Origin of the sequence: Mesorhizobium sp. B2-8-9 (assembly GCF_006439475.1) — a bacterium.
Taxonomy (GTDB): domain Bacteria; phylum Pseudomonadota; class Alphaproteobacteria; order Rhizobiales; family Rhizobiaceae; genus Mesorhizobium.
Map to the genome: position 1 here is coordinate 1 of NZ_VFTQ01000016.1, position 57137 is coordinate 57137.

The following is a 57137-nucleotide window of genomic DNA, read 5'->3' on the forward strand; positions in this document are numbered from 1 at the left end:
CCGTCGGCGGGATCAGCGTCAGCGGGCCGATCACGTCCGGGATAAAGCCGGAGCTCAGCGCCTTGAAGCTGTCCGGCAGCGGACCGACCGAGGAGCCACCGCCGAGCAGCGCCTGGCAGATGCCGCGGAAGATCAGCATGCCCGCCAATGTCACGATGAAGCTCGGTATCTTGTGATAGGCGATCCAGTAGCCTTGCGCAGCGCCGATGAGCGCCCCGACGATCAGGCAGACAATCGAGACCACCAGCGGATTCGAGAACATCCCAAGCGGCCAGATCACCATCATCATTGCCGCCAGCGCGCCGATGAAGCCGGCGACCGATCCGACGCTGAGGTCGATATAGCCAGCGACGATCACCAACAGCATGCCAAGCGCCATCACGATGATGAACGAGTTCTGCTGCACCAGATTGCTGAGGTTCACCGGTTTGAACAGCGTTCCCGACGTCGTGTACTGGAAGAACAGCATGATGACGATCAGCGCGATGATCAGGCCGTATTCGCGCAGGTTCGTCGTCAGCGCCGAGACGGCGACGCGCGGACCCTGCTGCTTGACGTCCTCGGCGAGCCCGCTTTGCGGCGCGGGAGCGCTTTCTGTGCTCATGATGCTTTTCCTTCTCCGCGAACGATGGCGCGCATGATTTTTTCCTGGCTTGCGTCGCTTGCAGCCATTTCGCCGACTATACGCCCTTCGTTCATCACATAGATACGGTCGGAGATACCGAGCAGTTCGGGCATTTCCGACGAGATGACGATGATCGCTTTGCCCTCGGCGGCAAGGCGCGCGATGATCGTATAGATTTCGTACTTCGCGCCTACGTCAATGCCGCGGGTCGGCTCGTCGAGGATCAAAACCTCCGGATCGGCGAACAGCCATTTCGACAGCACGACTTTCTGCTGGTTGCCACCCGAGAGGTTGCCGGTCAGCTGGTAGACGCTGGAGGCGCGGATGTTGGTCTTCTTGCGGTAGTCATTGGCGACGCTCATCTCGCGCATGTCGTCGATGACGCCGCGGCTGGAAACGCCGGAGAGGTTGGCCAAAGTCACATTGTGCTTGATGTGGTCGATCAGGTTGAGGCCGTAGGTCTTGCGGTCTTCGGTGACATAGGCGATGCCGCTCGCCACCGCCTTGCTCACCGATGAGAGGTCGATAGGCTTGCCGTGCAGCGACACCTCTCCGGTGATGTGCCGGCCGTAGGAGCGTCCGAAAAGGCTCATCGCGAATTCGGTCCGGCCGGCGCCCATCAGCCCGGCGATACCGACAACCTCGCCCTTGCGCAAATTGAGGTTGATGTTCTTGATCACCTGCCGCTCGGCATGGATCGGGTGGTAAACCGACCAGTCCTTCACCTCGAAGATGACGTCGCCGATCTTCGGCTCGCGCGGCGGGTAGCGGTCGTCGAGCGAGCGGCCGACCATCGAGGTGATGATGCGGTCTTCCGAGATGTCCTTCCTCGGCAAGGTCTCGATGGTGCGTCCGTCGCGGATCACCGTCACCTTGTCGGCGACACGGTTCACCTCGTTGAGCTTGTGCGAGATCAGGATCGAGGTCATGCCCTGGCGCTTGAACTCGAGCAGAAGGTCGAGCAGCGCCTGGCTGTCCTTCTCGCTGAGCGAGGCCGTCGGCTCGTCGAGGATCAGGAGCTTCACTTCCTTGCTCAGCGCCTTGGCGATCTCGACCAGCTGCTGCTTGCCGACGCCGATATTGGTGATCAGCGTCTTGGGGTCTTCCTTGAGCCCGACCTTCTTGAGAAGGGCGCCGGTACGCGTCTCGTTGGCGTCCCAGTCGATGACGCCGTAGGTGGCGTGCTCGTTGCCAAGGAAGATGTTTTCCGTGATCGACAGCATCGGCACCAGGGCAAGCTCCTGGTGGATGATGACGATGCCGATATGCTCGCTGTCGTGAATGCCTTTGAAATTGCATTCCTGGCCGCGGAAGATGATCTGGCCCTCATAGGTGCCGGATGGATAGACGCCCGACAGCACCTTCATCAGTGTCGACTTGCCGGCGCCGTTCTCGCCGACGACGGCGTGGATCTCACCTTCCTCGACGCTGAGATTGACGTTCGACAACGCCTTCACGCCGGGGAACGTCTTGGTGATGTCGCGCATCTCCAAAATCGTCGAGGCCATCAGGATCTGCTCCCTGGCGCAGGCCTTCCACTCGCGGAAAGCGTCTTGCGCGAAATCAACATGCCACAGTTTCGCTCATGCCTTGGCGGCATATGGCGCTGCGGTAGCCGGCAAAAACAATACCGGGGTCGCTTGCGAACGAAAAGGGGCCCTGCAGTCGCGCAGGACCCCTTCCTTTGAGACCGGATTACTTCAGCTCTTCAGCCTTGATGTAGCCGGAGTCGACGACCAGTTCCTTGTAGTTCGACTTGTCGACCTCATGCGGCGTCAACAGGATCGAGGGAACGACCTTGACGTCGTTGTTGTAGGTCTTGGTGTCGAGGCCGTCCGGCTTGCCGCCGGAGAGCACCTTGTCGACCAGCTGCACGGTGGCCTTGGCCAGCTCGCGGGTGTCCTTGAACACGGTCGAGTACTGCTCGCCCGAGATGATCAGCTTGACCGAGGCGGTCTCGGCGTCCTGGCCGGTCACGATCGGCCAGGGCTGGGCTTCCGTGCCGTAGCCGACGGCGCGCAGCGAGGCGGTGATGCCGCGCGACAGGCCGTCATAAGGAGACAGAACGCCGTCGACGCGGCTGCCGTCCGAGTAGTTGGCCGAGAGCAGGTTGTCCATGCGCGCCTGGGCGGTGGCGGCGAGCCAGCGCAAGGTGCCGACCTTGTCCATGCCCATCTGGCCGGACTTGATCTTGATCGAGCCGTCGTCGATCAGCGGCTGCAGGACGGACATGGCGCCGTTGTAGAAGAAGAAGGCGTTGTTGTCGTCCGGCGAGCCGCCGAACAGCTCCACGTTCCACGGCTTGGTGTTCGGGAAGCGCTCCTTGAGGCCCTTGACCAGCGAGTTCGCCTGGATCACGCCGACGCCGAAATTGTCGAAGGTGGTGTAGTAGTCGACATTCGGGGTCTTCTTGATCAGGCGGTCATAGGCGATGGTGACGACGCCGGCATCATTGGCCTTCTGCAGCGCGTCGGCCATGGTGGTGCCGTCGATCGAAGCGATGATCAGCGCCTTCGGGCCTTTGGTGATTTCGTTTTCCAGCTGGCTGAGCTGGTTCGGGATGTCGTCCTGCGCATATTGCAGGTCGACGGTGTAGCCGAGCGCTTCGAGCTGGGACTTGACGGCGTCGCCGTCATTGATCCAGCGCTGCGAGGTCTTGGTCGGCATCAGCACGCCGACGAGACCCTTGTCGGCGGCGTGCGCCGAATAGGTCGTGGCGGCAATGCCAAGGGCCGCGATGGCGGCCAGCGTCTTGATGATCTTCACGATTACTCTCCCTGGTTGATGGACGCGACACCTCGGGGCTTCGCGGGCCGCGCAGTCGAACAGGTGCGCTGGCGCGCCACTGTCGGCTTTATCGATCTCCGGTATCCTCCCAATCGGCCCCGCGGCGCAGTTTCAATCGATACGATTTCGCTCGTCGCCGACCCCTGCGCATCGGAACGCGCGGAGGGTGGGTCGCTTTGACATAACTGTCAAATGCGATCTTTGCTGGTTGCTATATCGATACTGGTATGGCTTAAGCGATCGATAGAAACTCGCACAGGAGACCGAAAATCATGGCGGCGTTGCGCGATCCCGATGCGATTTCAGGTGGTTACGAGAAATTGCCGGGAGATGGCGAGACGTTGCTGCGCAGCGGCCTCAGTCTCCGCCACATGCGCATGATTGCCGCCTTGGACGATCACGGGCGGGTGAGCGCCGCCGCTCAGGTCATGAACATCTCCCAGCCGGCCGCCTCGCGCATGATCGCCGAGATGGAAGCGGTGCTCGACGTGAAGTTGTGCGAGCGGCTGCCGCGCGGCGTGACGCTGACCCCCTACGGCCAGGCGCTCGCCCGGCGCGCCCGCTCCATCCTGCTCGAGATGCGGGAGGCCGATCGTGAGATTTCCGAGCTCAAGGCCGGCAAGGGCGGCTCCGTATTCCTCGGCGCGGTCACGGCGCCGGCGATCGAGCTGGCCGTGCCGGCGATCCGTGAGATCCGCCGCATCTATCCGCGCATCGAGATCACAATGCAGGTCGAGACCTCGAACGTGCTCGCCCGCGAGCTGATCGCCTCGCGCCACGACTTCATCATCGCCCGCATCCCGGACGATCTCAATCCGCGGCTCTTCGAATCGCGCGTCATCGGCGTCGAGAAGGCCTGCCTCATCGTGCGCCGCGGCCATCCGCTGGCGAGCGGCAAGATGGTGCGGCTGGAAGACACCGCGGCCTATGACTGGGTGTTCCAGTCCGGGGGCTCGCCATTGCGCCAGGCGATGGAAAGCAACTTTTTGAATCGCGACATTCCGCTGCCCGACCGCATCCTCAACACCTCTTCGCTGCTGCTCACCTTGGTGATGGTGGCGCAGTCCGACGCCATCGCGCCGGTCTCGATCCAGGTCGCCAAGTTCATCCAGGGCGGCGATGGGCTGGCCGGCGCCGTCGATGTCGTGCAGACCGAGTTCGACATCGAGGTCCGGCCTTACAGCCTGATCACGGTCAGGAACCGCGCGCTCTCGCCCGCCGCCAAGATGCTGCACGACTTCATTTTGCGCGAGGTGGGCTGATGGAACGAGAATGCTACTTGCACGTTCAAACCGATCGGTCGCTCCCTGGAGCCCGTTGCGGGTGAGGAAGGGCTGCCGTGCCCAACAGCTCGGGAGGTTTTTATGGAACGTCGGTTGTTTCTCACCGGAATGCTTGGCGTTGCGGGGGCGGCAGCGCTTGCAAGCCTGGCCGGACCCAGCAGGGCCGTTGCCGGTATTCCCGCCGGCAACGGAATTCTGGATGAATTGGATAAGCCGGATCCGGCCATCTACGAGGAGGATGACCAGGCCGATCTGCTGCAGCCAGCTCAGTACTACCGCCGTCGGTATTACCGTGATCGGTACTACCGCCGCCGCCGGCGCCACGTTTGGAGAAGGGTCTGCCGGCGCTACTGGCGCCATGGTCGGCGTCATGTCCGCTGCTGGCGCCGCCGCGTCTGGATCGGCTTCCGGCTCTAGAGCATGATCATCTAGGTCGATAGCGACCATGTATCGGGGCTGCCGGGTGAATCGCTGACGGGGGTCTTGCATGGGTGTGCAAGACCCCAACGCTCGCTTTGCAAACAGCCGAATTCACCCTCGCGCAAACTGCCCGGCCTGAGGGTCGACCCGATATAATTCCGCCCCGCGATCGCCGGCAGCCGACCTGAATCGGACGCGCAATTTGGCCCCTTGGTGAGGTCTCACCCAAATCCCTGCGGTGCAAGCTGGAGCGGGTAGCGGGAATCGAACCCGCGCGTTCAGCTTGAGAAGCTAGCCCTTTCGGCATGATACCAGAAGCTTGGCTGTAAAACCGTGCCAAACCGGTGCAAAGCAAATCAATAGGTTACGGTGCAGTTGTAAAACCTATTGACCGCCTACTTTTTGAACGCCGGCATCGCCCGGCGTATCGCGACCTCGTGCGAGCCGCACATTGGGCGGCGGACCTTGCCCCTGAGTTCAGAAACCAGGTAGGCCCGGCCGACAGGCCCTTTTTGTTGAGCACGATCGTCTCGCCGTCGAGAATGAAGTTTTCCGCTGTCAGCGCGAGCCAACGCCGCCGTTACGCATGAAGACATCCCCAAACGGCAATATCAGATCAGGGTTTCGCAGCGCACATCTGAATCCGCCCATCTTATAGGTTGCCCCCTCGGTCCGCAGCGAGCACCGAGCTAAACATCTGCGCGTAGTGCTCCGCCTGCACGCGCCAATCCCACTCCCGGATAGTCTCGATCATGCGGACGGCCATCCGCGACCCGAGCGATGGCGTGTCCCGCAACAGGGCGAGCTTGTTCGTAAGCCCTTCCGCAGTTCCATCGAAGAACAGTCCGTTGTCGCCATCCCGGATCAACTCGGGCATGTTTCCCACACGGGTCGTCACCAAGGGGACACCGCATGCCGCCGCTTCCAAACATGGATTGGGAGTGCCTTCGCTGCGACTGGCGCAGACATAAACGTCGAGATTCCGGTAAAAGTCGAGCATCTCGTCGCGGTTACGCCAGCGTTGCTCCCGAACCGCAGTCAGTAGTCTCACGCCCGGCATGGCAGCGACCGCGGGCTCAATGACATCGTGGAAGCCGCGATGTGCCGGACCATGGTTGCTGAGACTTCCCGCCCATCCGACGCGGAGCTCGCCAGAACAGGGTCGTGGCTCCTGTGTAGGACAAAAGAATGTCGTGTCGACTCCGTTGGGCGTGTAGTGGACCGGAACACGCAGTAGAGGACCGTATTCGTGCTCAAGCCTCCGATTATTGACAAAAACAGCGCGCGCCAGCCGCTGCAGGGTGGCGAGCCCGGGCTCGCGGAATTCGCCCTCCAGCTCTCTGTGGCTGCAGATCCCGATCAGCAGCCTATCAGACCGCCGGGCGAGGATCGATTCCGGTAGGGGCAGCTTCGCGATTTGGAACCAATAAAAGATGAGCACGATGTCCGCGGCGTTTACGTCGGACTCAGTCACATCGTGCTGAAATCGCTTGATGATCTCGAACCTTCTTTCCAGCACGCGCCGGAGATTTTGGGTCTTACTATCGATCGCCCAGCCGGGCCGGTCAGCGATCGCCAGGATGCGGGGGAGGTGCACATCGCTCACGAGGCGTACCGCTCAAGCCAATGAGCCGACCATGGATTGGACTCGTCCAGATCGTCGTCCGTTGCAATGGTGCGTACCTGGGTAGTATCCGGCAGCTCGATATCCCCTGGTCGCAAGCGGGGGCGCCATCCGTGCCAACCAAGACCATAGATCTCCTCGCTCAGGTACCGGCGGCCAGAATACTTGCGCGCGGCGTGCTCTGCGCTCAGGAACAGATAATGCTTCATGCGAAAACGTTCGGGGTAGAGCCGCACCGGACCCCCGAAGCGTATGCGATGGCCGCCTGACCACGCAATCTCCATGGGGCCGTCCTGTCTCTTGTACGCACGGACGCAGTGTGGCGAGGTCGGCCGGAACGGGTAATAGGTCCGCAGCGTGTGTTGATAATCGGAATTGTCGTGATCGGGGGCTTCCCTAGTAGGAATGAACGTGAACTCGGAAGACTCGATCGCATTGAAGCCGAGTGAGTCGGCTGCCGCAATGGCGGAGACCAATGACGAGTGCGAAGTCGGCGGAAGGTGGATCTCGTCAGCGTCAAGATGCATGAACCAGTCTGCTTCGAGCGATTGAAATAGTTCCTCCTTGCGACGAAGAAGGTGCTCCCAGCAATACCAGCCGCTATGCGGGATGCTTTCGAATCCTATCAATCCGGCTCCGCGGTAGCGCTGGGCAATCTCAAGCGTTCGGTCCGTCGACTGATTATCGCAGATGTAGACCTGCACGCCTTGACGAAACAGATTCTCAAGACATCCGGCGACAAACCGCTCTTCGTTGCGTGTTGTAAGGACCGCGACGACTCGCGGCGAATTACGGTCACGCGCAGCATTCGCAGTGTGGGTATTGAGATCGACCAAGCCCCTCAATCCTTCGTTATGTGCTTCCAGACGCCATGCTGGCTGATCAACTGATATGGCCTAGTTAATGAACTTGGCCGGAATGACAAGTCTGAAGGATCAGAGCGGTCCCCGTCGCGAAACGTTAGCCAAGCAGGAGTTTTGTTAAGCAGGTATTTCTGCCTCAATCGTACATTCAGGCTGACACATCGGTTCGGAATAATCTTCTACCCAATCCGAGAGATCCAAGCGCGCGAGTTCCGCAGTCTTCCAGATGTCGGCTTCAAAATGATCTTTGAGATCTCTTGCAAGAGAAGGATCGAGGGTAAACGCTGGCGACACGACTGGGGCGACGTAACGAGGTTTCAGCGTCCGGGCGAGATTTGGCTCTACACCCAGGAAGCTCTCAATCGACGCCAGCGTGACACCTGGCCTATCCCACAATTGGTCGGCCCGATACACATGAACGCTATCCCGTGGAAAAAGGCGGTAAATGCGCGTCAGATGGCTCGAGTAATATCCGCGCTCTATGTACGAATAGATTCTATGAACACCATTGAGGCTTTCCGAAACCCGGCGTCTCCCGAAGGACGACACAGCCGCAGCAAATGACAGGGTCTCAGCTTTTCGTTCAATCTCCATGCGCCAATGCGACATCGCCCGGAAGAGAGGGTGCCGCAAGGCCAGAATGAGCTTGGCTTCAGGATTGTACCGGTGGATTCGTTCGATCGAGTTTGGCCAGTAAGAATAGATCGGCGTCGAGTCACCGCGTATTGCCGGCTGGGACCAGTCGAAATAGCTGTGCAGCCGCGAGTGGTCTGGATTATCCCAATTTACGCCGACCTCGTCATCGAAGTGATGGATTTCCTTTACCGCGGGCAGGTCTATGCCAGGGTGCTGAGACAAGAACGTATGCAGGGCCGTGGTGCCGGCTTTTTGAGCCCCCACAATGAAGAAATCCAACAAATTGTCCCCGGTCTCCATGGGGGACCTGTAGAGCAGGGCTTAGTGTCTTTTCAAGTCCATGGTTTCGGCCGACCACTAGCGGGTTGACACTGACCTGGACATCATCGAGAGGGCTCCTCCTTCCACACCGGCACCGTCTGGACCTTGAGTGCCTTCAGGCGGCGGATGCGCAGGCCGAGCGCTTCCTTGCCGGTGGGCGCGAACGCCTCAAGGTCGAGGCGGCCATTCTCGCAGCGCATGCAGTCCATCAGGGAATCGACGTCGACATCGCCGAAGATCAGCATCAGGTCGGCCGGCTGGTAGCAGTGCTGACGCTTGCAGTAGCGGCAGCGAACGCGCACCAGGCGCATGGTGTCGTTCAGGTTCGACAACGGATAGACACTTCGCTTCGGGCTGTAGCTTTCCGGCATGAAAGCCCGCGCGTCCGGAGACACGCGGGCTCTCGAATTGCCAAAAATCGTCAGCCGGTCGGCGTGAGGTCGAGGTAGAGCTATGGCGGCGGTTTGCCAGTCAGTAGGTGTAGGCGCCGAGCAGCCAGCCGGCGGCACTCGGCGCTCGCCTTTGTGTGCCGGTCGCATTCGGCCGGCGTGTAGAACTTCACGGCGCAGCCGGAAGCCATGGTGTGGTCGATCTTGTTCTGATCGTTGACGGTCTTTCCCTGCGCGCCCGCCAGGCTGCTACCGATGGCCAAGCGCAGGGCTGGCACACTGTCCACGCCGGAAGTCCCACACCCCGCCAGCAGCGATGCAGTTGTCAAGAGAACAGCTGGCTTCAATGCCTTTGTGAATCGCATCTAGATTGTCCTTTTCTATTCTGGCGCGCACCTCTTCCGCCGCGGTATTTGATGACCTCGTAGACGGTGACGACCCCGCCCGAGACGGCGAGCGCAATGATTACCCAGGCGATGACGCCGGCAAGCAGCCTGTTGCCGCCGACCACGCCGGCGATAAGCGTGACGACGGCGCTCACAGGAACACCCACCAGGTGAAGGCGATGCCGGCGGCGAATCCGACGACAAAGCCGCCGATCGCCATGCCCGCCTGCTGGAACAGCTTGGTCAGCAGGGTCCAGCATCAGCGCCTGGCCTCGGTTTGGAACGCCTCGACGCCCTTGGCCTCGCCGTGGCGCGAGACGAGCACCAGGGCGCCTGCAATGCCGGCGATGCCGGCGAGCCACACCCAGCCGGGAACGTCGCTGGCGATCGCGGTCAGCGGCTCCACATAGCCCTTGGCAGCGTCGAGATTGCCAAGGATGCCCTTGACGCCGACGCCGACGGCAGCGGAAATGCCGACCATGTAGCCGCCCATCTTGGTGAGCCAGTTCGCCTTGACCTCCGGCACCTTGTCGCGCACGACCTCGGGCGCGGCGTTGGCGCGCTCAGGCGCGATCGCGCGCGGTTTGGCCTTCTGAAGGGCAAGCAGCATGTCGTCATCGATACCGTCGCCGGCCGGCAGTCCGTTGTCGGCACGGAACGCGCGGGATGGCCGTCGCCGTCATCGTGCCGATCCTGCCGTCGACGGCGCCGACCTCGGTATAGCCGAGATCCTTCAGCTGTTGCTGCACGCGCTCGACGGTGGCCTGATCGGGCATTGCGGCGACTGCGGCGACGTGCTCGGGAGTAGGCGCAGCCTGCGCGGCTGACGACGCCTTCACCTTGTCGAGCATCGCCTTGACCCTGTCCGGCGCGACCAGGGCCTTGTTCAAGCCGTCGCCGGCATAGTAGCTCTGGCCGCGCTTCAGCGTGCGCTTGTCCTTTCCCGTGCCCCTGACCGTCGACGTCAGCACCGGGAACGATGCCCATTCCTGTGCCAGACCAAAGGCCGAACGAAGTGCGCGACTTCGTGCCGGCCATGAACTCTGCGAAGCCACGCTCCTTCAGCAGCTCATAGCCAAGCGCCATTTGCATCGGCCCGTCGAGCAGTTCCTTGCCGGTGAGGCCGAGCTTCTTCTTCAGGCGCAGCAAGGTGGCGCGCATGAACTGCAGGAAGCCGGCGGCCGAGCTGCCGAAAGACCTAGTCCAGCGCGTCCCGGCCGCGATCACCTCGTCGATCGTCATCGAGGTCAGCGGCTTGGGCAGCTTCGCCTGATTGTTGCCATACACGGTGTCGAAGCCGTGCGGCGCCTCGATGCTGCCAATGAAGGCAAGCAGCATCGCCGCGCCCGGAGGAACGGTTTTGTCCATGAATAGAACCTCTTTGGTGGTTGTTTCGGCTGGGTTAGTTCGGGTAAGAAGATCGCTTCGTCCCCGGGTGGAACCATTAAGTGAATATTCAGCACAAGCTAATAGATGCTGCTACAGCGTCGCGGCGCCTTTATATCGCGCCTTTAGATGGCCTTCGTTTCGTGGCCTTCCTGGCTGTGTTTTTTCACCACATGTCCCAGTTTAAGGCCGTGGCTGTGCTGGATACGCTGCACAACTACGGCTGGGTCGGCGTCGAGCTCTTCTTCCTGATCTCGTCGTTCTTGTTCTTCCACCTGCTCGACGCTGAATATCTGAAAACCGGAACCATCAGCATCAGGCGCTTTTTCGTTCGCCGCTTGCTGCGCATCTATCCGCTGATGATCTTGTTCCCAATCGCGATGCTGGCCTATTACGGGAGCGCCGACGGTCTAGGCTACTATCGGCTTGCCGGGCTGGCGCTGTTTCTGGACAACGCCATCTCTTGGTTCGGGAGCTACAACAAGTCGATCCCTAACATCGCGCATCTGTGGACGCTGTCATTCGAGTTTCAGGTCTATCTGTTCATCCCGTTCGTCTTTCTTGCCTATCGAAAGTTCGGCAAGAAGGTCTTTCTCGGCGCTATGGCGGCAGTCCTGATCTACAGCTTCGCTGCCCGTGCAGTTTTTCAGGCCCTGAACCCCCCACAGTTCGTGGTCTGGGAAACGCCGTTCCTGCGACCTGAGAGTATCCTGATGGGAATGGCACTCTACATCGTCGGGCCGCGTTGGCATTGGGGCTACTCGTTTGCGGGCGCTGCCGTTGCCGGCTACGGCTTCCTGTCCCTGCAGCCGCCATGGATGTCGGCCACTGCTTCGGCTTTCAGCTACCCGCTGGCGGCGATCATGTTCGGCGGACTGGTCGATGCCGGGTTGCGGGCGCCGGTCCTTGCGGCACTCCTGTCGTCGGCGCCGATGCGCTTCCTCGGACGCATCTCCTACGGCCTCTACGTCTACCACTATCTTTGCATCGTCTCGGCGCCAGGCAGAATGATACACCAGATGGGCTGGACCACGATAAAGCCTGAAGAGAATGCAACCGACTATTGGGCGATGTGGGCGACCGCGCTTCTAATGACCATCGCCTTGGCAACGATCAGCTACTACGGGTTCGAAAAGTGGATCGCGCAATACAAGCGCCGATTTGAAGCAGTTGAAGGTCGATCAGCCTGACACCTGTGGCTATTCCCCATGGGCAAGTCGGTCCGCTTCGATCTGCGCTTGCCGTGCCCTGACATCCGGATCGGCCCGCTGCACCTCAGCCAGGCTCTGTATCAAGGCTGAAGCCCTTTGGGGAACATTGGGGAAGCCCATCTCAGCGCCCCCTCAATGGAAGAATGCCATGTCAGGGTGCCGCAGAGAGGGCGATGAAGATCAGAGGACCACCTCGGTGGGCCTTTACCATTACGCCGTATCCTACCATAAAGCCGCGCGCGCTCTGGCAGATATAGACACCGGGGCGACCCACCGGGATTCGCCTGTCTACTTCCTCCACTACCACGCGGTCGAGCTCTATCTGAAGGCTTTCCTTCGCCTGCATGGAGTGTCTGTCGCCGAACTTGCAGGCAAGAAGTTCGGCTACAGAACTGATCGGCTGAGCGGCCGGGCATCCACCCTCGGTCTGCTTCTAAACGGCGAAGATGTCGAGGTCCTAAGGTTCATGGCGGAGACCGATATCGTGATTCGATCGCGATACATCATCACCGGATATTTCACGATGCCGACCCTCAAGGCGATGGATCGGACCTGTCAAGCCTGCGTGAATCGGTGGGTGATGCGATCCGGAAGAGCGGTACTTTCGTCCGAGGCTGGTCACCGATCAGTTCAGATCAGGAACAAAGGCTGTAAAACTGGCTGCAAAACCGGTCGAGGACGAGAAAGAGAAGATTGCCCTCAAACCCTTTCGGTGCAAGCTGGAGCGGGTAGCGGGAATCGAACCCGCGCGTTCAGCTTGGGAAGCTGACAAGCTACCATTACATCATACCCGCGTCGGCCACCTCGTTATCATGATGGCAGGGCGTCAAGCAATCGGCAAAGCGGAACCGCGGCTCCATTGCTTGATGCCTTTCCGCGGAATGCGTATCTCTGATATCGCCCCGCCCGAATCGGGCGGCTCGAACCGGAGAATGGCCTTGTCCGCACTGACGCGCTTTCTCGGCGACACGCCGCTCAGGGTATTCCTGAAGCTGCTCGTGGTCTCCTTCCTCGTCGGTCTTGTCATGCATGCCTTCGGCTGGTCGCCGATGGACGTCTTTTACGGCATCCGCCAGTTCTTCGTCGATCTGTGGAATCTCGGCTTCCACGCCATCGACCGCTTCCTGGGCTATATCCTGCTCGGCGCCGCGATCGTTGTGCCGGTGTTCATCCTGCTCAGGATCGCCAGCTACCGGAAATAGTTCGGCGCGGCCTCACGCATATCCCGAGGCGACCTCGAACAGGATGGCGTGGCGCGCGGCCAGCGCCGGCACGTCGGTCGAGTAGCCGCCGCCGATGACGCCGCACAGCGGCACGCCGCGGTTGCGGAAATGGCCGATGACCATGTCCTCGCGGGCGCTGAGACCGTCGTCGGTGAGCGCCAGCCGGCCGAGCCTGTCCTCGGCATGGACATCCACGCCGGCATTGTAGAAGACGATGTCCCAGCGCCTTTGCCCGGAGAGTTCCGGCAGGATGGCGGCGAGCCGTTCGAGATAGGCGTCGTCGCCTGTCCCGTCCGGCAAGGCGACGTCGAGGTCGGAGGCGATCTTGCGCACCGGGTAGTTGCGCTCGCCATGCATGGAAAAGGTGAAGGCGCGAGGCTCATCCTTGAGAATGTCGGCCGTGCCGTCGCCCTGATGCACGTCGAGGTCGACGACCAATACGTTTGCGACGGCGCCCTCGGCCAGCAGCGCCAGCGCGGCGACGGCGACATCGTTGAAGGTGCAGAAGCCGGCGCCTTGCGCACGCCTGGCATGATGGCTGCCGCCGGCGGCGTTGCAGGCAATGCCATGTTTAAGCGCCAGCCTGGCAGCCAACACCGTACCCGCGGTGGCGAGCTGCGCTCTCAGCGACACGCGCGGGCCGATCGGAAAGCCGATCTCGCGCTCTATTTTCGCCGGTACCTGGCAGGCGATCACCTGATCGACATAGTCGGCCGCGTGCGCCAGCTTCAGGCGTGCGGCCGGCGCCGGTTCCGGCATCGAAAGCGCGCCGTGCACGGCTAGACCGCGTAAGCGCAAAGCCTCCATCAACAGCGGATATTTGCTCATCGGAAAGCGATGGTTGACGGCGAAGCCTGCGTCATAATCGGGGTGATGGACGATCTGCAGCGGCATGAATTGGTGGCTGCGCCAGGTTTGCAATTCGGTTGGCAGCCCGGCGGATATGGTTGCGTGATGCCGGCAAACTGGGGCACATCGGGTCCTCGATCAAGCCGGAATCGGACAGGCAGCAATCCCTTGGACGCGACTCAAGCCAACGCCAGGTCTTTCGTCGTCACCAACCGCTCGGTGCTGGCGATCGCCGTGCCGATGACGCTTGCCTATCTGACGACGCCGCTGCTCGGCATCGTCGACACGGCGGTGGTCGGCCAATTCGGCGACGCGGCCCTGCTTGGCGGCCTGGCGGCGGGATCGCTGGTCTTCGACGTCGTCTTCACCAGCTTCAACTTCCTGCGCTCCGGCACCACCGGCCTCGTCGCCCAGGCCTTCGGGCGCGGCGATGCGCTGGAGGAGCAGGCGGTGCTGTGGCGCGCCGTGCTGATCGCGGTCGTCGCAGGCGTCGTGCTCGCCGCCCTTGCGCCGTTCTTTGCCGTCGCCGGCCAATGGTTCATGGGCGCCGAGCCGCGCGTTAGCGAAGCGATGTCGGTCTACATCCGCATCAGGCTGCTCGCCGCGCCCTTCTCGCTGATCAACTACGCCATACTGGGCTACGTGCTGGGGCGAGGCGAAGGCGGGCTCGGGCTGATGCTGCAGGCGGTGCTCAACGGCATCAACATCTTGCTCTGCTTCCTGCTCGGCCTCGAGCTCGGCTGGGGCGTTGCCGGCGTCGCCTGGGCGACCGTCACCGGCGAGTTCCTGGCCATGCTGCTTGGCCTTGCCATCGTGCTCAACCGTTTCCGCAAGCTGGAGCGGCCGTCGCGCCGGCGTATCCTCGATTTGCCGGCGTACCGGCGCATGCTGTCGCTCAACCGCGACATCATGATCCGCTCCTTCTCGCTGCTTGCCGCCTTCGCGCTGTTCACCAGGCAGGGCGCGCAATTCGGCACGGTGACGCTCGCCGCCAACGCCGTGCTGATGAATTTCTTCCTCATCGCCGGCTATTTCCTCGACGGCTTCGCCACCGCCGCCGAGCAGCTTGCCGGCCGGGCCATCGGCGCGCATGCGCCTGCCCCGTTCCGGCAGGCGGTACGGCTGACGCTCATCTGGGGCTTTGGCCTCGCCGGTATCGCCACGCTCACCCTGCTGATCGCCGGCGCCAGTCTGGTGGCGTTGGTGACGACGTCCCCGGAGGTCCGCGCGGTCGCCGACACCTATCTGCCCTGGGCCGCCTTCACGGCACTGAGCGGCGTGCTCGCCTTCCAGATGGACGGCGTCTTCATCGGCGCCACCTGGTCACGCGACATGCGTAACATGATGTTGTTGTCGTTCCTCATCTTCAGCGCTGCGCTCATCACCCTGGCGCCAGCCTTCGGCAACAGCGGCCTGTGGGCATCGCTGCATGTTTTCCTGCTGGTGCGCGGCTTGAGCCTGCTGACGGTGCTCAGGCTCAGGGTGAGGACAGCTTTCAGCTGATTGGTTTCGAAGCCCAGCGCTCGCAAGCCGAGTCGCGCAGATCCCTGATCGAGCCAAGCCGCTCACGCTCCACGTATCGCGCCATGCCGGCGACGATGCGCCCGGGTAGCGCCGGCCCGGCATAGATCATGCCGGTGTAGAGCTGGACCAGATCCGCCCCGGCGCGGATCTTCTCCAGCGCCGTTTCGGTGGAATCGACCCCGCCGACACCGATGAGGGCAATGCTTGGGCCGAGCAGCTTGCGCATACGGGCGAGAACCGCGGTCGAACGCTCGAACAATGGTTTCCCTGAAAGACCGCCGGTTTCATTCGCCACGCCGCCGCTTCGCAATCCTGTCCTTGCAAGCGTCGTGTTGGAGACGATGACGCCGTCGATCTTCTTCTCGGTGATCTCGGCGGCGATGTCTTCCAGCTCCGCCTCGACGAGGTCCGGCGCGATCTTGAGGAAAATCGGCGGCTGCGCGGGGGCCGCGGCACGGGCGGCCATCACACGTGACAAGAGCTCACCGAGTTGCTCGCGCGCCTGCATGTTGCGCAGGCCCGGCGTGTTGGGCGAGGAGATGTTGACCGTCAGATAGCTCGCATAGGGCGCGAAGCGGGCGACGCCGCGCTCATAATCGGCGATGCGATCGGCGCTGTCCTTGTTGGCGCCGATGTTGACGCCGACGATGCCCGGCCGCCCCTTGCGCGCGGCAAGGCGCTTTTCGGCGGCTGCGTGGCCTTCATTGTTGAAGCCCAGCCGGTTGATCACCGCCTCGTCCGCCGTCAGCCGGAAGATGCGCGGCTTCGTATTGCCGGCTTGCGGCAGCGGCGTGATGGTGCCGACCTCGGCGAAGCCGAAGCCAAGCCCAAGCAGCGCGTCCGGCACTTCGGCGTTCTTGTCGTAGCCGGCGGCCATGCCGAGCGGGTTGGGAAAGTCGAGGCCGCAAAGGCTGATCTTGAGCCGCGCGTCATGCGTCGGGCGCCGCGGCGCCGTCGCGCCGACTGGCAGCCCGCAGCGCAGCGCCGCGATCGACAGGCCATGCGCGGTTTCCGGATCGAAGGAGAAAAGCAGCTTTTGGCCGATCCGGTCGAGCACGCTCATTCGCCCTCCAGCGTCGGGAATTCGTGGCCGCCGGCGCCGAGCGGCAACGGCTTTACCCAGAGAACCGCATCAAGGTCGAGCTCGGCGTAGAGATGCGGGAACAGGGCGCCGCCGCGCGAGACCTCGTATTTCAGCGCATTACCCAGCCTTGCAGCGTCGATCGCGATCAGCAGCAGGTCCGTCTGCTCGGCGAAGTGCTTGGCCGCCGTTTCGCGAACCTGGCCGGCGGTGGAGAAATGGATGAAGCCGTCGGCGATGTCGATCGGCGCACTGGTGAAGCGCCCCTTCCTCTCGGCTTCGCGCCAAAGCGCCTCGGGCGCGATCTTGTAGATAATCTGAGACATTGTCGCGCTATAGTCCTAACCGAAGGTGCGGGGAAGGCTCGAAGCTCGACTCTTCCCCATTTCCGGCGCAAACCTGTGATAGCCCGCCTTCACTGGCTCATGGAGGAACAACATGCGTCTGCAGCACATCGTGATCCCCGCGGCGCTTTGCTCGCTGGTTGCCGCTTCCGCCTATTCCGAGGAGACCGACCATTACCGTCTGGAGAAGTCGGCCAACGGCTATGTCCGCATGGACACAAGGACCGGCGCCATGTCGATCTGCGAAGAGCGCGCCGGCCAGCTCGTCTGCAAGATGGCCGCCGACGAGCGGGCCGCCTACCAGGACGAGATCGACCGGCTGGACAATTCGCTCAAGGCGCTCGACGCGCGCGTCGCCAAGCTCGAGAATTCGCTCTCGGCCCGGCTGGAATCGCAACTGCCGAGCGAAGAGGATTTCAACAAGACGATGGGCTACATGGAGCGCTTCTTCCGGACCTTCAAGGACATCGTCAAGGACCTGGACAAGGAAGACGGCGACGGCAAGCTGAACCAGCAGAAGACCTGATTGCAAAGCCGCCTTGGGGAAAACCCCGCGCGCGGCCTTTGTCGCTTGAAAACGCGCCGCGCCGCCGCATAATCATTCCGGTCCCCGCAAGAAGCACACAATGATGATGGGATCGGGGGAGGACTATTTGCCGTCGGGCCACACTTTCGTCATTGCCGACGACCATCCGCTTTTTCGCGGCGCGCTGAAGGAGGCGCTTGCCGGCATCGGCGACGTTGCCGCCATCCACGAGGCAGGCGATTTCGAAAGCGCCAAGGCGCTGGTGCTTGCCAATGAAGATATCGATATGGTGCTGCTCGACCTGTCGATGCCGGGCGCCAGCGGCCTCTCCGGCCTGATCTCGCTGCGCGGCATCCATCCGGCGGTGCCGCTGGTGGTGGTCTCGGCGCATGACGATCCCGTCACCATCCGCCGCGCGCTCGATCTCGGCGCTTCCGGCTTCATCTCCAAATCGGCCAGCATGGACGAGATCCGCGGCGCCGTGCAGGCGGTGCTTGCCGGCGACATTGCCGCGCCGGCCGGCATTGAGCTCGGCGTCGAGCGCGACCCGGAAATCTCCGACCTGATCAAGCGGCTGCAGGCGCTGACGCCGCAGCAGACACGGGTGCTCGGCATGCTGGCGGAGGGCCTGCTCAACAAGCAGATCGCCTATGAGCTCGGCGTCTCCGAGGCCACCATCAAGGCGCATGTCTCGGCCATCCTGCAGAAGCTCGGCGTCGACAGCCGCACCCAGGCGGTCATCCAGCTGTCTAAGATCGGCGGCGACCCGCTGCAGCCGGTCGGCTGATCGCAGGCACCTCAGGCGAAGCTTTTCACCCTAACTGAACCCGACCAGCGCGGATCGATCATGCGGTCGCTTCGCGTCGGGTCGATGGCTGCGCCCGTCAGCGATAGTTTTCGACGGCCGAGCCCAACTGCGACGCGGCATCATCCTCGGTCGGGCCTGAAGGATTCCGCGCTCGCCCGATCGCGGCGCCGAGGCCCAGCGAGGCGATTGCCACCAGTGGAATGCCGGCGATCCAGGGCAGGCGCGGCGCGAGCGCATAGAGCGCCGTGCCGATCGACGGTCCGAGCGAGTCCTTGAGGTCGACCGCCACAGACGAGGCGGCCATATAGGAAGCGCGTCGCGGCGATGGTGCGAGCGCGTTGACGGCGGTCGGCACGAGCGGCCCGACCAGCATCTGTCCCACCGAGCAGAAGCTGACTGCGACGACCAGCGAAAGTATCGCCGGCGAGGTCGCCAGCAGGGCAAAGGCGGCGATGGTCGAGATGCCGGCGCCGGCTGCCAGCCAAAGCGCCGATCGCGTCTCGGCAAAGCGGCTGACCAGCATCTGCAAACCGACCGTCAGGGCGGCCGCATAGGCAAACAGCGCGCCGACACCGGACGGGGTGAGCGTGCCGGCATCCTGCGCATAGAGCGGGATGACCGCTTCGATCCAGTTGCCGGAAATGTCGAACAGCACGACCCAGGCGAGCAGCTTTGCCAGGCGGCCGTCGTGGAAGGCCGGCAGCAGCGCCGACAGGCCTTCCTCTTCCTCCGTTTCCTCATGGTCGGCTGCGGCATGGCCGCGCGTCTCGGCGAATGCGGCAAGCATGACGATGCCGCCGAAGAGCAGCATACCGCCGCCGGCCAGGAACACGCTGCCAAGCGAAACCAGCGCCAGCAGCGCGCCGCAGGCCGGGCCGAGGATCTGTCCGGCGTTCGAGCTGACGCGCGCCATGCCGAACCAGCGCGGATGCGCCGACGGTTCCGTCACATCGGCGATAGCTGTGAGGATGGTCGGGTGGAGCACCGACTCGCATATGCCGGTCAAAAGCAGCACGGCGGCGGTGGCGGCGACGCCATGGGCGAAGAACAGCGCGACGAAGCCGCAGCCGACGCCGAGCGACGACAGGATCAGCACCGGCCGCCGGCCGACCCGGTCGGCGATGCCGCCGATCAGCGGCGCGGCGATCAATTCGCCGCCGGCATAGCAGGCAAACAAAAGCCCGATCGCGCCGATCGGAATGTTCGCCTCGCCGCTCGCCCAGAGCGGAAAGAAGGGCACCAGCGCGCCGTCGGCGAAACCGGCGCAGAAGAACAGGAACAGGCCGAGCAGAGCCGGGCGCGGCAGCCCGCGCCAGGACGATGGGAGGAAGGTCATGGATGTCACCTACGCGTCAAAGGCCCGAAGGCCGGGATTGCGCGTTGGTTGACGTAAACGCCTACGGCTGCCTCAGAAGCAGCATGGGGTAGTTTCGAGCAGGCCTTAGCCGAGCCGCATCGACAGCTCCACGTCGTCGCCGAACGGCGTCGACATATAGCCGCCGGCCGGCGCGCGCACCCGCTCCAGATATTCGGGCGAGAAGTCGGCGTTGTCGGCGATGACCAGTGCGCCGGGCCTGAGCCGGCTCTCGACCAGGCTCAGTATCTCCGGATAGAGCGCCTTGGCGCCGTCGAGCAGCAGGAGGTCTATGCGGTCAGGCAGGTCGGTGCTGAGCGTTTCCAGCGCGTCGCCCTCGCGGATCTCCACCAGGTCGATGAGGCCGCCTTCGGTCAGATTGGCCTTGGCCCGCGTTACCTTCGACGGCTCGAATTCCGTCGTGATCAGCCGACCGCCGCCATTGTCGCGCAGCGCCGCGGCAAGATAGAGCGTCGAGATGCCGAACGATGTGCCGAATTCGACGATGATGCGCGCGCCGGTGCTGCGCGCCAGCATGTAGAGCAGCGTGCCGGTCTCCGGCGAGACCGCAAGCCACAGGTCCTTCAGGCTGCCGTAGAACTGGCGATACTCGGTCTTGCTGTGGAGCAGGCGCGTCCGTTCCTCGCGCGAGTACCGGGCGATCGCCGGGCTGGTCGCCGCGTCGGCTTCCTTGAACAGGCGGGCGAGCAGCGGTGCCAAAGGGGTTGCGGTCAAGGTGGTCATGGCTGTCTCCGGCAGGGTTCTTGTGTTGCTTCAGAAATACGAATAATCCTTCAGGTTTCCAATTCGCATTTCGGCGCGCTACCATGATCCAACCCTCAAGCCCTTCAATTTCCACCCGAAAACAGCCCAAACAGGCGCGCGCCACGGAGCTGGTCGCGGCGATTTTAGAGGCGGCTGCTCAGGTTTTGGCTGCTGAAGGCGCGCAGCGTTTCACCACCACGCGCGTCGCCGAAAGGGCGGGCGTCAGCGTCGGTTCGCTCTACCAGTATTTCCCGAACAAGGCGGCCCTGCTGTTCAGGTTGCAGAGTGACGAATGGCGCCAGACGACAGAGCTTTTGTGCGGCATTCTCGAAAATACCGGGCTATCACCGCTCGAGCGGACAAGAACGCTGGTCCACGCCTTCATCCGCTCCGAATGCGAGGAGGCGGCGATGCGCGGCGCGCTGAACGACGCCGCGCCGCTCTATCGGGATGCGCCGGAGGCTGAGGAGGCGAGGGCGGCGGCGAGCCGGACCGTCGAGACCTTCATGCGCGAGACGCTTCCTGACGCGCCGGACCGCGGCCGCGCCCTGGCCGGCGACCTGATCATCAAGACGCTGAGCGCCGTGGGGGCGGATTTCTCGGAAAAGGAGCGAACGGCCGATGAGATCGAAGCCTATTCTGATGCGCTGGCCGACATGTTCTGCGCCTATCTCCGAAGCCTCGGGCATCGCGGCTGATAGCAGTGCTTTGTCTCTATTCGGCGGCCGGCGCCAGCGGCCTGACGCGCGCCATCATTGAGCGCAGCACGGCCGGCTTCAGCGGCTTGTTGATCACCGGAATGTCGAGCCGGCCGGCAGCCGCGCGCACCTCGCTGGAGCGGTCGGCGGTGACCAGCACGCAGGGCAGGTCCTGCCCGTAGGCGGCGCGCAGCGTGGCGACCGCATCGAGCCCGGTGCCGCCGTCGAGATGATAGTCTGCCAGCACGAGGTCCGGCTTCGGCGCGCCAGGCTTCAGGAAATCGCCTGATCCCGAAGCCGTCTCGACACGGCATCCCCAGCCTTCGAGCAGCAGCCGCATGCCGTCGAGGATGCGCGCGTCATTGTCGATGCACAGCACATTGAGCCCGGCAAGGGTCGAGGCGGAGCGGGCCGGCGCCTTGCCGGCCTCGCGCGGCGGCGCGGCGACCGCCGCGACCGGCAGAATCGCGGAAAAGCGCGTGCCCTTGCCGGGATTGGAGTAGATGCGGATTTCGAGCCTCAGCACCCTGGCGATGCGGTCGACGATGGAGAGCCCCAGGCCAAGGCCTTCGGCCTCGCGCGCGCCCTCGTCGAGGCGCGTGAACTCGTGGAAGACGGTGCTGAGCTTGTCGCCGGCAATGCCGATGCCGGTGTCGATCACCTGGATCTCGGCCAGCTCGCCGCGTCGCCGCACCCCAACCAGAATGCGCCCCTGGCGCGTGTATTTGATGGCGTTGGAAACGAGATTCTGGATTAGCCGGCGCAACAGGTTCCGGTCGGTCATGACGCCGAGCGAGGATGGGATGATCTTCAGATCGAGCTTCTTTTCGGCGGCAAGCGGGCGAAAATCGTTGCCGATCTGACCGAGCAGTCCGCCCAGGTTAAAAGCGGTATTGTCCGGCTTCATCGCGCCGGCATCGAGCCGCGAGATGTCGAGCACCGCGCCGAGGATGGTCTCGACCGATTCCAGCGAGGATTCGATGTTCATCGCGGCCTTGCCGGCCGGTCCCTTGCCCGCCTTCTCGATCAGCGACGAGCAATAGAGGCGGGCGGCGTTGAGCGGCTGCAGGATGTCATGGCCGGCGGCGGCGAGGAAGCGCGTCTTGCCGAGGTTTGCTTCCTCGGCCAGCATCTGCGCCTGCGCCAGTTCCTCGTTGACGCGGGTGAGCTCGACGGTGCGGGTCTTGACCCGTTGCTCCAGCGATTCATTGGCCCGCTTCAGCGCCAGGTCCTGCTCGACGCGGCCGGAGATGTCGGCATAGGTGGCGACGATGCCGCCGTCGGGCATCGGGTTGGAGCGCAGCTCCAGGATGCGGCCGCTGGTCTTGAGCTCCATCTGCCACGGGCCAGCGAAACTGGTCAGCCGGTTGAGCATCGTCACGCGCTGGTCGGCGGGAATATCGCCGCGCTCGGCGAGATGATGGAGGATCCGGTCGAGCGAGACGCCGACCTGGCCCATCTCGTCCGGCAGGTCGAACAGCAGCCGGTATTGCCGGTTCCAGCAGATCAGTCGGAAATCGCGATCGAAGACAGTGATGCCTTGCTCCATCTGGTCGAGCGCGATCTGCAAAAGGTCGCGATTGTGCTGCAGCGCCTCGGTGGCGTCGTCGAGCAGCTTGAAGGCATCCTTGGAGTCGCGATCGTTGCGGCGAAAGAGCAGCGACAGGATCAGCCGCGCCGAGGACGAGCCGACGGCGCTCGCCAGCAATTGCTCAGAGAAGCGGATAACATCCATGCTGGCTTGTTCGGTGCCGTGCAGAGAGACTTTCGCGTCCCTCTCGAAGGATTGGAACGAGCGCTCCGTGCGCTCGACACCGAGATAACGTGAAATCGTATCCTTCAGGTCGTTGACGGTGACGGCGGTGCGGAAGCGGCGCAGGCTGGGCATCGGGCCTGCCTCGCGCGGCACGAAGATCGCCGCCTGGATGCGCTCCAGCGGCACGGACGCGCGGGAGAGGGAGCCGAGGACGAAAAACAGCGCATTGACCGAGAGGCTCCACAGCACGCCATGATTCAGCGGCTCGCCGACGGTGCCGAACAGCGCCTGCGGCCTCAGCGCCTCGAAGCCGAACAGCCCGTGGACGACGATATCGGTAGAGGGGGCGACGAGTGAAGGCAGGAGCAGCGTGTAACCCCAGACGGCGATGCCGGCGACCATGCCGAGGGCTGCGCCCCGGCCGTTGGCGCGGCGCCAGATCAGCCCGCCGATCAGGGCCGGAGCGAATTGGGCAATCGCGGCAAACGACATCAGGCCGATCGAGGACAGCCGCGCGCTATTGGTGCTCTCGCGATAATAGAGGAAGGCGATGAACAGCATGATGAAGATCGAGGCGCGGCGCACGTTGAGGATCAGCGTCGACCAGTCCTCGTTCTCCGAAGAACTCGTCTTGAGCACGCGGCGCACGAACAGCGGAATGACGAGATCGTTGGAGATCATGATCGAAAGCGCGACGCTCTCGACGATCACCATCGCGGTCGCCGCCGACAGTCCACCGACGAAGGCGGCCATGGCCAGCACGTCATGGCCGCTGAACAGCGGCAGCGACAGCACATAAAGGTCGCTGCTGGTCTTGCCGCCGACCAGCGACAGGCCGGCAAAGGCGATCGGCAGCACGAAGAGGTTGATGGCCACGAGGTAGAGCGGGAACACCAAGGTCGCCGTGCGCAGCTCCGCCTCGCTGCGGTTCTCGACGATGGTGACGTAGAACTGCCGCGGCAGCATCAGCACGGCAAACCCGCTCAAGCCGGTCAGCACCAGCCAGGTGGCCAGCGAGGTGCTGTAGCTCATCGCCTGGCGAACCTGGCTGTTTCCGGCAAGCCTGGCGAACATGTCGCCGGGCCCGCCGAAGATCAGAAATATCACCATCAGGCCGATGGCGAGAAAGGCGGCGAGCTTGACCACGGTCTCGACCGCGACAGCCAGAACCAGTCCGTCCTGATGTTCCGTGGCGTCGGCATGGCGGGTGCCGAACAGCACCGCGAACAGCGCCAGCAACATCGCCACCACCAGCGAGATATCGCTGACAAACGGATCGAAAGAGGGCGGCGAGCCCGTATAGTGCTCGACCATCAGGCTGACGGAACCCGAGATCGCCTTGAGCTGCAGCGCGATATAGGGCACCGCGCCGATGGTGGCGATCAACGTCGCGATCGCCGCGACGGTGAAGCTCTTGCCGTAGCGGGCGCCGAGGAAGTCCGCGATCGAGGTGATCTTCTCGCTTTTTGCCAGCCGGATCATGCGGTTGAGCAGCGGGAAGCCGAATACGAAGACCAGCACTGGACCGGTATAGATGCCGAGGAATTCGAGGCCGCGCTCGGAGGAAAGGCCGACCGAGCCGAAGAAAGTCCAGGAAGTGCAGTAGATGGCGAGGCTGAGCGCGTAGATGAAAGGCCGCGCCCGGCCGAGCCCGGCTGCCACCGAGCGCCGGTCGCCGACGCTGGCGATGGCGAAAAGCAGCGTCACATAGGCGATCGCGATGATGACGACGAACCAGCCTTGCACGGTCCGCACTTCCTCCCTGGCCGGTTTCCTCATCCGGTCGTTAAGACGCAACCACAGCTTGGAGCCCAAGTCCATCGCGGCTTTTGGCGCATATGCGGCTGACGAGGCAGGTAAGCACAAACCGGTGTCTTCGCCCTTTTTTCCGGTTTTTCAACCGGGGGTTTTTGTTATTGTGGCTTCGGATCGGTGCCGGAGAGCCGGGGCGGCTGCACGGCCGGTCATGGCAAGGAGGGCCGAATGCTGAAAGAATTCCAGGAATTCATTTCCAAGGGCAATGTGATGGACTTAGCCGTCGGCGTCATCATCGGCGCCGCCTTCGGCAAGATCGTCGACTCGCTCGTCAACGACATCATCATGCCGATCATCGGCGCGATTTTCGGCGGGTTGGACTTCAACAACTACTTCTTCGGGTTGTCATCGAACGTCCATTCGGCCACGCTGGCCGATGCCAAGAAAGAAGGCGCCGTCTTCGCCTATGGCAGCTTTATCACGGTCGTGCTGAACTTCCTGATTCTTGCCTTCATCATCTTCCTGATGGTCAAGGCGGTGAACAATCTGCGCAGGCGGCTGGAGCGCGAGAAGCCGGCTGCTGCCGCGGCACCGCCGCCCGCCGACGTACAGCTTCTGACTGAGATCCGCGACCTGCTGGCGAAAAGGTAACTCCTCAACGGGCGCCCTGGACCAAAACCCCGGCCGCTTGCGGCCGGGGTTTTCTGTTTGCGGCTGTCGTAAAAGAGGCTAGCAGTCGCGAAAAACCGGACGGATTCTTGCATGACCCTGATCGAGACCTTGCGCGCCGAAGCCCGCGCGGCGCCCGAAAGCGGCATCGTCGCTGTCGTCAATCATGGCCGCCTGCGCGAAGGCCTGATCCCGCTCTGGGCTGGCGAGGGCGATCTGCCCACGCCGGCCTTCATCAGCGATGTCGCCGCCAAGGGACTGGCCGATGGCGAGACGTTCTACACCTGGCAGAAGGGCATTCCCGAGCTCAGGCAGGCGCTCGCCCGCTACTACGCCAGGCATTTTGGCAAGACCTTCGCCGAGGAGGAGTTCATCGTCACCGGATCCGGCATGCACGCCATCCAACTGGCCATCGACGCGATCGCCGGCAGCGGCGACGAGGTGATCTACCTCTCGCCGGCTTGGCCGAATTTCGCCGCGGCCGCCGGCGTGGCGGGCGCCGTTCCGGTGCCGGTCACCCTCGACCAGTCCGACAATGGCTGGTCCTGCGATGTCGAAAAGATCGCCTCCGCGATCACGCCGCGCACGAAGCTGTTGTTCATCAACACGCCGTCCAACCCGACCGGCTGGACCGCCGACAGGCAGACGCTGCAGGCAATCCTCGATCTCGCGCGCCAAAAGGGCCTGTGGATCATTGCCGACGAGATCTATTCGCTGTTCCACTACGGCCATGGCCGCGCGCCGTCCTTCCTCGACGTCGCCACGGCCGACGACCGTATCCTGTTCGTTAACAGTTTCTCCAAGAACTGGGCGATGACGGGTTGGCGTGTCGGCTGGATCAAGACCCATCCAGCCTTGCAGCAGGTGTTCGAAAACCTGATCCAGTACTCGACCTCGGGCGTCGCCCAGTTCATGCAGCGCGGCGCGGTCGCTGCCCTCGACGAGGGCGACGGCTTCATCACCGAACAAGTGGAGCGTGCACGCGCCGCTCGCGATCTCGTCTGCGACATACTCGGCGCGACCGGCAAGGCGCGTTTCACCGTGCCGCAGGGCGCGTTCTATCTGTTCTTCAGGGTCGACGGCATCACCGATTCCCGAACCGCCGCCTTCGACATCGTCGACAACGCCAATGTCGGCCTGGCGCCTGGCACCGCCTTCGGCCCCGGCGGCGAAGCCTTCCTCAGACTATGCTTCCACCGCCGCCTCGATCAGCTCGAGGAAGCGGCGCATCGCCTGGCGAGGTGGATGAAGACGGTGTGAGAAAGGCGGCTTCAGCCGCCCGACTTCGGCACCAGCAGCGGAATGATCCGGTCGCTCTTGGCGACGGCGGGACGGCCGGAGCTGGCATAGGGAATGCCCAGCGCATCCCAGGTCTCGACCAGCGCGTCCTGCAGCTCGGCGATCAGCGCGTCCGAATGGAATGGCGTCGGCGTGATGCGCAGCCGCTCGGTGCCGCGCGGCACCGTCGGATAGTTGATCGGCTGGATGTAGACGCCGTGCACGCCAAGCAGCCGGTCGCTGGCCATCTTGCAAAGCTCGGGGTCGCCGACCAGCACCGGCACGATATGCGTGGCCGATTCCATCACCGGCAGCCCGGCCGCGGCAAGCACCTGCTTGGTTCTGGCCGCCTGGCGCTGCTGCGCGTCGCGCTCGGTCTGCGAGCGCTTGAGATGCCGGATCGAGGTGGTGGCGGCGGCGGCGATCGCCGGCGGCAACGCGGTGGTGAAGATGAAGCCCGGCGCATAGGAGCGCACCGCGTCGATGACGGCGCTGGTGCCGGCGATGTAGCCGCCAAGCGTGCCGAAGGCCTTGGCCAAAGTGCCCTCGATGATGTCGATGCGGTCGGCCAAGCCTTCGCGTTCGGTGATGCCACCGCCGCGCGGTCCGTACATGCCTACGGCATGGACCTCGTCGATATAGGTCATGGCGTTGTAGCGTTCGGCGAGCTCGACGATCTCTCTGATCGGCGCGATGTCGCCGTCCATCGAATAGACGCTTTCGAAGACGATCAGCTTGGCGCGCTCGCGCCCCGCGGCCTGCAAGAGGCTCTCCAGATGCGCGACGTCATTGTGGCGGAAGATCTTCTTCTCCGCGCCCGAGCGCCGCACGCCTTCGATCATCGAGGCATGGTTGAGCTCGTCCGAGATGATCAGGCAGTTGGGCAGGAGCCTGGCGATGGTCGAGATCGAGGCCTCGTTGGAGACGAAGCCGGAGGTGAAGACCAGCGCTGCCTCCTTGTCATGCAGATCGGCGAGCTCCTGCTCGAGCTCGACCAGGGGGTTGGAGGTGCCGGAAATGTTGCGGGTGCCGCCGGCGCCCGAGCCCATCTTGGCGGCCGCGTTCTGGAAGGCGGCAATCACGTCCTCGTTCTGGCCCATGCCGAGATAGTCGTTGGAGCACCATACAGTGATTTCCTGGGCGCGGCCGTTGGAACGCCAGATGGCGCGCGGGAACTTGCCCACGATGCGCTCCAGGTCGGCGAAAACGCGATAGCGACGCTCGGCGTGGAGCTGGTCGATCGCATCCTCGAAGAACCGCTGATAGTTCATGTCGACTTCCCAATTTTGGGCCGGATCATAATCACTGCCCCATGCCGCGTCCACCGCGCCCAACCGGTCAAAATGCCACGCCCGTGCCCTGTTCCTAACGATGCCGGATCGTGGCCTATTCCCTGCTGTTTGAAGCAACTTGGTTTCAGTACGATGCCTCGGGCGCGACGAACTGTTACGGACTTAACACATAGGGAGGCTAGTGGGCTTGCGGCGGGTTTTCCAGCGCGGTGGCTGTTGAGACAGTTTCCGACAAATCTTGATCAGCGAGGTAGATGATGACGGTTTTGGTGACAGGCGGTGCCGGTTATATCGGCAGCCACATGGTCTGGGAACTGCTGGACGCCGGCGAGAGCGTCGTGGTGCTCGACCGGCTTTCCACCGGTTTCGAATGGGCGGTCGCCCCGGAAGCAAGGCTCACCGTCGGCGATGTCGCCGATCGTGATCTGGTCGGCCGGATCATCCGCGACAACAAGGTCGACGCCATCATCCACTTCGCCGGCTCGATCGTGGTGCCGGAATCGGTCGCCGACCCGCTTGGCTATTACGAAAACAACACCTGCAAGACCCGCACGCTGATCGAAACGGCGGTGCGCGAGGGCGTGCCGCATTTCATCTTCTCCTCCACCGCCGCCGTCTATGGCGGCGCCGGGCTGGAACCGGTGCGCGAGGATGCTCGCCTTGCGCCGGAATCGCCTTACGGCCTTTCCAAGCTGATGAGCGAATGGATGCTGCGAGATGCAGCGTTGGCGCACGACATCCGCTATACGGCGCTACGCTATTTCAATGTCGCCGGCGCCGATCCGAAGGGCCGGACCGGACAATCGACGCCCGGTGCCACGCATCTGATCAAGGTCGCCTGCGAGACCGCGCTCGGCAAGCGGCCCTTCATGCAGGTCTTCGGCACCGATTATGCGACGCCGGACGGCACCTGCATGCGCGACTACATCCATGTCAGCGATCTCGCCGCCGCGCACCGGTTGGCGCTGCAGCGGCTGCGGGATGGCGGCGGCAGTCTCGTCGCCAATTGCGGCTACAGCCACGGCTATTCGGTGCTGGAGGTGATCGACAGCGTGCGCCGCGCCTTCGGCCATGACTTCGACGTGCGCATGGGGGACCGCCGGCCGGGCGACGCCGCAGCCGTGGTCGCCAATTCCGAGCTTGCCCGCAAGGAATTCGGCTGGACGCCGCAGCGCGACGATCTCGACCTGATCGTCAACGACGCGCTGGCCTGGGAACGGATCCTGACGACCAAGAACTCCGTTCGAAACTGATCTGTTGGGCCAAGGGCTCGCGGGGCGCCTATAGACGCGGTATTGAGCCTCATGCAGCGGCGGCGCGCGGGCCCGCCGCTGCATGATGCTTGAGGGAACGGCATGAAGGTCTTGGTTCTCGGCGCCGGCGTGGTTGGCACGGCGGCCGCCTATTATCTGGCAAGGGACGGTCACGAGGTGACGGTGATCGAGCGCCATGAAGCGGTGGCGCGCGGCACTAGCCAGTCGAATGCCGGTCTGGTCTCGCCGGGCGACGCCACCGCCTGGGCTTCGCCCGCGGCGCTGAAGACCTTCCTGCGCGCGCTCTGGAACCACGATCTCGGCATCAAGGTCAGGCTGCGCCTCGATCCCTATTTCTATGCCTGGAGCCTGCGCTTCCTGCGCGAATGCACGGTGACCCGGCTGCGCGCCAACACCAACATCAAGTTGAGGCTCGCGCTCCATTCTCGCGAGTGCATCAATCAATTGTCGGAGGAAACCGGCATCCATTATGACGAGCGCAAGAAGGGCATTCTCTACTTCTTTCGCTCGCAAAAGAGCCTGGACACCGGCACCGACAATTACCGCTATCTGGGCGAGCACGGCCTGCCGATCGAGATCGTCGACCGCGAGCGTCTGGTCGAGCTGGAGCCTGGTCTTGCCGGCGTGAAGGAAAAGATCTCCGGCGGCATCTATTCGCCGATCGACCAGACCGGCGATTCCAAGCAGTTCACCGACCGGCTCGCCGCCTATGCAGCCGAGAGGCTCGGCGTGAAGTTCCTGTTCGGCACGACGGTTGAGGGCTTTGACATTGAGGGAGATCGGGTGCGCGCGGTGATGACCTCGGCAGGACCGGTCACCGGCGATGCTGTCGTCATTTCCATGGGACCGGAAAGCGGCCTGCTCGGCCGCCGCTACGGTATCGACCTGCCGGTCTATCCGGTGAAGGGTTACACCGCGACCATCCCGCTCGAGGACGAGAGCAAGGGGCCGACCATGGGCGGCGCCGACGAGGACCGGCTGATCGGCTATTCCAGGCTCGGCAATCGCCTGCGCATGTCCTCGACGGCCGAATTCACCGGCTTCGACCGCAGCTTCAAGCCGGGCGATTTCCGGACCATCCTGGAAACCGGCAAGGATCTTTTTCCCGGCGCCCTCGACGAGAAGAAGGCCGTGCTCTGGGCCGGCCTGCGGCCGATGATGCCGAATTCGGTGCCGGTCATCGGCCGGGCGAAATACCGCAACCTCTATCTCGACACCGGCCACGGCCATGTCGGCTGGACCATGGCCTGCGGCTCGGGGCAGTTCCTGTCGGATGTCGTCGCCGGCCGCAAGCCGCAGATCGATCCGCGGGGACTGCTTTACGGGACGGCGCGCTGAAGGCTTTAATTGCCGAGGTCGGCGCTGCCCCTCATCCGCCTGCCGGCACCTTCTCCCCGTTGAACGGGGAGAAGAGAGCTGTGGCCATGCCGACACGCATTTCCGCGGCGTTGAAAATTGGCGAAATCGCCGGTGACGGCCTCTTTCTCCCCGTCACTATACGGGGAGAAATGCCCGGCAGGGCAATGAGGGGCAGAGCCAACCTGTCAAGTAGAGCGGCGCCAAGCCCGAGCATATCCGCCCCAGGACTGATCGGTCGGTGGTTCTGAGCGCTCACCCTTGCTCATCGCGATGACGCGATCTGAGGCTAACAAGGCCGCGCCGATGCTGGTCCCGGTCGAGGTCTCTGACGCAATGACCGGTCGCTCGGTAGCTGCCGCCAGCATTCTGATGAAAAGCGGGTTCTGCGCGAAAGGTCCCTCGACGGTCGTCGGTCCGTCGCCGCCGATCAATTCCAGGCAGGTCGCGGTCGTCAGCGCCAGATAGAACGAGATGGCGGCGAAGCGCTGACCGGCGCTTAAGTCCTCGGCATTGACCCACTGTGCGCCGCGATGCGGAAACGGCCCCGAACCCTGCTGAGTGGCAGGCAGGAGCAGCACCTGCCGCGCCAGAACGGCGGCAACATTGTCTTCGCTCCATTCCTGGCTTTGGCCGTCGGTCAGCAGCGAGAACTCGCGCCCACCCATGAAGCGCGCCGAAGGCACCGGATCGCCGAGCGCGTTGACATTGACCAGCGTGTCGCGCGCCGGGTCGAGCTCCACCTTCCTGCCGCCCACCGCCATCGACACCACCCATGTGCCGGTCGAGACGACGGAGAAGGGCGGTGCCTCGGACAAAAGGTGCGGCAGCAGCGAGGCGTTGGAATCGTGCAGCCCGCAGAACACGGGCGTCTGCGGATCGAGGCCGGTCTGCCGCGCCAACTCCGGCAGGATCGGGCCAAGCCGATCCTTTGCCGGTCGCACCGGCGCCATCAGCCGGCGCCAGCCCATCCTGTCGACCAGCGACGAGTAATCGGACGTCCAGGGATTCCAGAGATCGGTGTGACAGCCGAGCGAGCTCACCTCATTGGCGGCGACGCCGGTCAGCCGCAGCGCCCAATATTGCGGATACATCAGCATCGCGGCGGCCATAGCGAAGTCCGCCGGGAAACGTTTCTGCTGCCAGAAGAACTGCGCGCCGAGATTGAGGCCGATGGGCAACCGCGGCGTGCCGGTTTCGCCGAAAGGCGGGCGCACGGCGTCATAGTCGGCCGCAAGCTGACCGGGACCGTCGAATTCGTAATCGAGCACAGGCAGCACCAGTTCGCCTGAGCGGTCGACCAGCGCGCCGGTCGCGCCATGCGTGGTGATCGAGATCGCATCGATCTGCCGTTCGCGGTTGAGATCGGCGAGGCTGTTCAGGATGAGCGTCCACAGCGCCTCGACATCGTGATGCGGATAGGGCGCCTGCCGCACCGGCGCGTTGGCGAAGCGGCGCAGCGCAATCTCGCTCAGTGTCGCGAGATCGACCAGCGCCACCTTGGCGTTGGTCTTGCCAATATCGATGACGGCGACGATCATGCCATATGGAACACGGTTTCCAGCGGCGCCGCCACCGGCTCGTTGTCGGGTTTGGTCTCCATGACGTCGGCCATATACGCCCACCAGCGCTGCATCACCGGGTGCTTCGGAAGATCGGCCATGCCGTGGTCATCGCGGCGCCACAGCACCCCGAACAGGATGTTGGTCTCCTCGTCGAGATAGATCGAATAGTCGGAGATGCCGGCCTCTCTCAGCAGCGCGACCAGCTCGGGCCAGATCTCGTCATGCCGGCGCTTGTACTCGGCCTTCATGCCGGGATTGAGCTTCATCTTGAAGGCGTATTTCTCCATCAGGTGAAGCGCCCCTCGCGCAGCCGCCGCCAGACGATCGGCAGCGCAATGACGATGATCAGCAGCAGGCCGATGAAGATCGACATGACAATGCCGGGCACGTTGAGCAGTCCGAGGCCAAACGTCACCAGCCCCATGATGAAGGCGGCGAGCACGACGCCAAGTATGCTGCCGGCGCCGCCGAGGATCGAGACGCCGCCGAGCACCACCATGGTGATCGCCTCAAGCTCATAGCCCTGCGCGATCGACGGCCGCGTCGAGCCAAGCCGCGAGGTGATCAACACCGAGGCTATGCCCGACATCAGCCCGGTCAGGCAAAACAGGATGAATTTGATGCGGTCGACGCGCACGCCGGAGAACTGGCAGGCGACCGGGTTGTTGCCGATGGCGAAGACGCGGCGGCCGAAGCTCGTGCGGTGCAGCAGGAACCAGTAGATCAGCGCCGCGGCGAGGAACAGCGCCAGCTCGAACGAGAAGACCCACCAGACATAGCCCTGGCCGAAGAAGGCGAAGCTCTCCGGATAGCCTTTGTAGGCCTGGTCGCCGAGGATGATGAAGGCGATGCCGCGAAACAGGCTCATCGTGCCGATGGTGACTACGATGGAAGGCAGGCCGAGCCGGGTGACAAGCAGCCCGTTGCAGGCGCCGCAGCCGAGTCCCACGAGGACGCCGATTGCCACCAGCACCGGTGTTCCCGCGCCGGCCTGCACTGCCATGCCCATCATCGTCGAGGCTAAAGCCACGATCGCTGCGACCGACAGGTCGATCTCGCCCGAGATGATCAGCAGCGCCATGGCTAAAGCGATCAGGCCCTTTTCGGTGAAGTTGAAGGTCAGGTCCGACAGCGACCACGGATCGAGGAAGTAGGGCGAAGCAAAACTGTTCACCGCGAAGATGAGGACCGCGATGACGACGAGCAGCGCCTCCCAGGAGAAGATCGCCGAGGAGAGTGGCTTGTCCAACCGGTCGGGGATGTGGCGCGGGGCAGGGGTGTCGGTCATGCCGCTTCCGCCTTTCTCAGGATGATCCGGCCCTGCCGGCGCTCGCCGCGCGCGTTGAGCACCACGGCCAGGATGATGGCGCTTCCCGAAATCGCCATCTGCCAGAAAGGCGAGATGTTGATGACCGGCAGCGCGTTGGAGATGATGCCAAGGAACAGCGCACCCAGCACCGCGCCGCCGACCGAGCCGATGCCGCCGGCGATCGAGATGCCGCCGATCACGCAGGCGGCGATGATGTTGAGCTCATAGCCGTTGGCGACCTCGACTGAGGCGATGACGTAGCGCGAGATCCACAGATAGCCGGCGAGCCCGCCGATCATGCCGGAAATGCAGAACACGATGAATTTGGTGCGGCCGACATCGATGCCGGCATAGACCGAGGCGGTCGGGTTGACGCCGATGGCGTGAATCGAGCGGCCGATCTGCGTGCGCGTCATCACCAGAAAGAACAGCGCGATCACGATGATCGCGATCCAGGACAGCACCGGCAGGCCGAGGAAGGCGGCGCGCTGGAAATTGATGAAGTCCGAGCTCATCTGGTCGGCATTGACCCAGGCGCCGCCCGAGACGACGAAGGTGGCGCCTCGATAGATCGTCAGCGTGCCCAGCGTCACCACGATCGACGGGATGTTCAGCCGCCACACCAGGAAGCCGTTGATCGCGCCAAGCGCCAGTCCGATGGCAAGTGCGATCACGATCAGCACCGGGATCGGGATCGCCGGATGCGCGGCGTTGAGCATCGCCACCACCATGCCGGTGAAGCAGAGGTTGGACGCCATCGACAGGTCGATCGAGCGCGTCAGGATCACCACCATCTGACCCAGAGCCAGGATCATCAGGATCGAGGTGTCGTTGAAGACCTGACGCAGATTGGCGGGGACGGCGAAGCCGGGGAAGCGCGTCGAGATCAGGCCGATCAGCACGACGATGCCGGCAAGCAGCCAGATCTCGCGGTATTTGAGGAAGCTCTTCATGCCGCGATCCCCGCCGCCGTTCGAACCAGCGTCTCGGCGTCGAGCCCCTTGTTGTCGTAGGTCGCCGCGATGCGGCCTTCGCGCATGACCACGACGCGGTCGGACATGCCGAGGATTTCGGGCAGTTCCGACGAGACCATGATCACCGACAGGCCTTGCGCGACCAGTTCGGCCATGAAGCCGTGCACGGCGGCCTTGGAGCCGATGTCAATGCCCTTGGTCGGCTCGTCGAGGATGATCACCTTGGGCGCTGTGGCCAGCCATTTGGCGATAACGACTTTCTGCTGGTTGCCGCCGGAAAGCGTGCCGACATCCTGGCTCAGCGATGAGGCGCGCAGGTCGAGCCGCTCGGTGTAGGAGCGCGCGAGCGAGAACTCTTCCGCCAGCCTCAGCACGCCGGATTTCGAGGTGCGCGCCAGTGAAGGGAGAGAAACATTCTGGAAGATCGGCAGGCCGATCACCACGCCTTGCTTGCCGCGCTCTTCCGGCACGTAGACGATGCCGGCCTCGATCGAATCCGCCGCCGACTTCGGTGCGATCGTCTTGCCGTCCAGCGAAATCGCGCCCCGGCTGGTGCGGGTGATGCCGGCGATCGCCTGCATCACCTCGCTGCGCCCGGCGCCGACCAGCCCGTAGAAGCCGAGGATCTCGCCCTTGCGCAATTCGAAGCCGATGTCGTCGAATTCGGTCGGATGCGACAGGCCGGAGACGGACAGCACCGGCGCCCCGATCTTCGGCTCGCGCTGCGGAAAGATGTGGTCGACATTGCGGCCGACCATCATGCGCACGATCTCGTTCTGGCCGGTATCTTTCAGCAGGCCTTCGCCGACCATCTCGCCATCGCGGAAGACGGTGTAGCGGTCGGCGATGCGGTAGATCTCGTCGAACTTGTGGCTGATGAAGAGCACCGCCTTGCCTTCGCTCTTCAGGAATTCGATCAGCAGGAAAAGCTCCTCGATCTCCTTCATCGAAAGTGCCGCTGTAGGCTCGTCCATGATGACGATGCGCGCGTCGATCGACATGGCGCGTGCCACCGCCACCAGATGCTTATTGGCGATGCCGAGGTCCTTCAGCCGCGCGTCAGCGTCGATATGGCCGGCGCGCATCGTCTCCAACACCTCGCGGGCGTTCTTGCGCATGGTGCGCCAATCGATGGTGCCGAAGCGGGTGCGCGGCGCATGGCCGAGAAAAATGTTTTCGGCGACCGAAAGATCATCGAACAGCACTGTCTCCTGGTGGATGGCGGTGATGCCGTGGCCGAAGGCGGCATGCGCGCTGGGCAGCGTCGTGGTCAGGCCGTCGATGCCGATCTCGCCTGAATCGGGCTGGTAGATGCCGGTCATGATCTTGACCAGCGTCGACTTGCCGGCGCCGTTCTCGCCGATCAGCGCCGTCACCTGTCCGGGATAGAGCGACAGGCTGACATTGTGCAGCGCGCGCACGCCCGGGAAACTTTTCGAGATGCCTGAGAGCGTCAGGCGAGGAGCGGAGGCGGGGAGCCGCTCCTTTACCGTGCCGTCATGGGCCGTCGTGTCCATAGTCGTATCAAGCCCGGTCAATCTATTGCGTGTAGACTTCCCCTCACCCGACCTCCGCTTCGCTCGGTCGACCTCTCCCCGAGGGGAGAGGAGATTTCCGAGCTTGGCTCCAGGCTCTTCTCCCCACCGGGGAGAAGGTGGCCGCGAAGCGGCCGGATGAGGGGGGCAGCGCCATCAGTCCGAGATCAATAGATCTTGGAGAACTTCTCGATGTTGCTCTTGTCGAACTGGAAGGGCGGAGCCATGGCGGCCGAGTTGGTGTCGTCGAGCGTCACCTTGCCGACGCGGCCGATCGACAGCGTGGCGCCGGGCTTGGCTTCTTCCTTCTTCACCGCCAGGTCATGGGCGAGGTAGATCGCCGAATAGCCGAGGTCGATCGGGTTCCAGAGAGCGACAGCCTGCGAAGCGCCGTTATCGATGAACTTCTTGAACTCCGATGGCAGCGCGAGGCCGGTGACGTTGACCTTGCCGATCAGGTTCTCGTCGGTGACGACCTGCGCGGCGGCGACGACGCCCACCGTGGTCGGCGCGATGATCGCCTTGAGGTTCGGGTAGGACTTCAACAGGCCCTTGGCTTCATCCGTGCTCTTGGCCGAGTCGTCATCGCCATAGACAGTGGCGACCAGCTTGATCTTCGGGAACTTCTCCGGCAGCACCTTCTTGGCCGCTTCGATCCAGGCGTTCTGGTTGGTCGCGGTCGAGGAGGCCGACAGGATGGCGACATCGCCGCCTTCCGGCAGATAATCGGCGGCGAGCTTGATGATGGTCTCGCCGATCAGATTGGTGTCGGACGGGTTGAGGTGGAGCTGGCGGCCTTCCTTGGCGACGCCCGAGTCCCACGAGATCACGGTGATGCCGCGCTCCATCGCCTTCTTCAGCACCGGCACCAGCGCGTCTGCATCATTGGCTGAAACGGCGATCGCATTGACCTTCTGCGCGATCAGCGAATTGATCACCTCGATCTGGGCTTCGGCGGTAGCCTTGGTCGGACCGGTATAGATGACATCGACATCGCCCAGTTCCTTGGCCGCTTCCTCGGCGCCCTTGTTGGCGGCGTCGAAGAAGCCGTTGCCGAGCGACTTCACCACCAGCGCGATCTTGACGTTCTCGGCATAGGCGGCATTCACGAACATGGCGGCGGAAAAGGCCGCCGTAACCAGCAGTTTCTTCAAAAAGCTCATCGAATATCCTCCCTTGAGCGTTGCATTCCATCGCCGCTGCGGGCGCGAGTTTCCTCAGGCCTGCAGTGAAGATTCCTCCTTGTCGCTTGACTGTCCGCGGGCGACGATCAGCGCCACGCCCGCCGTTTCCAGCATCTTGGCCTCGCGGTCCTCGATGCCGTCGTCGGTGATCACGGTTGCGATGCGCGACAGCCCGCACAGGATCAGGCTGGAGCGCATGCGGAATTTCGAGGAATCGACCAGCACTACCAGCTCGTCGGCCTGATCGATCAATTTCTGCTCCGCCTGGATCAAGAGCGGATCGCCTTCCATCAGCCCGAGCGGCCCCAAACCTTGCGCGCCCATGAACATGCGCCGCGCATAGAAGTTGCGCGTCACGTCATTGTCGAAAGGCGACAGGATGATGTTCTGCTCGCGATAGATCGTGCCGCCCGACAGCATCACCGTGTTCTTCGAGTGCTTGAGCAGATGCTCGGCGATCGGGAAGGAGTTGGTGAAGATCGGCATGCGGCGTCCGGTCAGGAAATGCACCATCTGGAAGGTGGTGGTGCCGCCATTGATGATGATCGGTTCGCCGTCCGCGCAAAGGTTCACGGCTTCGCGGGCGATCGCCCGCTTTTGCGCGGCGTTCAGCGTCTCGTTGACCGAGAAGGGCCGGCCGGCAAGGCCGATGAACTGCGGCGGCGAGATCGCCTCGGCGCCGCCGCGCACCCGGCGCAGGCGCTTTTGTACATGCAGCGCCGCGATGTCGCGCCGGATCGTCGCCTCGGAGGAGTCCGTCAACTCGACCATCTCCTGCACCGTCACCACAGGCTTTTCCTGGACGGCGGACAGAATGATCCTGTGGCGCTCTTTCTCGTGCATGGTTCCTCCCTGCCCAAGCATCAGGCCTTAGAAAACGCGCAGTGTCAATCATTTCCGATCATATATTTTCATTGTGCAGTGCAATATGATCGATATTGATCGTTTGTGATTGACAAGCGCGGCGCTTGCGTAGACATTCCCGATCGAGAAATGAGGGGCGCGGCATCGCGCTCCAAGGGAGGATACCTATGCTCGACAAGCGCTCCGGCTCGCGCCTCGCCAATCTTTGGGACGATGCAAAGGCCGAAGGGATGAGCGGTCCTGAGCTCTTGGTCTATCGCTCGAACACGCTGGGATCCGACAAGCGCGTCACCAACTATGGCGGCGGCAACACCTCGTCCAAGGTCTGGCAGAAGGACCCGCTCACCGGTGAGGAGGTCGAGGTGCTGTGGGTCAAGGGCTCGGGCGGCGACAGCGCCTCGATCAAGCTTGACGGTTTTGCCACCCTCTACATGCAAAAGCTGCGGGCGCTGAAGGGCCTGTATCGCGGGGTCGAGCATGAGGACGAGATGGTGGCCTATCTGCCCCACTGCACCTTCAACCTCAATCCGCGCGCGGCTTCGATCGACACGCCGCTGCATGCCTTCGTGCCGAAGGCTTGCGTCGACCACATGCATCCCGACGCCATCATCGCGGTCGCCGCCGCTAAGGATTCCAAGGCGATCACCAAGGAGATATTCGGCGGCGCCATCGGCTGGCTGCCGTGGAAACGGCCGGGCTTCGAGCTCGGCCTGTGGCTGGAGAAATTCTGCCTCGAGAACCCTGATGCCAAGGGCGTCGTGCTGGAAAGCCATGGCCTGTTCACCTGGGGCGACACGCCCAAGGAGTGCTACGAGACGACGATCTCGGTGATCAACCAGGCGATCGACTGGTTCGAGCGCAAATCCGAGGGAAAGGCGATCTTCGGCGGCGAGGCGGTCCAGCCGCTCGACGCTTCCGCGCGCCGCGCCATCGCGGCCAAGCTGATGCCGCGGATCCGCGGCCTCATCTCCGAAAAGAGCCATAAGCTCGGCCATTTCGATGACCAGCCCGCCGTGCTCGAATTCGTCAATTCGAAAGACTTGCGGCCGCTGGCGGCGCTCGGCACCTCCTGCCCCGATCACTTCCTGCGCACCAAGATCCGGCCGCTGGTGATCGAGTTCGATCCGGCAAAGCCGGATGTCGATGCCGTCATCGCGCGCCTGGCCGACGACATCGCCGAATACCGCGTCGGCTATCAGGCCTACTATGACAGCTGCAAGCATCCGGACTCGCCCGCCATCCGCGATCCCAATGCCGTGGTCTATCTGATGCCGGGCGTCGGCATGTTCACCTTTGCCGGCGACAAGGCGACGGCGCGCATTTCCGGCGAGTTCTATGTCAACGCCATCAATGTCATGCGCGGCGCCTCGACGGTCTCGTCCTATGTCGGCCTGCCTGCCCAGGAAGCCTTCGACATCGAATACTGGCAGCTTGAGGAAGCCAAGCTCCAGCGCCTGCCGAAGCCGAAGGCGCTGGCCGGCCAGATCGCGCTGGTCACCGGCGGCGCCGGCGGCATCGGCCGCGCCACCGCCAACCGGCTGCTTCGCGAAGGCGCCTGCGTGGTGCTCGCCGATATCGACGATGCCGCTTTGGCCAGCGCCAATGAGGAACTGTCGAAGGCCTACGGCAAAGATTTCGTCCGTCCGGTGCGGATCGACGTGACTTCGGAAGATCAGGTAGCCTCAGGCTTTGCCGAAGCGTCGGTTGAATTCGGCGGCATCGACATCCTGGTTTCCAATGCCGGGCTAGCCTCCTCGGCGCCGATTGAGGAGACAACGCTGACCTTGTGGAACAAGAACATGGACATCCTGTCCACCGGCTACTTCCTCGTTTCGCGCGAGGCTTTCCGGCTGTTCCGCGCCCAGAAGATCGGCGGCAATGTGGTTTTCGTCGCCTCCAAGAACGGGCTCGCCGCCTCGCCGAACGCGTCCGCCTATTGCACGGCCAAGGCTGCCGAGATCCATCTGGCCCGCTGCCTCGCTCTGGAAGGGGCGGAGGCGCAGATCAGGGTCAATGTCGTCAATCCGGACGCCGTGCTGCGCGGCTCAAAAATCTGGACCGGCGAGTGGAAGGAACAGCGCGCCGCCGCCTACAAGATGTCGACCGACGACCTCGAGGAGCATTACCGCTCGCGCTCGATGCTGAAGCGGTCGGTCTTCCCGGAGGACATCGCCGAAGCGATCTATTTCTTCGCCTCCGGCATGTCGGCCAAGTCCACGGGGAACATCGTCAACGTCGACGCCGGCAACGCGCAGAGCTTTACGCGTTAGGCACGCGCTTCCCTTCTCCCCGTTCTAGGGGGAGAAGGTGCCCGAAGGGCGGATGAGGGGCAGCGCCAGCCGACGAATACTGGGAGGAAGTGCAGTGTCCGAAACGATCATCTCGACTGACGTCGTCGAAAAAAGCAACGCCGCGCGCCGGGCCGATCTCGAGCGCGACTACGCCGCGCTAGGCGAGCGCCTTGACCGGCGCGGCATCGCCATCGACGCCATCCGCGACAAGGTCGAGAAATTCGGCGTCGCGATCCCGTCCTGGGGCGTCGGCACCGGCGGCACGCGCTTTGCCCGCTTTCCCGGCGCCGGCGAGCCGCGCGATATCTTCGACAAGATCGAGGACTGCGCCGTCATCAGCCAGCTGACGCAGGCAACGCCCACCGTCTCGCTGCACATCCCGTGGGACAAGGCCGATCCGAACCGGTTGAAGCAGGCGGCGTCCCGCTTCGGCCTCGGCTTCGATGCCATGAATTCCAACGCCTTCTCCGATGCCAAGGACCAGAAGCTCTCCTACAAGTTCGGCTCGCTGTCGCATGCCGATGCCGGCACGCGCCGCCAAGCGGTCGAGCACAATCTTGAATGCATCGAGATCGGCAAGACGCTTGGATCGAAAGCGCTGACGGTGTGGATCGGCGACGGCTCCAACTTCCCCGGCCAGGTCAATTTCGCGAAGGCCTTCGAGCGCTATCTCGTCGCCATGCGCGAGATCTATGCCGGCCTGCCGGACGACTGGCGGCTGTTCACCGAGCACAAGATGTACGAGCCGGCTTTCTATTCGACCGTCGTGCAGGACTGGGGCACCAACTACATCATCGCCAAGGAGCTCGGCGACAAGGCCTTCTGCCTGGTCGATCTCGGCCATCATGCGCCGAACGTCAACATTGAGATGATCGTGTCGCGGCTGATCCAGTTCAAAAAGCTCGGCGGCTTCCACTTCAATGATTCCAAATATGGCGACGACGATCTCGACGCCGGCTCGATCGATCCGTACCGGCTGTTCCTTGTCTTCAATGAGCTGGTCGATGCCGAGCTCACCGGTGCCAAGGGCTTCGATCCCGCGCATATGCTCGACCAGAGCCACAACGTCACCGATCCGATCGAGAGTCTGATGCTGTCGGCGGTCGAAGTGCAGCGCGCCTATGCGCAGGCGCTGCTGGTCGACCGCAAGGCGCTGGAAGGTTTTCAGGATGCCAATGATGCTTTGATGGCGACGCAGACGCTCAAAGTCGCCTATCGCACAGATGTCGAGCCGATCCTCGCCATGGCACGGCTGAAGAAGGGCGGCGCCATCGATCCCGTGGCCGCCTATCGCGACGCCGGCTATCGGGCAAAGGTCGCCGCGGAGCGGCCGGCTGTTGCAGGCGGCGGCGGCGGGATTGTGTAGTCAACTTCCTGTCGATCCAACGGGCGACGGCAGCGCTTGAGCACCCCCCTCTGTCCTGCCGGACATCTCCCCCGCAAGGGGGGAGATCAGCAGTTCCGCCGACGGCGCTGTTCCTGCAACGTTGGTGATTGACGAAAGCGATGGCGACATCCGATCTCCCCCCTTGCGGGGGAGATGGCCGGCAGGCCAGAGGGGGGTGTGAAGGATTGCCAACCGTCACAATTGGCTGGACTCACCCACCTCAACGGTCTTTCCTAGGCGTCCCCCAACGCCAGGAGCACCGCCATGCCCTTGACCCGCCGGACGCTGATCGCCGTCAGCCTTTCGCTCACCTTTGCCTTCACGCCGACCACCGTCTTCGCCGCTTCGCCAACTCCCGCCAAAGGCGAGCACGGCATGGTGGTGACTGCCCAGCATCTTGCAACCGAAGTCGGTGTCGACGTGCTGAAGAAGGGCGGCAACGCGGTCGATGCCGCGGTTGCCGTCGGCTATGCGCTCGCCGTAGTCTATCCCAATGCTGGCAATATCGGCGGCGGCGGCTTTATGACCGTGCGCATGAAGGACGGCCGCACGACCTTTCTCGATTTCCGCGAGCGCGCGCCGCTCGCGGCGACCAAAACCATGTATCTCGACAAGGACGGCAAGCCGATCAAAGGCGCCAGCCTCGACGGCTATCTCGCGGTCGGGGTGCCCGGCTCGGTCGCCGGCTTCGAGATGGCGCGCGAGAAATACGGCACGCTGCCGCGACAGGAATTGATGGCGCCGGCGATTGCCTACGCCAAGGACGGCTTCGTGCTCAACCAGGGCGACGCCGCGTCATTCGCCGGCGGCGCCGAGCGGCTGGCGAAAGACCCGGCTGCCGCCGCCATCTTCCTCAAAAAAGACGGTAAGCCTTACGGTGTCGGCGAGAAGCTCGTTCAGCCGGACCTTGCCGCCTCCCTTTCGGCGATTTCGGAAAAAGGCCCGGACGCCTTCTACAAAGGGTCGATTGCCGATGAAATCGTCAAGGCGAGCGGCGCGAAAGGCGGCATCCTCGCCAAGCCTGATTTCGAGCAATATGCCGTGCGCGAGCTGAAGCCGGTGACCTGTTCCTATCGCGGCTACGAGATCATTTCCTCGCCGCCGCCGAGCTCGGGCGGCGTCATCATCTGCGAGATACTCAACGTGCTGGAGGGCTATCCGCTCTCCTATCTCGGCGCCGGCTCGGCCGAGACGGTTCACGTCATGGTGGAAGCCCTGCGCCACGCCTATGTCGACCGCAACTCGGCGCTCGGCGACCCTGATTTCGTCGACAATCCGGTCTCGAAGCTGGTCGACAAGGCCTATGCGAAAGACATCCGCGACAAGATCGACCCGTTCCGCGCCGGCGTCTCGAAGGAGCTGATGCCGAAGGGCTTCGGCGAGTCGAAGGAAACCACGCATTACTCGATCATCGACAAGGACGGCAACGCGGTGGCCGTCACCTACACGCTGAACGGCTCCTTCGGCGCCGGCGTCGTCGTCGACGGCACCGGCATCCTGCTCAACAACGAGATGGACGATTTCACCCAGAAGCCGGGCGTGCCGAACCTCTACGGCCTGGTGCAGGGCGACGCGAACGCCATTCAGCCGAAGAAGACGCCCTTATCCTCCATGAGCCCGACGATCGTCACGAAGGACGGCAAGCCGTTCATGGTCATCGGCAGTCCGGGCGGCTCGCGCATTATCACCATCACGCTGGAGGCGATCATCAACGTCATCGACCACGGCATGGACATCCAGCAGGCGATCGACGCTCCGCGTATCCACCATCAATGGCTGCCGGACACGGTCTATGTCGAGCCATTCGGGCTGTCGCCGGACACGGAGAAGCTGCTTGCCGGCATGGGCTACCACCTCGATCTCAGCGACCAAACCTGGGGGCAGGCGGCTGGCATCCTGGTCGGTGGCAAGAGCCTGGCACAGATCGAGAAAGGCGGCGGCGCGCGCTACAACGGCGCCATCGACAGCCGCGCTGCCGCCGGTGAGGCTTTGGGATATTAATTGATCAGGTCACCAGCGTGATGGTCGAGGCGATCAGCATCACGGCGGCGATGGCGACGAAGAGGGCATAGATGCGCGGCCGGTCGAGCAGCAGCGCATTGCCCGAGATCCAGGCCGCCGTGGCGCCGCCAAGCGCGAACAGGAAGCCGTTGCGGTGGCCGAAGGACATGGACGCAGCCATCAGGCCGCCGATGATCAGCGCGCCGAAGACGATGATGACGGCGACCGCGTATTTCTCGAAATCATTGCCGCCACCCATAGCCGGCCCCATCGCATTGAGATTGGGCAGGTCGTCAGGGTCGAAGGGACTGGTCGAGCCATATTCGTCTTGGCCGAGGGATTCGCGCATCATTCGTTCTCCGCTGGGCGGCAACAAACCATCAACGCCTGCCGAGCGCAACCCGGCAAAACCGCCACGGCGATGCATTCGCTGCCCGGCTGATGCCGACGTGCCACGGTTTCCCGGTCGGTTTCAACGGCGCAGCGGCGTTGCGGTTCCCACAGCATGATGCCGAAAGATGCGAAGGGGTTTTCCGACGATATCAGCTCCCTGATCTACCTGGAAAAATCACTGCGCACGATGCCGTGCCGCTGCAGCTTGTCGTAGAAGGTCTTGCGCGGGATGCCGAGCGCCTCGATGGTGCGCCGGACGTCGCCGTCATTGCGGCCAAGTGTCTCGCGTATGATCTCGGCCTCGTAGCGATCAAGCCGTTCCGGCAAGGACACGGAGGTGTCGCGTTCCGTTGCCGCCGGAGAAGGCGATCGGGCAACGTCCTCGAGCCCGAGCACGAAACGTTCGGCGAAATGAGCGAGCTCGCGCACATTGCCCGGCCAGTCATGGTCGCTGAGATGGCGCCGGACCGAGGCGGAGATTGCCGGCACGGCGCGCCTGAAGCGGGCCGCCGCCCGCTCGGCGAAGTATCCGAACAACAACGGCACGTCGTCCCTTCGCTCGCGCAGCGGCGGGATCGACAGCGTGACCACATTGAGCCGGTAATAGAGATCCTCGCGGAAAGCGCCGCGCTGGCTGGCATCGCCGAGATCGACCTTGGCTGCCGCGACCACCCTCAGGTCGACCGGCCGCACCTCATTGGTGCCGAGCGGCGTCACCTCGCGCATTTCCAAGACGCGCAGCATCTGCACCTGTGTCGAGGCCGGCATGCTTTCGATCTCGTCGAGAAACAGCGTGCCGCCGCTTGAATGCTCGATGCGGCCGACGCGCTTCTTCTGCGCACCGGTGAAGGCGCCGGCCTCATGGCCGAACAATTCGCTCTCGATCACCGTCTCCGGTAGCGTGCCGCAGTTGAGCGCGACGAAATTTCCCTTGGCGCGGCGGCTCCAGCGGTGCAGCAGGCTCGCCACCACTTCCTTGCCGGAGCCGGTCTCGCCGGTCACCAGAACATCGACATCGGTGTCGGCGATCTGCCGCAGCGTCCGGCGCAGCCGCTCCATGGCTGGCGTCTGGCCGATCAGCGGCAATCCCTCCTGCGCCTGCTCGGCCGCCTCGCGCAGGGCGCGGTTCTCCATCACCAGCCGGCGTTTTTCCGCCGCGCGCGCAACGCTCTGCGCCAGCCGGTCGGCGGCAAAAGGCTTGGTGATGAAGTCGTAGGCGCCGTCCTTGATCGCCTTGACGGCCATGGCGATGTCGCCGTGACCGGTGACCAGGATGACAGGGATATCGGGGTCGAGCCGCAGCACGCGGTCGAAAAGCTGCAGCCCGTCGATCTCCGGCATGCGGATATCCGACACCACCACGCCGGCGAAATTCCTGTCGAGCGCTGCCAGCGCTTTCTTCGCCACCGAGTAGGCCGACACCGCAAAGCCGGCAAGCTCCAGCGTCTGTCTTGTCGCCTTGAGCAGATCGCTGTCGTCGTCGATCAGGATCACCGGTGCTGGGTCGTGCCTAGTCATGCCGCGCCGGCTTTCGACAAATGGATGGTGAAGCGTGTGCCTTGGCCGCTGCTCGAAACCTCGATGCGTCCGCCATAGTCGGCGACGATGTCCTTGGAGATAACGAGGCCGAGCCCGAGGCCCCTTTCCTTCGAGGTGTTGAAGGGCGTGAACAGGGATTTCAGGATCGCGGGCGGGATTCCCGGCCCGTTGTCGGACACGACCAGCGCCACGTGTTCGGCGGTTTCGGTGGCGGAGACTTCGACCCGCGCGCCATCACGGCCATCGAGCGCCTCCAGCGCGTTCTGGAACAGGTTGATCAGCACCTGCTCCAGCCGCAACCGGTTGCCCATCACCTTCAGCGCCGGCGGCGGCAGCGTGATCGCCAGCGCGTCCAGCCGGCCGGCGAAGCGGCTCCTGAGCAGCACCACGGCGCCTTCGATCACGCTGCGCAGCTCAACCGGTTCGGCGGCGGTGCGGCCCTTGCGGGCAAAGGCTTTCAGCTCTTCTGTGATCGAGCCGATGCGCTCGGTCAGCGCCGCGATGGCGCCAAGGTTCTCTTCAGCCGAGGCGCTCTGCTTGCGCTCCAGGAAGACGCGCGCATTGTCGGCATAGGCGCGGATCGTCGCCACCGGCTGGTTGATTTCATGCGCGACGCCGGCAGCGACCTGGCCAAGCGTGGCAAGCCGGTTGGCCTGCACCAGCTCCTGCTGCATGACCTGCAGCTTGGCCTCGGTGCTGCGATGGTCGGTGATCTCCGCCTGCAGCCGGTCGCGCGCCAGGCTGAGGTCCTGCGTGCGCTCGACGACGCGGCGCTCGAGCTCGGCCCGCGCGGCCTGCTCGGCGGCGATCCGCATCTGCGCGGACTGCCTGCGCCACAACAGATAGGCGGCTAATGCGAGGAGCGGGACAAGAACGCCCAGTGTCAGCAGCCGCATCTCGCGCTGCGCCGCCGCTATCGGCGCTTCGGCCGGAACGAGATAGTCGAGCCGCCACGGCGTCGACGGCACCGCGGTCGACAGCCGCAGATACTCGGCGTCGCTGCCCCCGGGCGTGATGGCATGGACCAGGGCGACGTCGGAGCTGAGCGGTTGTGGATTTGTGACCGGCAACGGCACCAGCGGCGCATCGCCGAATTGCTGGCTGGCGCGGATACCGGCGAGCATCGGCCGGCTGAGCGGCTCTGTCGTCAGGAAGCGCCAGGAGGGTACACTGGTGATCAGCACCACGCCATGTTCGTCGCTGACATAGGCCGGGCGGTTGGCCTCGTGCCAGTCGGCCTCGAGTTGGTCGAACTCCATCTTGACCACGACGACGCCGAGCGGCCCCGAAGCGCCGTCGACACGGCGCGAGATGTAGAGACCCGGACGTTTGCTGACGTTGCCGAGCGCGAAATACTCAGCCGTGCCGGTTTCCATAGCGCCCGAGAAATAGGCCCGAAAACCATAGTCATTGCCGACGAAGCTCACCGGCTCGCGCCAATTGCTGGAAGCGATCGCCAAGCCGTCCGTGCCGGTGACATAGAGCACCGAGGCCTTGGTGCCGGACACCAGCCCTTCGAGCTTGCGGTTGAGCACATCGATCGCGGCAGGGCTGCGTTGCGTCAGCGCGTCATGCACCTGCTGGTCCTCCGACAGAAGCAGCGGCAGCGCGCGCGGATTTTCCAATACAGCGCGCAACAACGCGACCTTGAGGTTGGCGTCGGTGCGCCCTTGCGTGGCTAAAGCCCCGATCTCGGTCGAACGGCCGTAGAGGCCGGCGCCGTAAAGCGCCGCGAGCACGATCAGCAGCGCCACCGCCGCGAACAGCAGCCAGGCGCGACGCGCCCGCCCGGCAAGCAGTTCGGGCGTGGCAGCAAGAACAGCGGCAGGGCGTTGCAGCATGCCGCATCTGTGCATGATTTCGCACAAAGCGCAAATCGATCTATGCGGATAACCGCACGAGCCTTCTCCAAAGGCGCTGTCACAGAATCGAAAAATCAAACAAAATCAACAAAGAGAGACACCCGGCACCATCTGGCACGCGCGTTGCAGATGCTTCCGCAGCAGCCGCGAGGCTGTGGAGGTCAACAGCTCCCTGGGAGGTCGAACGTTTCGATGGGGGGCCGAACGGAGGATATCATGCAGACAGCAATCGCTGCCGCCGAACCGCGCGGCAAGGTTCCCTTTTACCGGCATCTCTATGTCCAGGTCCTGGTGGCGATCGCCGCCGGCATCCTGCTTGGCCATTTCTATCCCGACCTGGGCGCTTCGCTGAAGCCGCTCGGCGACGCCTTCATCAAGCTGGTCAAGATGGTCATCGCGCCGGTGATCTTCCTCACCGTGGCGACCGGCATCGCCGGCGTTTCCGACCTGCACAAGGTCGGTCGCGTCGCCGGCAAGGCGATGATCTATTTCCTCGTCTTCTCGACTCTGGCGCTCGTCGTCGGCCTCGTCGTCTCCAACGTCGTCCAACCCGGCGCCGGCATGCACATCAATCCGGCCACGCTCGACGCCTCGAAGGTCTCGACCTTCACCGAGAAGGCGCATGACACGACCATTGTCGGCTTCCTGATGAACATCATCCCCGACACCATCACCGGCGCCTTTGCGCAGGGCGACATCCTGCAGGTGCTGTTCTTCTCGGTGCTGTTCGGCATCGCCCTGGCGCTGGTCGGCGAACGCGGCCGCCCGGTCGTCGATTTCCTCCAGGCGTTGACCGCGCCGGTCTTCCGCCTCGTCGCCATCTTGATGAAGGCCGCTCCCATCGGCGCCTTCGGCGCCATGGCCTTCACCGTGGGCAAATACGGCATAGGCGCGATCGCCAACCTCGCCTTCCTGATCGGCACCTTCTATCTGACGTCGCTGCTCTTCGTGCTCGTAGTGCTGGGTGCCGTCGCATGGTACAACGGCTTTTCCATCCTGGCGCTGATCCGCTACATCAAGGAAGAGCTGCTCCTGGTGCTCGGCACCTCGTCGTCGGAAGCGGCACTTCCCGGCCTGATGGCCAAGATGGAGCGCGCCGGCTGCAACCGCTCGGTGGTCGGTCTTGTCATCCCGACAGGCTATTCCTTCAACCTTGACGGCACCAATATCTATATGACGCTTGCCGCGCTGTTCATCGCCCAGGCGACCGACACGCCGCTCACCTTCGGCGACCAGATCCTGCTTTTGCTCGTCGCGATGCTGAGCTCGAAGGGCGCGGCCGGCATCACCGGCGCCGGCTTCATCACGCTGGCCGCCACGCTCTCGGTCGTGCCCTCGGTGCCGGTCGCCGGCATGGCGTTGATCCTCGGCGTCGACCGCTTCATGTCGGAATGCCGCGCGCTCACCAACTTTGTCGGCAACGCGGTCGCGACCATCGTCGTGGCCCGCTGGGAAGGCGAGCTCGACCAGAAGCAATTCGCCGCCGCCATGGCCGGCCAGTTGCCGGAGGAGGCAGACCTTGCGCTCTCGGGCGGCCTGCAGCCTGCCTAGCCAACCAGCATCCTCCCGATGCCGAACAGGCCGCGGCGATCGCCGCGGCCTGTTCTTTTTGTCGGCTGCCGCATAGGGTGGCGCGGCGCGGCACTCCTGCCGGTGCATTCCCGTTGCATTCAAGGGCGGTCGATGAGCAGTGCGTTTCCCGAGATCTATGTCGTTCGCCATGGCGAGACGGAGTGGAGCGCATCGGGCAGGCACACCGGGCGCACCGATATCCCGCTGACGGCGAAAGGCGAAGAGGCCGCGCGCGGCGTCGCCTATCGGCTCAAGGGCCCGACGTTCCAGGCGGTCTGGTCGAGCCCCTCGCAACGCGCTTTCGACACCTGCCGGCTCGCTGGCTTCGGCGAGCGCGCGGTCAAGAAATCCGACCTGCAGGAATGGGACTACGGCGCTTATGAAGGCGTGACGACCAAGGAGATCCTGTCCAAGCGACCCGGCTGGCAATTGTTTCGCGACGGCTGTCCGGGCGGCGAGACGGCGGCCGATGTCGGTGCCCGCGCGGACGCCATCATCGCCGGGCTGCGAGCGGTTGCCGGCAATGTGCTCATCTTCTCCAGCTCGCATTTCCTGCGTGTCTTGGCAGCACGCTGGGTCGGCCTGCCGCCGGAAGGCGGCGAGCACTTCGTGCTCGATACCGCCAGCCTCAGCATCCTGGGCTATGAGCACGATCTGACCGAGCCGGTCATCCGGCGGTGGAACCAGAAGTAGCCGCAGCTCGATAGCAGCTCAGGCGTCTCTGGAGATTAGGCGAAACCCTTCAGCCCTCGTCATTTAGGGCGGAGCAAGGAGCGAAGCGACGCGGCGCAGACCCTAGAATCATTCCGTTACCAATGAGCGTTGCCGCGGTGCAGAGCGACCCCTGTCTTGCGCCGCCTTTACCCTTTGCGCCAGGTCACGGAATGGATCCTCGGGTCTGCGCGTCCGCTTCGCTCCCGCTCCGCCCGTGGATGACGAAGCTGAGGCGTTTCGCTAGACTCTGACCATCGCCAGCTCCTCGGCCGTCAAATGCCGAGCCTTGCCCTTGGCCAGTTCGCCAAGCTGCAGCCGCCCGATCGCCACCCTGACCAGCCTCAGCACCTCAATGTCGAAAGCGGCGAGTAGCCTGCGGATGTGCCGGTTGCGTCCCTCGTCAAGCACGATCTCCAGCCAGGCTGTCCGCCCGCCGCTGCGCAACAGCGCGATCGAGCTTGCGGCGAGCAACTCGCCGTCGACGACGGCGCCCTGACGAAAACGCTCCAGCATTTCTTTGTCGGGCGCGGCCGCGATCTGCACGTGATAGGTCTTGGCGACATGCGAGACGGGGTCGAGCAGGCCGTTCGCCCAGCGCGTGTCGTTGCTCAGCAAAAGCAGCCCTTCGCTCGCCTTGTCGAGGCGGCCCACGGGCGACACGAACGGCAGGTCAAGCCCTCCCAGGCAGTCATAGACGGTTCCGCGGCCCTCCGGATCGTCGCGGGTGGTGACCAGCCCGCGCGGTTTGTTGAGCATCAGATAGACCTTGCGCTCGGCAATGACGCGCTCGCCGTCGACGGTGATGCGGTCGCGGTCGGGATCGATGCGCAGCAAGGCATCGCGCACTGTCTTTCCGTTGACCTGCACGCGGCCCTCGACGACGAGACGCTCGGCCTGCGTGCGCGAGCAGAAGCCAAGCTTGGAGAGCGCTCGGGCGAGACTGACTTTGGCGACGATGGATCGTCTGTCGGGTTGGCGTGCCACTATCTCTGTCTTCGAACGTCTCAAAAACGCGCAACTGATGCCACGCCTGGCGAGATGGGCGCAAGCGGCTGTGTTACCCGGTTCAGATCGCCAATTTCACTCCTGCGGCGCGCTCAGCCGCCGATAGGAGACGCCGTCGAATGTTGCCGTCACGAAGTTGCTGACCGACATCTTGCGCTTGCGCCCGTCGCTGCAGGCATAGAGCGGCCAGCCGGCGTCGCTGCATTCGATGGCCATGCAGATGCGGGCCACGCAGTTGCCTGTGGTCAGCCGGAAACCGCCCTTGCCGGCAAAGCCCTGCAGCAGGCTGCCATCCGAGGAACGCCATGTCCGCTGCTGGAATTCCGGCCGCAGCAGCCGAGGCTCGAGCGGCGCGGCTAAACCGGTTTGGGCCGCGGGGCCCGAATATTGAAGCCGGTAACGCGCCATGCCGGTCGTGTATGCGGTGATAAGATCGGATTGGCCCGAATAGGCCGCCGCGAGGCCGGGTCGGTCGAAAAGATGGGACACGCGCGGCTCCGCCCCTGACGGTCTCGTCAGGGCAGCGATGGCGACAAAGGCCAGGCAGACGCGCAACATCCCGATTTCCAGCAGCCATACCCCATCCGGCGTGCCGGGTTGCCCGGTGCCTGAGCGTACAATCTTTCCAATCGGATTTTCGCGCAAGCGCCCGTTTTCGGGGCGCCGTAACGGATCGCCCTCGCTTCCGTCAGCTATTGGCGGCCGACGGCAGCTCGAACAAGGTGGCGCCGTTCTCGCGCCCTCGGTCGACATAGCCGATCACGCGGAACCATTTCGCGACGTCGGGCCTGTGCAGCCAGCTGCGCGAATGGACGGGAAGGTTGCCGGCCAGCGCCTGGACATGGCGGATGTGGCGCTTGCAGAAGCGGACCGTCGTGGCGTTGAAGAAGTCCTCCCGCGCGGCAAAGAGCGTGTCGGCGGCGTCCGCGTGCTCATGCCAGGCGATGATCGCCACCGTCCTGTCGTCCTGCACGAGCGCATGCGCCCGGCCTTCCTTCAGGTTCATCATCAAATTGTCATAGGCGCTTTTGCTGTCCTTGCCGGCCGCCACATATTCGTCCGACATTCGCTTGGACAGGCCGCGGAAAACATCTTCCAGGTCTCCGACCGTCGCCGCGCGTGCTCTCATTTCTCCTCCTGACAGCCCGCCAGCAGTTTGCCCCAAGGAACAGGGATCACCAAGAAAACCAAATTCCCGATCCTGGGTGTACGCGCAATCGTATTCCGCATGGAAGTGCCCGACCGCTGATCACGCTCGCATATCAGCGTTGGCTTGAGATCGCTTTCCCGCTGTCGGACCCCGGCGGCGGCTGCGTGCGCTCTGGCAACGCGGACATCCGGCTGGCGGCCGATCTTGCCGCTGGCCTCACGCCGGCGACGACGGCAAGAGAAAGCGTATCGTTGAATTCATTGCAGCCCTGCCATAAAAGGCGCAAGTTCTCGATGGCCTGCAAGGTCTGACTGCAGCGTTAGGGGTATGCATTGACGTCGAGCAGGCCGATCCTGATCACCGGCGCAGCCGGCTTCATAGGTTTTCACCTTTGCCAGAGGCTGCTTGCCGAAGGCCGGCAGGTTGTCGGCCTCGATTCCATGAACGAGTATTACGACGTCACCTTGAAGCAGGCGCGGCTCGAGCGGCTGAAGGCTTTCCCAAACTTTCATTTCGAGCATGTCGATCTCGCCGACCGCGATGGCATCTCGGGGGTCTTTGCGTCGGTCGCGCCGCAGATCGTCGTCAACCTCGCCGCGCAGGCGGGCGTCCGCTACTCGCTGGTCAATCCGCATGTCTATGCGCAAAGCAATCTAAACGGCTTCCTCAACATCCTGGAAGGGTGCCGGCAGGCCTCGGTCGGCCATCTCGTCTATGCATCGTCAAGCTCGATCTATGGCGGCAGCACGCGCATGCCGTTCTCCGTGCATGATTCCGCCGACCATCCCCTCAGCCTCTATGCCGCCAGCAAGAAGGCAAACGAGCTGATGGCCCACACCTATAGCCATCTGTTCGGGCTGCCGACGACGGGCCTGCGCTTCTTCACCGTCTACGGTCCGTGGGGACGGCCCGACATGGCCTTGTTCATTTTCACCAAGGCCATCCTCGCCGGTCAGCCGATCGATGTCTTCAACCATGGCAACATGCAGCGGGATTTCACCTACATCGACGACATCGTCGAGGCAGTGGCCCGCGTCATGCAGCATCCCGCGACGCCCAATCCCGATTGGACAAGCGCTGCACCGGACCCCGCGACGAGCACCGCGCCATTCAGGATCCATAACATCGGCGACAGCTCGCCTGTCGAGCTCAGCCGGCTGATCGACGTTCTGGAAGACGCTCTCGGGCGCAAGGCAATCCGCAACCTGATGCCGCTGCAGCCGGGCGATGTGCCTGCGACCTATGCCGACGTCGCCTCACTCGAGGCGGTGATCGGCTTCAAGCCCAGGATCCCGATCGAGATCGGCGTTCCGCGCTTCGTGCAATGGTATCGGGATTTCTACCAGGTATGATTGCAGGTCAGAGCAATTCGAGGAAAAGTGTGGGCAGAGTTCGGCGCCTTCGCCGTAACCTTCCGTCTGGAACTGCGTCAAAAACAAAGGGATAGAGCGGCGACTATCCGAGCTCGCCGCTCGTTCAGTCGGCCCGGCGTGCCTGCCTGTCGATCCAAAGCGCGATCAGCGTGCAGGCGGCGCCCGAAAGCAGATAGGCGCCGGCGGCGATGAGGCCGAAATTGCCGGCCAGGAGCAGCGCCGCGAGCGGCGCGAAGCCGGCGCCGAACATCCAGGCCAGGTCCGATGTCACCGCCGAGCCGGTATAGCGGTGCTGGCGCGAGAAGCTCGATGCGACGACGCCTGAGGATTGCCCGAAGCTCAAGCCCAGCAGGATGAAGCCGAGCACCATGAACACCGTCTCGCCGACGGTGCCGCCGTTGAGAAGTTGTGGGGCAAAGCCGCTGAAGGCTGCGATGGCGACGGCGCCGCCGCCGAGCAGGGCGCGGCGTCCGACACGGTCGGCCAGCGGACCCGATGCAACGATCGCCGCGATGCCAAACAGCGCGCTCACCACTTCGATGACCAGGAAACGTTCCGGACCCTCATTGGTGAACAGGAACACCCAGGACAGCGGGAACACCGTCACCATATGGAACAGGGCGAAGCTCGCCAGCGGCGCGAAGGCGCCGACGACGACGTTGCGTCCTTCCGTCCGGACCATCTCCCTGATGCGCGTCGGCTGCAGGTCGCCGCTCTCGTAGAGTTTTGAGAATTCGGGCGTGACCACGATGCGCAGCCTGGCAAACAGCGCCACGACGTTGATGGCGAAGGCGACGAAGAAGGGATAACGCCAGCCCCAGGCGAAGAAGTCGTCGGCCGAGAGGTTGGCGACAAAGAAGGCAAATAGCGAGCTTGCCACGATGAGCCCGATCGGCGCGCCGAGCTGCGGGATCATCGCATAGATGCCGCGCCGGTTCTGCGGCGCATTCAGCGCCAGGAGGGAGGGCAATCCGTCCCATGTCCCGCCGAGCGCCAAGCCCTGCAGGAAGCGGGTGAGCGACAGCAGCCAGGCGGCGACCGTGCCGACGTCCTCATAGGAGGGCAGGAACGCCATGGCGACCGTCGAGGTGCCGAGCAGGAACAGCGCGATCGTCAGCTTGGCGCCGCGGCCATAGGCGCGGTCGATCGCCATGAACAGCACGGTGCCGAACGGGCGCGCGATGAAGGCCAGCGCGAAGATGGCGAAGGAGTAGAGCGTTCCGACCAGCGGGTCGTGGGTTGGGAACACAAGCTTGGGGAACACGATCACGGAAGCGATCGCATAGACGAAGAAATCGAAGAATTCCGACGTCCTGCCGATGATCACGCCGACCGCGATATCGCCAGCGCTGACCTGGCCGTGATGCGAGCCGATCAGCCTGCTGTCCGTTTCGGAAGTCGAAGTTTCAGCCATCGTTTCCGTCGTCACCAAACTCAACTTCGGAACGCGATTGTCGTCGTCCCGACGCTATGTTGTCGTCATCCAATTATGCGTGCACACTTTCGCGAAAGCCATACCGGCTGGGCATTGGACAAATTGTCCAATGTCGTCGCTGTGCCTGCGGCAGTAGCCGTTGGTCCATATCGCATCGCAACCTGCAGAGATCCTGCTGCAGGGCCATAGAGGGCAGCGTTTGATGAGACGATCCGGAGCCTTGCTTCTTTTTCCGCTCGCCGTGCTGCTGAGCGGCTGCGACCTGGTCGTGCTGGCGCCCGCGGGCGACGTGGCAGCGCAGCAGCGCGACCTGCTCGTCGTCTCGACCCTGCTGATGCTCATCATCATCCTGCCGGTCATGGCGCTGACCGTGCTGTTCGCCTGGCGCTACCGGCAATCCAGCACCACGGCGATCTACACGCCGGACTGGGACCATTCGACCAAGCTGGAGCTGGTGATCTGGGCTGCACCCCTGCTCGTCATCATCTGCCTCGGCGCGCTCACCTGGCTCGGCTCCCATCTGCTCGATCCCTACCGGCGCATCGACCGGATCGAACCAGGACAGCCGGTCACCCAGAACCACAAGCCGCTCAGGGTCGACGTCGTCGCGCTGGATTGGAAATGGCTCTTCATCTATCCGGATTACGGCATTGCCTCCGTCAACGAGCTGGCGGCGCCGGTCAACCAGCCGATCGATTTCCGCATCACCTCCTCGACGGTGATGAACTCCTTCTACATTCCGGCCCTTGCCGGACAGATCTACGCCATGCCCGCCATGGAGACGAAGCTGCACGCGGTCATCAACCGTCCGGGCACCTATTCCGGCTTTTCGGCCAACTACAGCGGCGCCGGCTTCTCCGGCATGCGCTTTGCGTTCCACGGGCTCTCCGATCAGGCGTTCGGTGAGTGGGTAACGCAGACCAAAGGTGCGCAGGCTACGCTCAGCCGCGAGACCTATCTCGAGCTCGAGCGTCCGAGCGAGAACGAGCCGGTCCGCCACTATGCCTCCGTCGATCCCGACCTCTATGGCGCGATCCTCAATCTGTGCGTCGAGCGCGGCAAGATGTGCATGAACGAGATGATGTCGATCGACGCCAAGGGCGGCCTTGGGCTGGCCGGCGTGCGCAACACCTTGCCGCTGCAATATGACAAGCTTGCCCGGCGCGGCGCGGTGTTCGGCAACGATCCGTCCTATGTCGCCAGCATCTGCACGGCGGAGGAAGCAGCCGCCGCCTCGCGCTCGGCCCGCGATGCCGGCGCGAAATACTGGCCAATGCGCGATCTTTCCCCGCTGCGCGGGGCAGGGCTGCTCAGTCCAGGGGCCGGCAGCCGCCGCGCCGATGCCGGGACCCCGTCGCTCGGCCTGCTGCGCTTCGAATTGTGAGGGATGCGGATGCCTGAGTCGCTGACCAAATTCATCTTCGGCCGCCTCACTCTGGAGTCGCTGCCGCTGCACGAGCCGATCGTCGTCGTCACCTTCATCGTCGTGGCGTTGGGCGGCCTCGCGGTGCTCGGCGCGGTCACCTATTTCAAGCTTTGGGGTTATCTGTGGCGCGAATGGTTCACCAGCGTCGACCACAAGAAGATCGGCATCATGTACATGGCGCTCGGCCTCGTCATGCTGCTGCGCGGCTTCTCCGACGCCATCATGATGCGCCTGCAGCAGGCCATCGCCTTCAACGGTTCCGAGGGTTACCTCAACGCTCATCACTACGACCAGATCTTCACCGCCCATGGCGTGATCATGATCTTCTTCGTGGCGATGCCTTTCGTCACCGGGCTGATGAACTTCGTCGTGCCGCTGCAGATCGGCGCGCGCGACGTCTCGTTCCCTTTCCTCAACAATTTCAGCTTCTGGATGACGGTCGGCGGCGCGATCCTGGTCATGGCCTCGCTGTTCGTCGGCGAGTTCGCCCGCACCGGCTGGCTGGCCTATCCGCCGCTCTCCGGCATCAATTACAGTCCCGACGTCGGCGTCGATTACTACATCTGGGCGCTGCAGGTCGCCGGCGTCGGCACGACATTGTCCGGCATCAACCTGATCTGCACCATCATCAAGATGCGCGCCCCAGGCATGACCATGATGCGCATGCCCGTCTTCACCTGGACCTCGCTCTGCACCAACGTGCTGATCGTCGCGTCCTTCCCGGTGCTGACGGCGGTGCTGACGCTGCTTGCGCTCGACCGCTATGTCGGCACCAACTTCTTCACCAACGATTTCGGCGGCAATCCGATGATGTATGTGAACCTCATCTGGATATGGGGCCACCCGGAGGTCTACATCCTTATCCTGCCGCTGTTCGGCGTCTTCTCCGAGGTCACCTCGACCTTCTCCGGCAAGCGCCTGTTCGGCTACACCTCGATGGTCTACGCCACGATAGTCATCACCATCCTGTCCTATCTCGTCTGGCTGCACCACTTCTTCACCATGGGCTCCGGCGCCAGCGTCAATTCCTTCTTCGGCATCACCACGATGATCATCTCGATCCCGACCGGGGCGA

52 protein-coding genes, 1 tRNA gene and 1 pseudogene (1 of these 54 running past the window's edge) are annotated in these 57137 nt (G+C 63.6%); 21 read left to right on the forward strand and 33 right to left on the reverse strand.

Annotation, left to right across the window (positions count from 1 at the left end; translation table 11 throughout):
- The 3 genes and pseudogenes from FJ423_RS19255 to chvE form a co-directional block, all read right to left on the reverse strand.
- Positions 1-604 (reverse strand): annotated as a pseudogene (locus FJ423_RS19255) (sugar ABC transporter permease); the annotation flags it as partial.
- The gene (gene mmsA, locus FJ423_RS19260; protein ID WP_140843969.1) at positions 601-2133 is read right to left on the reverse strand and encodes a multiple monosaccharide ABC transporter ATP-binding protein; all 1533 of its coding nucleotides are present in this window, start codon (positions 2131-2133) and stop codon (positions 601-603) included. The gene mmsA and the pseudogene FJ423_RS19255, both read right to left, overlap by 4 nt.
- A gap of 187 nt (positions 2134-2320) precedes the next feature.
- Positions 2321-3391, reverse strand: coding sequence for a multiple monosaccharide ABC transporter substrate-binding protein (gene chvE, locus FJ423_RS19265; RefSeq protein ID WP_095765887.1), 1071 nt, complete (start codon positions 3389-3391; stop codon positions 2321-2323).
- A gap of 293 nt (positions 3392-3684) precedes the next feature.
- On the opposite strand from chvE, the gene FJ423_RS19270 reads away from it, so the two are divergent.
- Positions 3685-4674, forward strand: coding sequence for a LysR family transcriptional regulator (locus FJ423_RS19270; RefSeq protein WP_140843971.1), 990 nt, complete (start codon positions 3685-3687; stop codon positions 4672-4674).
- Positions 4675-4776: 102 nt separating this feature from the next.
- Complete coding sequence (locus FJ423_RS19275; protein ID WP_140843973.1) at positions 4777-5112, forward strand: protamine-2 (modular protein); 336 nt, start codon at positions 4777-4779, stop codon at positions 5110-5112.
- 655 nt (positions 5113-5767) lie between these two features.
- Here the strand turns inward: FJ423_RS19275 and FJ423_RS19280 are convergent.
- The 8 genes from FJ423_RS19280 to FJ423_RS19310 form a co-directional block, all read right to left on the reverse strand.
- Positions 5768-6721: a glycosyltransferase family 4 protein gene (locus FJ423_RS19280; RefSeq protein WP_140843975.1), complete on the reverse strand. Its 954-nt coding sequence runs from the start codon at positions 6719-6721 to the stop codon at positions 5768-5770.
- Complete coding sequence (locus FJ423_RS19285) at positions 6718-7575, reverse strand: glycosyltransferase family 2 protein (RefSeq protein ID WP_224512952.1); 858 nt, start codon at positions 7573-7575, stop codon at positions 6718-6720. Before FJ423_RS19285 ends, FJ423_RS19280 begins: the two co-directional genes overlap by 4 nt.
- 144 nt (positions 7576-7719) lie before the next feature.
- Positions 7720-8517: a sulfotransferase domain-containing protein gene (locus FJ423_RS19290; protein WP_181174837.1), complete on the reverse strand. Its 798-nt coding sequence runs from the start codon at positions 8515-8517 to the stop codon at positions 7720-7722.
- A gap of 104 nt (positions 8518-8621) precedes the next feature.
- A complete protein-coding gene (locus tag FJ423_RS19295; RefSeq protein ID WP_140843981.1) occupies positions 8622-8954 on the reverse strand; it encodes a hypothetical protein in 333 nt (110 codons plus the stop codon).
- Positions 8955-9010: 56 nt separating this feature from the next.
- Entirely contained in the window at positions 9011-9235 is a 225-nt protein-coding gene (locus FJ423_RS33600; protein WP_181174850.1) for a hypothetical protein, read from the reverse strand.
- A gap of 56 nt (positions 9236-9291) precedes the next feature.
- Positions 9292-9489, reverse strand: a complete 198-nt coding sequence (locus FJ423_RS19300; protein ID WP_246680201.1) for a hypothetical protein — start codon at positions 9487-9489, stop codon at positions 9292-9294.
- Between the two features lie 104 nt (positions 9490-9593).
- Complete coding sequence (locus FJ423_RS19305; protein ID WP_140843983.1) at positions 9594-9944, reverse strand: hypothetical protein; 351 nt, start codon at positions 9942-9944, stop codon at positions 9594-9596.
- Positions 9945-9948: 4 nt separating this feature from the next.
- Entirely contained in the window at positions 9949-10305 is a 357-nt protein-coding gene (locus FJ423_RS19310) for a peptidoglycan-binding protein (protein ID WP_140843985.1), read from the reverse strand.
- A 140-nt stretch (positions 10306-10445) separates the two neighbouring features.
- On the opposite strand from FJ423_RS19310, the gene FJ423_RS33895 reads away from it, so the two are divergent.
- The gene (locus FJ423_RS33895; RefSeq protein ID WP_210239568.1) at positions 10446-10607 is read left to right on the forward strand and encodes a hypothetical protein; all 162 of its coding nucleotides are present in this window, start codon (positions 10446-10448) and stop codon (positions 10605-10607) included.
- Between the two features lie 175 nt (positions 10608-10782).
- Positions 10783-11910: an acyltransferase gene (locus tag FJ423_RS19315; protein WP_140843987.1), complete on the forward strand. Its 1128-nt coding sequence runs from the start codon at positions 10783-10785 to the stop codon at positions 11908-11910.
- A 741-nt stretch (positions 11911-12651) separates the two neighbouring features.
- On the opposite strand, the gene FJ423_RS19320 is transcribed toward FJ423_RS19315, so the two are convergent.
- Positions 12652-12725 (reverse strand) — tRNA-Gly (locus FJ423_RS19320).
- A gap of 138 nt (positions 12726-12863) precedes the next feature.
- Between FJ423_RS19320 and FJ423_RS19325 the strand changes: the two genes are divergently transcribed.
- Positions 12864-13133 carry a DUF6460 domain-containing protein gene (locus FJ423_RS19325; protein WP_181166832.1) on the forward strand — a complete coding sequence of 90 codons (270 nt, stop codon included), beginning with the start codon at positions 12864-12866 and terminating at the stop codon, positions 13131-13133.
- Positions 13134-13145: 12 nt separating this feature from the next.
- On the opposite strand, the gene FJ423_RS19330 is transcribed toward FJ423_RS19325, so the two are convergent.
- Positions 13146-14048, reverse strand: a complete 903-nt coding sequence (locus tag FJ423_RS19330; RefSeq protein WP_140843989.1) for a histone deacetylase — start codon at positions 14046-14048, stop codon at positions 13146-13148.
- Between the two features lie 123 nt (positions 14049-14171).
- On the opposite strand from FJ423_RS19330, the gene FJ423_RS19335 reads away from it, so the two are divergent.
- A complete protein-coding gene (locus FJ423_RS19335; protein ID WP_181174838.1) occupies positions 14172-15506 on the forward strand; it encodes an MATE family efflux transporter in 1335 nt (444 codons plus the stop codon).
- On the opposite strand, the gene FJ423_RS19340 is transcribed toward FJ423_RS19335, so the two are convergent.
- Together FJ423_RS19340 and FJ423_RS19345 are read right to left on the reverse strand one after the other, a co-directional pair.
- Positions 15499-16590: a quinone-dependent dihydroorotate dehydrogenase gene (locus tag FJ423_RS19340; RefSeq protein ID WP_140843991.1), complete on the reverse strand. Its 1092-nt coding sequence runs from the start codon at positions 16588-16590 to the stop codon at positions 15499-15501. The two genes, FJ423_RS19335 and FJ423_RS19340, sit on opposite strands and share 8 nt — an antisense overlap.
- Complete coding sequence (locus FJ423_RS19345; protein WP_140843993.1) at positions 16587-16934, reverse strand: DUF952 domain-containing protein; 348 nt, start codon at positions 16932-16934, stop codon at positions 16587-16589. The genes FJ423_RS19340 and FJ423_RS19345 overlap by 4 nt, the downstream gene beginning before the upstream one ends.
- Before the next feature lie 112 nt (positions 16935-17046).
- On the opposite strand from FJ423_RS19345, the gene FJ423_RS19350 reads away from it, so the two are divergent.
- On the forward strand, positions 17047-17478 hold the full coding sequence (locus tag FJ423_RS19350) for a hypothetical protein (RefSeq protein ID WP_140843995.1): 432 nt from the start codon (positions 17047-17049) through the stop codon (positions 17476-17478).
- A gap of 127 nt (positions 17479-17605) precedes the next feature.
- Complete coding sequence (locus FJ423_RS19355) at positions 17606-18265, forward strand: response regulator transcription factor (protein WP_095766186.1); 660 nt, start codon at positions 17606-17608, stop codon at positions 18263-18265.
- Positions 18266-18362: 97 nt separating this feature from the next.
- On the opposite strand, the gene FJ423_RS19360 is transcribed toward FJ423_RS19355, so the two are convergent.
- Positions 18363-19622, reverse strand: a complete 1260-nt coding sequence (locus FJ423_RS19360; RefSeq protein WP_140843997.1) for an MFS transporter — start codon at positions 19620-19622, stop codon at positions 18363-18365.
- Positions 19623-19727: 105 nt separating this feature from the next.
- Complete coding sequence (locus FJ423_RS19365; RefSeq protein ID WP_140843999.1) at positions 19728-20384, reverse strand: O-methyltransferase; 657 nt, start codon at positions 20382-20384, stop codon at positions 19728-19730.
- Between the two features lie 83 nt (positions 20385-20467).
- Between FJ423_RS19365 and FJ423_RS19370 the strand changes: the two genes are divergently transcribed.
- Entirely contained in the window at positions 20468-21103 is a 636-nt protein-coding gene (locus FJ423_RS19370; RefSeq protein ID WP_140844001.1) for a TetR family transcriptional regulator, read from the forward strand.
- Between the two features lie 16 nt (positions 21104-21119).
- Here FJ423_RS19370 and FJ423_RS19375 read toward each other — a convergent pair whose 3' ends face one another.
- Positions 21120-24605: a PAS-domain containing protein gene (locus FJ423_RS19375; RefSeq protein WP_181174839.1), complete on the reverse strand. Its 3486-nt coding sequence runs from the start codon at positions 24603-24605 to the stop codon at positions 21120-21122.
- Between the two features lie 237 nt (positions 24606-24842).
- Here FJ423_RS19375 and mscL point away from each other — a divergent pair, with 237 nt between their 5' ends.
- Positions 24843-25265 (forward strand): large conductance mechanosensitive channel protein MscL, encoded by a 423-nt coding sequence (gene mscL, locus FJ423_RS19380; protein ID WP_095766185.1) that lies wholly within the window; start codon positions 24843-24845, stop codon positions 25263-25265.
- 111 nt (positions 25266-25376) lie between these two features.
- A complete protein-coding gene (locus FJ423_RS19385) occupies positions 25377-26543 on the forward strand; it encodes a pyridoxal phosphate-dependent aminotransferase (RefSeq protein WP_140844005.1) in 1167 nt (388 codons plus the stop codon).
- Positions 26544-26554: 11 nt separating this feature from the next.
- Here the strand turns inward: FJ423_RS19385 and hemA are convergent, their stop codons facing one another.
- Entirely contained in the window at positions 26555-27832 is a 1278-nt protein-coding gene (gene hemA, locus FJ423_RS19390; RefSeq protein ID WP_140844007.1) for a 5-aminolevulinate synthase, read from the reverse strand.
- Positions 27833-28110: 278 nt separating this feature from the next.
- On the opposite strand from hemA, the gene galE reads away from it, so the two are divergent.
- Together galE and FJ423_RS19400 are read left to right on the forward strand one after the other, a co-directional pair.
- Entirely contained in the window at positions 28111-29106 is a 996-nt protein-coding gene (galE, locus tag FJ423_RS19395) for a UDP-glucose 4-epimerase GalE (RefSeq protein ID WP_095766183.1), read from the forward strand.
- 102 nt (positions 29107-29208) lie between these two features.
- Complete coding sequence (locus FJ423_RS19400; RefSeq protein ID WP_140844009.1) at positions 29209-30465, forward strand: D-amino acid dehydrogenase; 1257 nt, start codon at positions 29209-29211, stop codon at positions 30463-30465.
- A gap of 206 nt (positions 30466-30671) precedes the next feature.
- On the opposite strand, the gene FJ423_RS19410 is transcribed toward FJ423_RS19400, so the two are convergent.
- The 7 genes from FJ423_RS19410 to FJ423_RS19440 all read right to left on the reverse strand — a co-directional run bounded on the left by FJ423_RS19410 (position 30672) and on the right by FJ423_RS19440 (position 37893).
- Positions 30672-32024, reverse strand: a complete 1353-nt coding sequence (locus FJ423_RS19410; RefSeq protein ID WP_140844011.1) for an FGGY-family carbohydrate kinase — start codon at positions 32022-32024, stop codon at positions 30672-30674.
- A complete protein-coding gene (gene rhaM, locus FJ423_RS19415) occupies positions 32021-32335 on the reverse strand; it encodes an L-rhamnose mutarotase (protein WP_181174840.1) in 315 nt (104 codons plus the stop codon). Before rhaM ends, FJ423_RS19410 begins: the two co-directional genes overlap by 4 nt.
- On the reverse strand, positions 32335-33336 hold the full coding sequence (locus FJ423_RS19420) for an ABC transporter permease (protein WP_140844015.1): 1002 nt from the start codon (positions 33334-33336) through the stop codon (positions 32335-32337). The genes rhaM and FJ423_RS19420 overlap by 1 nt, the downstream gene beginning before the upstream one ends.
- Positions 33333-34310 (reverse strand): ABC transporter permease, encoded by a 978-nt coding sequence (locus FJ423_RS19425; RefSeq protein WP_095765870.1) that lies wholly within the window; start codon positions 34308-34310, stop codon positions 33333-33335. Before FJ423_RS19425 ends, FJ423_RS19420 begins: the two co-directional genes overlap by 4 nt.
- Complete coding sequence (locus FJ423_RS19430; RefSeq protein ID WP_095765869.1) at positions 34307-35848, reverse strand: sugar ABC transporter ATP-binding protein; 1542 nt, start codon at positions 35846-35848, stop codon at positions 34307-34309. Before FJ423_RS19430 ends, FJ423_RS19425 begins: the two co-directional genes overlap by 4 nt.
- A gap of 185 nt (positions 35849-36033) precedes the next feature.
- Positions 36034-37029, reverse strand: coding sequence for a rhamnose ABC transporter substrate-binding protein (gene rhaS / locus FJ423_RS19435; RefSeq protein WP_095765868.1), 996 nt, complete (start codon positions 37027-37029; stop codon positions 36034-36036).
- A gap of 54 nt (positions 37030-37083) precedes the next feature.
- Positions 37084-37893 (reverse strand): DeoR/GlpR family DNA-binding transcription regulator, encoded by an 810-nt coding sequence (locus FJ423_RS19440; RefSeq protein ID WP_140844017.1) that lies wholly within the window; start codon positions 37891-37893, stop codon positions 37084-37086.
- Positions 37894-38081: 188 nt separating this feature from the next.
- Here FJ423_RS19440 and FJ423_RS19445 point away from each other — a divergent pair, with 188 nt between their 5' ends.
- From FJ423_RS19445 to ggt, 3 genes are all read left to right on the forward strand, one after another.
- Positions 38082-40184 (forward strand): bifunctional rhamnulose-1-phosphate aldolase/short-chain dehydrogenase, encoded by a 2103-nt coding sequence (locus FJ423_RS19445; RefSeq protein WP_140844019.1) that lies wholly within the window; start codon positions 38082-38084, stop codon positions 40182-40184.
- Between the two features lie 52 nt (positions 40185-40236).
- Positions 40237-41571, forward strand: coding sequence for an L-rhamnose catabolism isomerase (gene rhaI / locus FJ423_RS19450; protein WP_140844021.1), 1335 nt, complete (start codon positions 40237-40239; stop codon positions 41569-41571).
- A gap of 285 nt (positions 41572-41856) precedes the next feature.
- Entirely contained in the window at positions 41857-43593 is a 1737-nt protein-coding gene (gene ggt, locus FJ423_RS19460; protein WP_140844025.1) for a gamma-glutamyltransferase, read from the forward strand.
- Between the two features lie 4 nt (positions 43594-43597).
- On the opposite strand, the gene FJ423_RS19465 is transcribed toward ggt, so the two are convergent.
- The 3 genes from FJ423_RS19465 to FJ423_RS19475 form a co-directional block, all read right to left on the reverse strand.
- The gene (locus FJ423_RS19465; RefSeq protein ID WP_224608676.1) at positions 43598-43945 is read right to left on the reverse strand and encodes a hypothetical protein; all 348 of its coding nucleotides are present in this window, start codon (positions 43943-43945) and stop codon (positions 43598-43600) included.
- A 203-nt stretch (positions 43946-44148) separates the two neighbouring features.
- Positions 44149-45504 carry a sigma-54 dependent transcriptional regulator gene (locus FJ423_RS19470; RefSeq protein ID WP_140844027.1) on the reverse strand — a complete coding sequence of 452 codons (1356 nt, stop codon included), beginning with the start codon at positions 45502-45504 and terminating at the stop codon, positions 44149-44151.
- Positions 45501-47366, reverse strand: a complete 1866-nt coding sequence (locus FJ423_RS19475) for a sensor histidine kinase (RefSeq protein ID WP_140844029.1) — start codon at positions 47364-47366, stop codon at positions 45501-45503. Before FJ423_RS19475 ends, FJ423_RS19470 begins: the two co-directional genes overlap by 4 nt.
- A gap of 237 nt (positions 47367-47603) precedes the next feature.
- Between FJ423_RS19475 and FJ423_RS19480 the strand changes: the two genes are divergently transcribed.
- Both FJ423_RS19480 and FJ423_RS19485 read left to right on the forward strand, forming a co-directional pair.
- Complete coding sequence (locus FJ423_RS19480; RefSeq protein WP_140844031.1) at positions 47604-48938, forward strand: dicarboxylate/amino acid:cation symporter; 1335 nt, start codon at positions 47604-47606, stop codon at positions 48936-48938.
- Positions 48939-49070: 132 nt separating this feature from the next.
- Positions 49071-49652 (forward strand): histidine phosphatase family protein, encoded by a 582-nt coding sequence (locus FJ423_RS19485; protein WP_140844033.1) that lies wholly within the window; start codon positions 49071-49073, stop codon positions 49650-49652.
- A 261-nt stretch (positions 49653-49913) separates the two neighbouring features.
- Here FJ423_RS19485 and FJ423_RS19490 read toward each other — a convergent pair whose 3' ends face one another.
- From FJ423_RS19490 to FJ423_RS19500, 3 genes are all read right to left on the reverse strand, one after another.
- Complete coding sequence (locus FJ423_RS19490) at positions 49914-50657, reverse strand: pseudouridine synthase (protein WP_224711996.1); 744 nt, start codon at positions 50655-50657, stop codon at positions 49914-49916.
- 96 nt (positions 50658-50753) lie between these two features.
- Complete coding sequence (locus FJ423_RS19495) at positions 50754-51167, reverse strand: hypothetical protein (protein ID WP_181174842.1); 414 nt, start codon at positions 51165-51167, stop codon at positions 50754-50756.
- A 199-nt stretch (positions 51168-51366) separates the two neighbouring features.
- A complete protein-coding gene (locus FJ423_RS19500) occupies positions 51367-51807 on the reverse strand; it encodes a hypothetical protein (RefSeq protein ID WP_140844035.1) in 441 nt (146 codons plus the stop codon).
- Positions 51808-52160: 353 nt separating this feature from the next.
- Here FJ423_RS19500 and FJ423_RS19505 point away from each other — a divergent pair, with 353 nt between their 5' ends.
- Positions 52161-53180 carry an NAD-dependent epimerase gene (locus FJ423_RS19505; protein WP_140844037.1) on the forward strand — a complete coding sequence of 340 codons (1020 nt, stop codon included), beginning with the start codon at positions 52161-52163 and terminating at the stop codon, positions 53178-53180.
- A 124-nt stretch (positions 53181-53304) separates the two neighbouring features.
- Here the strand turns inward: FJ423_RS19505 and FJ423_RS19510 are convergent, their stop codons facing one another.
- Complete coding sequence (locus FJ423_RS19510) at positions 53305-54615, reverse strand: MFS transporter (protein WP_095765857.1); 1311 nt, start codon at positions 54613-54615, stop codon at positions 53305-53307.
- 223 nt (positions 54616-54838) lie between these two features.
- Between FJ423_RS19510 and cyoA the strand changes: the two genes are divergently transcribed.
- Positions 54839-56020 carry a ubiquinol oxidase subunit II gene (gene cyoA, locus FJ423_RS19515; RefSeq protein ID WP_140844039.1) on the forward strand — a complete coding sequence of 394 codons (1182 nt, stop codon included), beginning with the start codon at positions 54839-54841 and terminating at the stop codon, positions 56018-56020.
- Positions 56021-56029: 9 nt separating this feature from the next.
- A protein-coding gene (gene cyoB / locus FJ423_RS19520; RefSeq protein ID WP_140844041.1) for a cytochrome o ubiquinol oxidase subunit I crosses the window boundary here: on the forward strand, positions 56030-57137 show its 5' portion. It continues 899 nt past the right edge of the window; only the first 1108 of its 2007 coding nucleotides appear in the window; the start codon lies at positions 56030-56032; its stop codon lies beyond the right edge, outside the window.

Excerpts from the sequence above, each read along its gene's own strand:
- rhaS (WP_095765868.1), bottom strand. The coding sequence starts at position 37,029 with ATGAGCTTTTTGAAGAAACTGCTGGTTACGGCGGCCTTTTCCGCCGCC.
- FJ423_RS19400 (WP_140844009.1), top strand. The coding sequence starts at position 29,209 with ATGAAGGTCTTGGTTCTCGGCGCCGGCGTGGTTGGCACGGCGGCCGCC.
- FJ423_RS19270 (WP_140843971.1), top strand. The coding sequence starts at position 3,685 with ATGGCGGCGTTGCGCGATCCCGATGCGATTTCAGGTGGTTACGAGAAA.
- rhaM (WP_181174840.1), bottom strand. The coding sequence starts at position 32,335 with ATGGAGAAATACGCCTTCAAGATGAAGCTCAATCCCGGCATGAAGGCC.
- cyoA (WP_140844039.1), top strand. The coding sequence starts at position 54,839 with ATGAGACGATCCGGAGCCTTGCTTCTTTTTCCGCTCGCCGTGCTGCTG.
- FJ423_RS19385 (WP_140844005.1), top strand. The coding sequence starts at position 25,377 with ATGACCCTGATCGAGACCTTGCGCGCCGAAGCCCGCGCGGCGCCCGAA.
- FJ423_RS19325 (WP_181166832.1), top strand. The coding sequence starts at position 12,864 with ATGGCCTTGTCCGCACTGACGCGCTTTCTCGGCGACACGCCGCTCAGG.
- mmsA (WP_140843969.1), bottom strand. The coding sequence starts at position 2,133 with ATGGCCTCGACGATTTTGGAGATGCGCGACATCACCAAGACGTTCCCC.
- FJ423_RS19470 (WP_140844027.1), bottom strand. The coding sequence starts at position 45,504 with ATGACTAGGCACGACCCAGCACCGGTGATCCTGATCGACGACGACAGC.
- galE (WP_095766183.1), top strand. The coding sequence starts at position 28,111 with ATGACGGTTTTGGTGACAGGCGGTGCCGGTTATATCGGCAGCCACATG.
- FJ423_RS19330 (WP_140843989.1), bottom strand. The coding sequence starts at position 14,048 with ATGCCGCTGCAGATCGTCCATCACCCCGATTATGACGCAGGCTTCGCC.
- FJ423_RS19365 (WP_140843999.1), bottom strand. The coding sequence starts at position 20,384 with ATGACCACCTTGACCGCAACCCCTTTGGCACCGCTGCTCGCCCGCCTG.
- FJ423_RS19500 (WP_140844035.1), bottom strand. The coding sequence starts at position 51,807 with ATGAGAGCACGCGCGGCGACGGTCGGAGACCTGGAAGATGTTTTCCGC.
- FJ423_RS19475 (WP_140844029.1), bottom strand. The coding sequence starts at position 47,366 with ATGCTGCAACGCCCTGCCGCTGTTCTTGCTGCCACGCCCGAACTGCTT.
- FJ423_RS19440 (WP_140844017.1), bottom strand. The coding sequence starts at position 37,893 with ATGCACGAGAAAGAGCGCCACAGGATCATTCTGTCCGCCGTCCAGGAA.
- FJ423_RS19340 (WP_140843991.1), bottom strand. The coding sequence starts at position 16,590 with ATGAGCGTGCTCGACCGGATCGGCCAAAAGCTGCTTTTCTCCTTCGAT.
- FJ423_RS19445 (WP_140844019.1), top strand. The coding sequence starts at position 38,082 with ATGCTCGACAAGCGCTCCGGCTCGCGCCTCGCCAATCTTTGGGACGAT.
- FJ423_RS19360 (WP_140843997.1), bottom strand. The coding sequence starts at position 19,622 with ATGACCTTCCTCCCATCGTCCTGGCGCGGGCTGCCGCGCCCGGCTCTG.
- rhaI (WP_140844021.1), top strand. The coding sequence starts at position 40,237 with ATGAGGGGCAGCGCCAGCCGACGAATACTGGGAGGAAGTGCAGTGTCC.
- FJ423_RS19345 (WP_140843993.1), bottom strand. The coding sequence starts at position 16,934 with ATGTCTCAGATTATCTACAAGATCGCGCCCGAGGCGCTTTGGCGCGAA.
- FJ423_RS19510 (WP_095765857.1), bottom strand. The coding sequence starts at position 54,615 with ATGGCTGAAACTTCGACTTCCGAAACGGACAGCAGGCTGATCGGCTCG.
- FJ423_RS19425 (WP_095765870.1), bottom strand. The coding sequence starts at position 34,310 with ATGAAGAGCTTCCTCAAATACCGCGAGATCTGGCTGCTTGCCGGCATC.
- FJ423_RS19275 (WP_140843973.1), top strand. The coding sequence starts at position 4,777 with ATGGAACGTCGGTTGTTTCTCACCGGAATGCTTGGCGTTGCGGGGGCG.
- ggt (WP_140844025.1), top strand. The coding sequence starts at position 41,857 with ATGCCCTTGACCCGCCGGACGCTGATCGCCGTCAGCCTTTCGCTCACC.
- FJ423_RS19485 (WP_140844033.1), top strand. The coding sequence starts at position 49,071 with ATGAGCAGTGCGTTTCCCGAGATCTATGTCGTTCGCCATGGCGAGACG.
- FJ423_RS19410 (WP_140844011.1), bottom strand. The coding sequence starts at position 32,024 with ATGATCGTCGCCGTCATCGATATTGGCAAGACCAACGCCAAGGTGGCG.
- FJ423_RS19420 (WP_140844015.1), bottom strand. The coding sequence starts at position 33,336 with ATGACCGACACCCCTGCCCCGCGCCACATCCCCGACCGGTTGGACAAG.
- FJ423_RS19465 (WP_224608676.1), bottom strand. The coding sequence starts at position 43,945 with ATGATGCGCGAATCCCTCGGCCAAGACGAATATGGCTCGACCAGTCCC.
- FJ423_RS19305 (WP_140843983.1), bottom strand. The coding sequence starts at position 9,944 with ATGCTGCTTGCCCTTCAGAAGGCCAAACCGCGCGCGATCGCGCCTGAG.
- hemA (WP_140844007.1), bottom strand. The coding sequence starts at position 27,832 with ATGAACTATCAGCGGTTCTTCGAGGATGCGATCGACCAGCTCCACGCC.
- FJ423_RS19350 (WP_140843995.1), top strand. The coding sequence starts at position 17,047 with ATGCGTCTGCAGCACATCGTGATCCCCGCGGCGCTTTGCTCGCTGGTT.
- mscL (WP_095766185.1), top strand. The coding sequence starts at position 24,843 with ATGCTGAAAGAATTCCAGGAATTCATTTCCAAGGGCAATGTGATGGAC.
- FJ423_RS19430 (WP_095765869.1), bottom strand. The coding sequence starts at position 35,848 with ATGGACACGACGGCCCATGACGGCACGGTAAAGGAGCGGCTCCCCGCC.
- FJ423_RS19370 (WP_140844001.1), top strand. The coding sequence starts at position 20,468 with ATGATCCAACCCTCAAGCCCTTCAATTTCCACCCGAAAACAGCCCAAA.
- FJ423_RS19480 (WP_140844031.1), top strand. The coding sequence starts at position 47,604 with ATGCAGACAGCAATCGCTGCCGCCGAACCGCGCGGCAAGGTTCCCTTT.